Source organism: Bradyrhizobium sp. AUGA SZCCT0176, from assembly GCF_018130145.1.
Classification (GTDB): Bacteria; Pseudomonadota; Alphaproteobacteria; order Rhizobiales; family Xanthobacteraceae; genus Bradyrhizobium.
Map to the genome: position 1 here is coordinate 343,854 of NZ_JAFCMB010000003.1, position 56,438 is coordinate 400,291.

At 61.3% G+C, this 56,438-nt stretch carries 53 protein-coding genes, 1 tRNA gene and 1 pseudogene (2 of these 55 cut by a window edge); 19 read left to right on the forward strand and 36 right to left on the reverse strand.

Annotated elements, in window-relative coordinates; all coding sequences use genetic code 11:
• Both JQ600_RS36795 and JQ600_RS09850 read right to left on the reverse strand, forming a co-directional pair.
• Nucleotides 1-533: the start of an alpha/beta hydrolase gene (locus JQ600_RS36795; RefSeq protein ID WP_212489867.1), read on the reverse strand. It extends 676 nt beyond the left edge of the window; the window shows 533 of its 1,209 coding nt (coding positions 1-533); its start codon is at nt 531-533; the stop codon falls past the left edge of the window.
• Nucleotides 534-2,007: 1,474 nt separating this feature from the next.
• Nucleotides 2,008-2,478 (reverse strand): hypothetical protein, encoded by a 471-nt coding sequence (locus JQ600_RS09850; RefSeq protein ID WP_212489868.1) that lies wholly within the window; start codon nt 2,476-2,478, stop codon nt 2,008-2,010.
• A gap of 100 nt (nt 2,479-2,578) precedes the next feature.
• On the opposite strand from JQ600_RS09850, the gene JQ600_RS37565 reads away from it, so the two are divergent.
• A complete protein-coding gene (locus JQ600_RS37565; RefSeq protein ID WP_409410653.1) occupies nt 2,579-2,857 on the forward strand; it encodes a helix-turn-helix domain-containing protein in 279 nt (92 codons plus the stop codon).
• 133 nt (nt 2,858-2,990) lie between these two features.
• Here the strand turns inward: JQ600_RS37565 and JQ600_RS09860 are convergent, their stop codons facing one another.
• Nucleotides 2,991-3,344 carry a helix-turn-helix transcriptional regulator gene (locus JQ600_RS09860; protein ID WP_212489870.1) on the reverse strand — a complete coding sequence of 118 codons (354 nt, stop codon included), beginning with the start codon at nt 3,342-3,344 and terminating at the stop codon, nt 2,991-2,993.
• A gap of 114 nt (nt 3,345-3,458) precedes the next feature.
• Here JQ600_RS09860 and JQ600_RS09865 point away from each other — a divergent pair, with 114 nt between their 5' ends.
• Nucleotides 3,459-4,055, forward strand: a complete 597-nt coding sequence (locus tag JQ600_RS09865; RefSeq protein ID WP_212489871.1) for a hypothetical protein — start codon at nt 3,459-3,461, stop codon at nt 4,053-4,055.
• Nucleotides 4,056-4,155: 100 nt separating this feature from the next.
• Nucleotides 4,156-5,529: a hypothetical protein gene (locus tag JQ600_RS09870; protein WP_212489872.1), complete on the forward strand. Its 1,374-nt coding sequence runs from the start codon at nt 4,156-4,158 to the stop codon at nt 5,527-5,529.
• Nucleotides 5,530-5,531: 2 nt separating this feature from the next.
• Here JQ600_RS09870 and JQ600_RS09875 read toward each other — a convergent pair whose 3' ends face one another.
• The 6 genes and pseudogenes from JQ600_RS09875 to JQ600_RS09895 all read right to left on the reverse strand — a co-directional run bounded on the left by JQ600_RS09875 (nt 5,532) and on the right by JQ600_RS09895 (nt 14,376).
• Nucleotides 5,532-6,221, reverse strand: coding sequence for a DUF7002 family protein (locus tag JQ600_RS09875; RefSeq protein ID WP_212489873.1), 690 nt, complete (start codon nt 6,219-6,221; stop codon nt 5,532-5,534).
• A complete protein-coding gene (locus tag JQ600_RS09880) occupies nt 6,218-7,321 on the reverse strand; it encodes an adenylosuccinate synthetase (protein WP_249135823.1) in 1,104 nt (367 codons plus the stop codon). Before JQ600_RS09880 ends, JQ600_RS09875 begins: the two co-directional genes overlap by 4 nt.
• Before the next feature lie 177 nt (nt 7,322-7,498).
• Nucleotides 7,499-7,819 (reverse strand): annotated as a pseudogene (locus JQ600_RS36805) (adenylosuccinate synthase); the annotation flags it as partial.
• Between the two features lie 470 nt (nt 7,820-8,289).
• Complete coding sequence (locus JQ600_RS09885) at nt 8,290-11,793, reverse strand: NACHT domain-containing NTPase (protein ID WP_212489875.1); 3,504 nt, start codon at nt 11,791-11,793, stop codon at nt 8,290-8,292.
• A 38-nt stretch (nt 11,794-11,831) separates the two neighbouring features.
• Nucleotides 11,832-12,779 carry a ParB N-terminal domain-containing protein gene (locus JQ600_RS09890; protein WP_212489876.1) on the reverse strand — a complete coding sequence of 316 codons (948 nt, stop codon included), beginning with the start codon at nt 12,777-12,779 and terminating at the stop codon, nt 11,832-11,834.
• Nucleotides 12,772-14,376 (reverse strand): DUF2130 domain-containing protein, encoded by a 1,605-nt coding sequence (locus JQ600_RS09895; protein ID WP_212489877.1) that lies wholly within the window; start codon nt 14,374-14,376, stop codon nt 12,772-12,774. Before JQ600_RS09895 ends, JQ600_RS09890 begins: the two co-directional genes overlap by 8 nt.
• A gap of 338 nt (nt 14,377-14,714) precedes the next feature.
• Between JQ600_RS09895 and JQ600_RS09900 the strand changes: the two genes are divergently transcribed.
• Nucleotides 14,715-15,617: an Abi family protein gene (locus tag JQ600_RS09900; protein WP_212489878.1), complete on the forward strand. Its 903-nt coding sequence runs from the start codon at nt 14,715-14,717 to the stop codon at nt 15,615-15,617.
• 213 nt (nt 15,618-15,830) lie between these two features.
• On the opposite strand, the gene JQ600_RS09905 is transcribed toward JQ600_RS09900, so the two are convergent.
• Genes JQ600_RS09905 through JQ600_RS09920 form a run of 4 tightly spaced genes read right to left on the reverse strand, consistent with a single transcriptional unit; the run spans nt 15,831 to nt 17,993 of the window.
• Nucleotides 15,831-16,238 (reverse strand): DUF6527 family protein, encoded by a 408-nt coding sequence (locus JQ600_RS09905; protein WP_212489879.1) that lies wholly within the window; start codon nt 16,236-16,238, stop codon nt 15,831-15,833.
• Complete coding sequence (locus tag JQ600_RS09910) at nt 16,235-17,434, reverse strand: ThiF family adenylyltransferase (protein WP_212489880.1); 1,200 nt, start codon at nt 17,432-17,434, stop codon at nt 16,235-16,237. Before JQ600_RS09910 ends, JQ600_RS09905 begins: the two co-directional genes overlap by 4 nt.
• Nucleotides 17,409-17,729: a multiubiquitin domain-containing protein gene (locus JQ600_RS09915; protein ID WP_212489881.1), complete on the reverse strand. Its 321-nt coding sequence runs from the start codon at nt 17,727-17,729 to the stop codon at nt 17,409-17,411. The genes JQ600_RS09910 and JQ600_RS09915 overlap by 26 nt, the downstream gene beginning before the upstream one ends.
• Nucleotides 17,730-17,750: 21 nt before the next feature.
• Nucleotides 17,751-17,993 carry a DUF2188 domain-containing protein gene (locus JQ600_RS09920; RefSeq protein WP_212489882.1) on the reverse strand — a complete coding sequence of 81 codons (243 nt, stop codon included), beginning with the start codon at nt 17,991-17,993 and terminating at the stop codon, nt 17,751-17,753.
• A 117-nt stretch (nt 17,994-18,110) separates the two neighbouring features.
• On the opposite strand from JQ600_RS09920, the gene JQ600_RS09925 reads away from it, so the two are divergent.
• Both JQ600_RS09925 and JQ600_RS09930 read left to right on the forward strand, forming a co-directional pair.
• Nucleotides 18,111-18,464: a helix-turn-helix domain-containing protein gene (locus JQ600_RS09925; RefSeq protein WP_212489883.1), complete on the forward strand. Its 354-nt coding sequence runs from the start codon at nt 18,111-18,113 to the stop codon at nt 18,462-18,464.
• Nucleotides 18,461-19,354: an ImmA/IrrE family metallo-endopeptidase gene (locus tag JQ600_RS09930; protein WP_212489884.1), complete on the forward strand. Its 894-nt coding sequence runs from the start codon at nt 18,461-18,463 to the stop codon at nt 19,352-19,354. Before JQ600_RS09925 ends, JQ600_RS09930 begins: the two co-directional genes overlap by 4 nt.
• 251 nt (nt 19,355-19,605) lie before the next feature.
• Here JQ600_RS09930 and JQ600_RS37570 read toward each other — a convergent pair whose 3' ends face one another.
• Complete coding sequence (locus JQ600_RS37570) at nt 19,606-19,707, reverse strand: amino acid--tRNA ligase-related protein (protein WP_212489885.1); 102 nt, start codon at nt 19,705-19,707, stop codon at nt 19,606-19,608.
• A gap of 292 nt (nt 19,708-19,999) precedes the next feature.
• Nucleotides 20,000-20,074, reverse strand: a tRNA-Glu gene (locus JQ600_RS09940).
• Between the two features lie 557 nt (nt 20,075-20,631).
• Here JQ600_RS09940 and JQ600_RS09945 point away from each other — a divergent pair.
• From JQ600_RS09945 to JQ600_RS09955, 3 genes are all read left to right on the forward strand, one after another.
• Entirely contained in the window at nt 20,632-21,084 is a 453-nt protein-coding gene (locus JQ600_RS09945) for a (2Fe-2S)-binding protein (RefSeq protein WP_212263082.1), read from the forward strand.
• A gap of 2 nt (nt 21,085-21,086) precedes the next feature.
• Entirely contained in the window at nt 21,087-23,405 is a 2,319-nt protein-coding gene (locus JQ600_RS09950; RefSeq protein ID WP_212390551.1) for a molybdopterin cofactor-binding domain-containing protein, read from the forward strand.
• Nucleotides 23,406-23,472: 67 nt separating this feature from the next.
• Complete coding sequence (locus JQ600_RS09955) at nt 23,473-23,745, forward strand: hypothetical protein (RefSeq protein WP_212489886.1); 273 nt, start codon at nt 23,473-23,475, stop codon at nt 23,743-23,745.
• Between the two features lie 70 nt (nt 23,746-23,815).
• On the opposite strand, the gene JQ600_RS09960 is transcribed toward JQ600_RS09955, so the two are convergent.
• The 3 genes from JQ600_RS09960 to JQ600_RS09970 all read right to left on the reverse strand — a co-directional run bounded on the left by JQ600_RS09960 (nt 23,816) and on the right by JQ600_RS09970 (nt 26,728).
• Nucleotides 23,816-25,546: a methanol/ethanol family PQQ-dependent dehydrogenase gene (locus JQ600_RS09960; protein WP_212263084.1), complete on the reverse strand. Its 1,731-nt coding sequence runs from the start codon at nt 25,544-25,546 to the stop codon at nt 23,816-23,818.
• Between the two features lie 77 nt (nt 25,547-25,623).
• Nucleotides 25,624-26,265: a ubiquinol-cytochrome c reductase iron-sulfur subunit gene (locus tag JQ600_RS09965; protein WP_212390553.1), complete on the reverse strand. Its 642-nt coding sequence runs from the start codon at nt 26,263-26,265 to the stop codon at nt 25,624-25,626.
• Between the two features lie 127 nt (nt 26,266-26,392).
• Nucleotides 26,393-26,728: a hypothetical protein gene (locus tag JQ600_RS09970; protein ID WP_212263086.1), complete on the reverse strand. Its 336-nt coding sequence runs from the start codon at nt 26,726-26,728 to the stop codon at nt 26,393-26,395.
• Between the two features lie 50 nt (nt 26,729-26,778).
• Between JQ600_RS09970 and JQ600_RS09975 the strand changes: the two genes are divergently transcribed.
• Nucleotides 26,779-27,759 (forward strand): RluA family pseudouridine synthase, encoded by a 981-nt coding sequence (locus JQ600_RS09975; protein ID WP_212390564.1) that lies wholly within the window; start codon nt 26,779-26,781, stop codon nt 27,757-27,759.
• 215 nt (nt 27,760-27,974) lie between these two features.
• Nucleotides 27,975-28,874, forward strand: a complete 900-nt coding sequence (gene rpoH / locus JQ600_RS09980) for an RNA polymerase sigma factor RpoH (RefSeq protein ID WP_192736706.1) — start codon at nt 27,975-27,977, stop codon at nt 28,872-28,874.
• A gap of 320 nt (nt 28,875-29,194) precedes the next feature.
• Here rpoH and JQ600_RS09985 read toward each other — a convergent pair whose 3' ends face one another.
• From JQ600_RS09985 to JQ600_RS10000, 4 genes are all read right to left on the reverse strand, one after another.
• Nucleotides 29,195-29,818, reverse strand: coding sequence for a peptidoglycan recognition family protein (locus JQ600_RS09985; RefSeq protein WP_212390554.1), 624 nt, complete (start codon nt 29,816-29,818; stop codon nt 29,195-29,197).
• Nucleotides 29,819-29,856: 38 nt separating this feature from the next.
• A complete protein-coding gene (locus JQ600_RS09990; RefSeq protein WP_212390555.1) occupies nt 29,857-31,074 on the reverse strand; it encodes a GGDEF domain-containing protein in 1,218 nt (405 codons plus the stop codon).
• Between the two features lie 778 nt (nt 31,075-31,852).
• Nucleotides 31,853-32,467 carry a LysE family translocator gene (locus JQ600_RS09995; RefSeq protein ID WP_212390556.1) on the reverse strand — a complete coding sequence of 205 codons (615 nt, stop codon included), beginning with the start codon at nt 32,465-32,467 and terminating at the stop codon, nt 31,853-31,855.
• 205 nt (nt 32,468-32,672) lie between these two features.
• Complete coding sequence (locus JQ600_RS10000; protein WP_212263090.1) at nt 32,673-33,068, reverse strand: response regulator; 396 nt, start codon at nt 33,066-33,068, stop codon at nt 32,673-32,675.
• Between the two features lie 148 nt (nt 33,069-33,216).
• Here JQ600_RS10000 and JQ600_RS10005 point away from each other — a divergent pair, with 148 nt between their 5' ends.
• A complete protein-coding gene (locus tag JQ600_RS10005; protein WP_212390558.1) occupies nt 33,217-34,095 on the forward strand; it encodes an SDR family oxidoreductase in 879 nt (292 codons plus the stop codon).
• A 679-nt stretch (nt 34,096-34,774) separates the two neighbouring features.
• Here JQ600_RS10005 and JQ600_RS10010 read toward each other — a convergent pair.
• The 3 genes from JQ600_RS10010 to JQ600_RS10020 all read right to left on the reverse strand — a co-directional run bounded on the left by JQ600_RS10010 (nt 34,775) and on the right by JQ600_RS10020 (nt 37,521).
• Nucleotides 34,775-35,527 carry a hypothetical protein gene (locus JQ600_RS10010; RefSeq protein ID WP_212390170.1) on the reverse strand — a complete coding sequence of 251 codons (753 nt, stop codon included), beginning with the start codon at nt 35,525-35,527 and terminating at the stop codon, nt 34,775-34,777.
• A gap of 134 nt (nt 35,528-35,661) precedes the next feature.
• Nucleotides 35,662-36,468 (reverse strand): lytic transglycosylase domain-containing protein, encoded by an 807-nt coding sequence (locus tag JQ600_RS10015; RefSeq protein ID WP_212263093.1) that lies wholly within the window; start codon nt 36,466-36,468, stop codon nt 35,662-35,664.
• A gap of 249 nt (nt 36,469-36,717) precedes the next feature.
• Entirely contained in the window at nt 36,718-37,521 is an 804-nt protein-coding gene (locus JQ600_RS10020; RefSeq protein ID WP_212390171.1) for a lytic transglycosylase domain-containing protein, read from the reverse strand.
• A gap of 129 nt (nt 37,522-37,650) precedes the next feature.
• Here JQ600_RS10020 and JQ600_RS10025 point away from each other — a divergent pair, with 129 nt between their 5' ends.
• Entirely contained in the window at nt 37,651-38,592 is a 942-nt protein-coding gene (locus tag JQ600_RS10025; RefSeq protein ID WP_212390172.1) for an OmpA family protein, read from the forward strand.
• Nucleotides 38,593-38,663: 71 nt separating this feature from the next.
• Here JQ600_RS10025 and JQ600_RS10030 read toward each other — a convergent pair whose 3' ends face one another.
• Both JQ600_RS10030 and JQ600_RS10035 read right to left on the reverse strand, forming a co-directional pair.
• Nucleotides 38,664-39,536, reverse strand: coding sequence for a phage Gp37/Gp68 family protein (locus tag JQ600_RS10030; RefSeq protein WP_312017252.1), 873 nt, complete (start codon nt 39,534-39,536; stop codon nt 38,664-38,666).
• Complete coding sequence (locus JQ600_RS10035; RefSeq protein ID WP_212390173.1) at nt 39,457-40,395, reverse strand: DUF817 domain-containing protein; 939 nt, start codon at nt 40,393-40,395, stop codon at nt 39,457-39,459. Before JQ600_RS10035 ends, JQ600_RS10030 begins: the two co-directional genes overlap by 80 nt.
• 129 nt (nt 40,396-40,524) lie before the next feature.
• Here JQ600_RS10035 and JQ600_RS10040 point away from each other — a divergent pair, with 129 nt between their 5' ends.
• A complete protein-coding gene (locus tag JQ600_RS10040) occupies nt 40,525-40,761 on the forward strand; it encodes a hypothetical protein (protein WP_192736715.1) in 237 nt (78 codons plus the stop codon).
• Nucleotides 40,762-41,087: 326 nt separating this feature from the next.
• Here JQ600_RS10040 and rpoD read toward each other — a convergent pair whose 3' ends face one another.
• Both rpoD and dnaG read right to left on the reverse strand, forming a co-directional pair.
• Nucleotides 41,088-43,217 carry an RNA polymerase sigma factor RpoD gene (gene rpoD / locus JQ600_RS10045; RefSeq protein WP_212207706.1) on the reverse strand — a complete coding sequence of 710 codons (2,130 nt, stop codon included), beginning with the start codon at nt 43,215-43,217 and terminating at the stop codon, nt 41,088-41,090.
• 251 nt (nt 43,218-43,468) lie between these two features.
• The gene (dnaG, locus tag JQ600_RS10050) at nt 43,469-45,505 is read right to left on the reverse strand and encodes a DNA primase (RefSeq protein WP_212489887.1); all 2,037 of its coding nucleotides are present in this window, start codon (nt 45,503-45,505) and stop codon (nt 43,469-43,471) included.
• A gap of 186 nt (nt 45,506-45,691) precedes the next feature.
• Between dnaG and JQ600_RS10055 the strand changes: the two genes are divergently transcribed.
• On the forward strand, nt 45,692-46,258 hold the full coding sequence (locus JQ600_RS10055) for a chlorite dismutase family protein (RefSeq protein WP_212489888.1): 567 nt from the start codon (nt 45,692-45,694) through the stop codon (nt 46,256-46,258).
• A gap of 107 nt (nt 46,259-46,365) precedes the next feature.
• Here the strand turns inward: JQ600_RS10055 and JQ600_RS10060 are convergent, their stop codons facing one another.
• From JQ600_RS10060 to JQ600_RS10070, 3 genes are all read right to left on the reverse strand, one after another.
• Nucleotides 46,366-46,764 carry a gamma-glutamylcyclotransferase gene (locus JQ600_RS10060; protein WP_212390176.1) on the reverse strand — a complete coding sequence of 133 codons (399 nt, stop codon included), beginning with the start codon at nt 46,762-46,764 and terminating at the stop codon, nt 46,366-46,368.
• A 133-nt stretch (nt 46,765-46,897) separates the two neighbouring features.
• The gene (locus JQ600_RS10065) at nt 46,898-47,710 is read right to left on the reverse strand and encodes a transglutaminase family protein (protein WP_212489889.1); all 813 of its coding nucleotides are present in this window, start codon (nt 47,708-47,710) and stop codon (nt 46,898-46,900) included.
• 2 nt (nt 47,711-47,712) lie between these two features.
• A complete protein-coding gene (locus tag JQ600_RS10070; RefSeq protein ID WP_212390177.1) occupies nt 47,713-48,612 on the reverse strand; it encodes a transglutaminase family protein in 900 nt (299 codons plus the stop codon).
• A 99-nt stretch (nt 48,613-48,711) separates the two neighbouring features.
• Between JQ600_RS10070 and JQ600_RS10075 the strand changes: the two genes are divergently transcribed.
• Nucleotides 48,712-49,515: an N-formylglutamate amidohydrolase gene (locus JQ600_RS10075; RefSeq protein WP_212390178.1), complete on the forward strand. Its 804-nt coding sequence runs from the start codon at nt 48,712-48,714 to the stop codon at nt 49,513-49,515.
• 302 nt (nt 49,516-49,817) lie between these two features.
• On the opposite strand, the gene JQ600_RS10080 is transcribed toward JQ600_RS10075, so the two are convergent.
• The 3 genes from JQ600_RS10080 to JQ600_RS10090 form a co-directional block, all read right to left on the reverse strand.
• Nucleotides 49,818-50,546: a tetratricopeptide repeat protein gene (locus JQ600_RS10080; protein ID WP_212390179.1), complete on the reverse strand. Its 729-nt coding sequence runs from the start codon at nt 50,544-50,546 to the stop codon at nt 49,818-49,820.
• A 110-nt stretch (nt 50,547-50,656) separates the two neighbouring features.
• Nucleotides 50,657-51,631, reverse strand: a complete 975-nt coding sequence (locus JQ600_RS10085; RefSeq protein ID WP_312011059.1) for a DUF3592 domain-containing protein — start codon at nt 51,629-51,631, stop codon at nt 50,657-50,659.
• 67 nt (nt 51,632-51,698) lie between these two features.
• Nucleotides 51,699-52,316: a LysE family translocator gene (locus tag JQ600_RS10090; protein WP_192736723.1), complete on the reverse strand. Its 618-nt coding sequence runs from the start codon at nt 52,314-52,316 to the stop codon at nt 51,699-51,701.
• Between the two features lie 298 nt (nt 52,317-52,614).
• Here JQ600_RS10090 and JQ600_RS10095 point away from each other — a divergent pair, with 298 nt between their 5' ends.
• From JQ600_RS10095 to JQ600_RS10105, 3 genes are all read left to right on the forward strand, one after another.
• Nucleotides 52,615-52,929, forward strand: a complete 315-nt coding sequence (locus JQ600_RS10095; RefSeq protein WP_212263105.1) for a helix-turn-helix transcriptional regulator — start codon at nt 52,615-52,617, stop codon at nt 52,927-52,929.
• 39 nt (nt 52,930-52,968) lie between these two features.
• On the forward strand, nt 52,969-53,481 hold the full coding sequence (locus JQ600_RS10100; RefSeq protein WP_212390180.1) for an SRPBCC family protein: 513 nt from the start codon (nt 52,969-52,971) through the stop codon (nt 53,479-53,481).
• Nucleotides 53,482-53,909: 428 nt separating this feature from the next.
• Nucleotides 53,910-56,135, forward strand: coding sequence for an ATP-binding protein (locus JQ600_RS10105; RefSeq protein ID WP_212390181.1), 2,226 nt, complete (start codon nt 53,910-53,912; stop codon nt 56,133-56,135).
• Nucleotides 56,136-56,265: 130 nt separating this feature from the next.
• Here JQ600_RS10105 and JQ600_RS10110 read toward each other — a convergent pair whose 3' ends face one another.
• Nucleotides 56,266-56,438 carry the 3' end of a hypothetical protein gene (locus tag JQ600_RS10110; protein WP_212489890.1) on the reverse strand. 265 nt of this gene lie beyond the right edge of the window, so only the last 173 of its 438 coding nucleotides appear in the window; the start codon falls outside the window, past its right edge — the gene reads right to left on this strand; it ends in the stop codon at nt 56,266-56,268.

Consider the following 56,438-nt stretch of genomic DNA (forward strand, 5'->3'; position numbering starts at 1 on the left):
ACGAAGACGAGAAGCGACTTCTTGCTACTTTGGCCGATCACCTTGGACATTTCGGCGATCGCCGCGGCGGTGTCTAGCGGGACGACTTGTTTGAAAATGAAATGCTTCGACGGATTTGGACTCAATTCGAGTTTCCAAAGGCTAGGGAGAGGCATTTCTCCCAGTTTTCTGGCAGTTGGGATCGAGACAAGCGTTTTGCCGAATTGATTGCGGGGATTGCCCACTTGATCGTGGGGTTCTCGCTCCGGACCGAAAAAGTCCTCTGGCGCTGATTTTCCCGAAGCCTTCCGATTCGTCGCGAAATACGTCGTGACTTCCACCCATTTGGTGGGCGGGTCGTTGGCATTTCGGAATACTTGGATGGTCAAGTCGGAGCGTACGCATTCGCGTTCGAAAACAAGGTCGAGCAGCTGCTCTTGAACGCTCCTCAGATCCTTATCGAGTGCAGTCTTCTCCGGTCCATCGGAAAGGCCAGACCTGAGTTTTTTGATTTCGGTCGCTCTTGCATTCAGCTTTTCGATCCGGTCGTCCACATTTGGATCCGCAGATGCTTTGATAGCAAGACATGGCTCCGAGGCTGGGGGTGTCGTGTTTTGTGCGAATGCAAAGCCACTCGCTGATACGAAAAGATACACGACGATCATGCGTACGATCGAACAGGCCAAATGAACCTCCGACAAAAACCCTCTTAGATCAACAACCAACGTTCCGAGGGAAGCAAGCCGCCGGTCGCCTTGTCGCGATGCTATAAATTCAACCGAAAGCTGTAAAGGCTGACTTAGCTTGCTGCGGAGGCGCACTCGGAAGTCGCGGCTCGTACCGACCGTTTCGTGCACAATATCGCCTTGCGCATCGAGAAAATGCTCGGGAGCTCCCTAGGTTCTATCGCTCAACTGCCTAGGGAAATTATGCCGCCGATTTTCGCCCGGCATAAGAAGACCCTTCGCGTTGGCGGGTTGACAGCTCCCGGACCAGTACCAGCCGGGCCTTTTCGCGGAGCGGTGTCCATTGTCCCAGACCGCGAGACTACGCCGGCGCAAATGCGCGGGCGGCCGCGAAACGAGCATCCGGAGCACCCTCTTCAGCGGCGGGGGGCTGGTGCACCGCGCAGATGACGGACCGCGGAGCTCGGCGATTGCATTCACCGTCCCTCGGGCTTGGAAAATTGTCCCAGTATGATGGAAATCAATCGATAAAATCCGACAGGAGTGCCATCCCAGGCAGCTACAGCCTCGTGCGCAAGTGCAGACCGGGAGGACCGATCGAAGGACCGTGCGCCAGGTCGAACGGAGTGATTTTCTGCATATTTGCATCATTTGGTGAGACTTGGCGTGAGGACCGGCGGATCTCGCCCCAAGGCGCGGCTGGCGCTCGACTGGTGCATTCCAGCCGCATCAGCCAAACTCAATGCGGTCACCGGTTATGCGGTACAAGCATTTCCAGACCGTTCGTTCGAACTCGCAGTCGAACCTGACGGACGCGCTGAGCTTGGCTATTTTGGCTCTATCTCTGTCTCGCACGGTCTGTTCCCTTGTGACATGATCACGTGAGCGATCTCGTTGGCGCCTGGTCGCCTCGTGTCGATCGCAGCAATCTTGCAGGGAGTGGCCGCGCTTATCCGAAATACGAGGAGTTCCGATACTGTTCGTTCGCGCCCCGTACTGTCGGAGGCCGTGCGCCAGATCCTCAGAACGGCGGACCTTGGCCGTCCCTTGTCGACCTGCCATTCGACGAGATCACCGAAAACCTTTTCCGCTCCGCGCCAAGCGTAGCGCGTACGCGCTGTGCGCTCAGGTGGGAGTCTGATACCGAAACTCGCAACATTGCCTTCGTCGAAGAATTCGGCCGCGTGGCCCGCGGGCCCTGGACAACTCCAGGCGCCCAAACTCGTTCGGGATCTGTCCGCACAGATCTTGCCAGCGGTCGGCGTGTACAAGAAGCCGTCTGCCAGCGCGCAAACACTTGTGCCAGCCAAAAGCGTTGCAGCGAGAGCGGATACTGATGCCTTCATATCCGCACGGCCTGCGTCGGAAGGGGCGGTGGCAACCGACCTTCCCCCTCTTTGAACATCTGCTGGCGATCGTTCTGGAAATTGAGCGCCAAGAGGCGGATACCGCCGAAGAGCAGCATCAGGCCGATGCCAAAAATTGGAATAGTCAGGATCCCGTAGACGATCTTGAAGAGACCCGTCTTCAAGCGGAGGTTATGGCGGTCGATTACGGCGAGCCCGTCGGCTCTCACCCCCCAGAGCTGGCACCTGAAGACGTTGTTGCCGTTGAACAAACGGTCGACGTAAAAGCGTCCGTTTATCCCGAGTTCGAGGACAGCGCCGACGTCGTTGCAGACCGCGACCTTCTCGATCATCGTTCGCCGCCCCGATGCGTCGGTTACCACGACGTAGGCGTAGATCATGACGTTGTTGTCGAAGACGTTTTGACCCAACGCCGTCACCGTACCCTCAACTTTGAACAGATTCACGACGATCCTCCATGTAGAACCAGCCGAACTTATGCGCTCGCCGGTAAATATATGATAAATCACATGGACCGAAATCGACCTATTGCCCGACCGTGCCCCCATGGCTCGGTCGGGATTCGAAAAGAGATTTCCAACGCGGGACTCGGTAGCCACCAAAGCTCTGGCTGCGAACGTCCGGCGGCTCAGGAAGGAAAAAGGGTGGACGCAAGACGTCCTGGCCGCCGAGATTGGCGTCGAGCAGGGCGTCATCAGCCGGATCGAGAACGGCCGCGCGAACCCGACTCTTCAAGTTCTCGAAACGCTCGCGGCGACGCTGGAAGTGCGGATCGAGCAGCTGTTCGAGGTTCAACCGAAGTCAAAGCGAGTCAAAGATCGCTAGAGAGATTTCGGCTATCCGGAATATCGCGTGGAAGGGGCATGCCGCTTTAGGCCCCGTCCGAGGAAGGGCATGACACGTCTCCCGACTGATTGCTTCGACCGAAAGGTGAGCTCCTGATCGGGCGAGTATCGCCTTACTTCCGTCGCGCGCCGCGCATTGCTGCCATCCCTCCAAGTACCGACACCAGCAGTTCCGCGTCTTCCGGCGTGCCGTCCCACACCGCAAGAGCGCTGTCCACAATCCGCTTCTTCGCAATCTCGTCAGTCCGCGAAGGGCTGAAAAATCGAAGGGGGTCAATACCAAGATGTATGCAAATTTGCATAATATTGTGGCTCATTCCCTTGAAATCCTCGGCCATTACCCGGCTAACCTGGCTCTGATCGACCCCGCATCCGTCAGCAAGCTGCGACATTCCCAGCTTTCGCGCATCCATTTGCGCGCGGATCTCTCCCACCAGCGCTCGCTTCGATTCGCTTGCCAATTTCATGCAAATCTGCATAATCAGGACGATACGATTTTGCAACCTTGTTCAAAGACGCGTGTGCGACAGGCACCGCCGATGGAACAAGACTGGTTTTCCGGGTTATAGTCGGAGGGATCGATGGCGTGGGAAGCGAATAAGGTGATTGCCGTCAGGATAGATGTCGGACCGTCGATCATGCTTCAAAGCGGAGCATGGTTCGATTTCGCTGCGCCGCACTCCAGCCCCTTCACTATCGAAGACATCGCGCACGGCCTTGCGCACATCTGCCGCTATTCGGGGCAGTGCAATGGCTTCTATTCTGTCGCGGAACACAGCCTGTTGGTGAGCGAGACGGCCATCGGGTTCGAGTTGGAAGCATTAATGCACGACGCGGCGGAGGCTTTTCTCGGCGACATCACGCGGCCCCTGAAGCAGATGCTACCCGAGTATAAACGGATCGAAGGCGAGGTAGAGCGGGCGATCTTCTCCCGGTTCGGCATTCAGACACCGATACCTCGCGAGGTGAAGCAGGCCGACCTGCGCGTGCTCGCCGCCGAACAGCGCCAGATCATGCCTCGAGGAACGGACGATTGGCTGCGCGGTCAGGATGTCGTCCCGGCCCCGATCGTCGTGCGCAGTTTGCCCCCGGACGAGGCGAAACGCGCTTGGCTCGAACGCTTCGAGGCGCTGTATCCCCTACGTTCGAGAGTCAATAGCCTTCGATCCGCCCGGTGAAATGCGGTGATATCCACGCAGCCTGCTGGACGTAGCGGGCGCCCGCCTGTAGCACCCGCATCAGTTTAGTTCTCGATCATGTTCGCGACGGGGTCTTACAATGTCGCTCAGAAAAGACCAATCGCTCGATGAACTCGCGAGGATCGGCAACGTCGCCCAGTTCGTGAGTTATTCGCCCGGCGGGACGCTTCCTCTGCAGCAGTACTGCCGCGTGGCGGGGCACGAGCCGAACCATTCGTTCGATTCCGTCCGCGGGGGACTGATCAGCCTCATCGAACGCAGCCCTGAAGGCACGATCAACCTCCGCAGCTTCACGCCGGACAGTCCCCGCAGCAGGGATTTCCACTACGGCTTGGCGAACGTCGATGAAGCGCAATCGCTCCTCGAGCGGATGTCGGCGGAAGGCCTGTTCGTCATCGCGAACGAGACGGTTGACATTTCCGACGGCGGCGTATCCGGCGTGATCCAGGGTGGGGTCGCGGAATTCGCTCCGGACGACACTCCGCGATGCGTCGAGAAGGAAGGCACCGCGTCGATGCCGTCCGACTTGGCGCGCGCAGTCATCCGCATTGTATTCGGCTTCGAACCCGAAACGATAGCGGCCGATCGCGGCCGCTTGGAGTTCAGCATTCATCCGAAACCCCGCGGTTGGCGCCGGACGCATACCCTGATGTGGGAGTATGAAGGCACGGAATCAGCGCCGGCGCGACCAGCTATGAAGTGGCCGAACAGGTTCAGCCAGCACATCGGCGACAAGACGTTCGGACTTCTCGTCGCGCACGCGATCGGTCTGCCCGTCCCTCGCACGACCTGCTTCGCGAGAAGGGTCGCGCCCTTCTCGTTCGGACAGGATACCGCATCCCGCGAGGTATGGACCCGAACATGCCCGAGAGAGCAGGAACCCGGCCGTTACACGACGGTGAAAGGCTGGACCGATCCTTTCAAGCTCCTTGCGATCGAGGATCCACAAGGCACCGCCATCCCGGCCGTACTCTGCCAAGCCGCCGTCCCGGCGACCTATTCGGGTGCCGCAATCACTGATGCGAACGGCCAAGTGGTCATCGAGGGTACCGCCGGCGAAGGCGACCATTTCATGCTCGGTCGCAAGGTACCGGAGAAAATTCCGACTTCTATTTCTGCCGACGTCCAGGGACTCTACGAACACGCGAAGGCGGCTCTGGGTCCCGTACGGTTCGAGTGGGTTCACGACGGCTCTCGAGCGTGGATCGTCCAGCTACACAAAGGCGCGACGGACAGTGCAGCATCCACCATCGTGCCGGGCGACGCCCACCGTTGGGAGGTGTTCAAAGTTTCAAGGGGACTGGAAGCCTTGCGCGGCTTCCTCGATCAGCTCCCGGGCGACGTCGGGGTCCGCATCGAAGGTGAAATCGGACTTACCAGCCACATCGCCGACCTGTTGCGAAAGGCACGGCGGCCGGCTCGGATCGACAACTCTGCGCTCGCGGGACGCTGAATTCACGGACCGTCCGCGGAATTCGTTCCCTTCCGGCGCCAAAGCTCGGTCTGCTTTCCATTGTGTATGGAATGCACGGCTATGGCGTGATCCTTGATGTCGGACACTCCTCCGAGCACGGTGAGTTCGACGATCGCATTTTGCAGCGTCCGGGTTTTCCGCCTTTTCTCGAAAGGGAAGTCCGAGACGGGGAGAAAGGTATCGAGCCCTCGGGGTGCCGGATTGTAGATGGTGGCGCCACTGTTGATCGGGCTCAATCTGACGCGCTCCCGGTTGGCACCGACCACACTCGCCGTGTCGAGCGTCAAAACGGTCTGGGGCCGATCCCGATAGGCTCTTGCGCCGAGCAGTCCTCTGAGTTTCTCCTTCGAGAGCCAGAAGAAGACGCGCGAATTCAGCGTTTTGAACCATTCCGCCGGCGTAGTGCCGTCGGTGAGGCATTTTTCGAGAGCGGACGCCGTCATCGGCTTCTGGTCACGTACGATCGCATGCGGCAACCCATCGGTCGCGATCAGGACCGATTCCGGCCGTCTTGCAGCTTCGAGTTCGCGCCGAGCTTTGCCGGTGTATCCGTAGAGATCTAGCAGCGACGTCGTCGAAAGGAGACCGTGCTTGCGGATCGAATCCCAACTGCCGTCCTCGGCCATGTGCCAAAGGCGTGGATAAAGGCGGATCAGATCTTCTTCCTTCAAAGCCAGTTCCTCCGGTCGATGACACCAAACCGGTGGAACCGTGTCGAAATCAGTGACACGGGGGCGTTCGCGACGCGTTCGACGTCAGCGACGAAGGCCCTGGTTTCGTCGGTGAGCTGCTCAAAGCGCCGAGCCTGGCGATTTTCGACGCTGATGTAGTCGGAGAAGGAAAGCGCGATGTCGGTTGCCCCGTTGATCGCGGCGGAGCGGCGAAGTTGCTCCCAGTCGAACTCCGCTATCCTTCTCTGGTTACCCGACACCGAACCGACCTCGATTTCCGTGATTTCCTCGACCGAAATGCCAGACCTGTCAGCGACTGTCTGAAAATCGATCTCTATGCCCATGGGACCCGACTTTCCTCCGACTCGGATTGGATACCGTCGTACCACCATGACGACCTTCCTGACCCGCGCGGGAGCCACACCGGCGTCCGCCAGACAGCCTGAGGCCGTCGTCTCCCTAGCCGTCACGTGGGGATAGTTGCCGTGGTGCAGACTCAGTCCGGTACCCTGCGTACCTTCGATCATCACGCGCGTTCCGGCACTATAGGCGTCCTCCAACTCTCGCTGCGCGGATTTCACGTAAGGCGCCAGATCCGGATGATCTTTTGCAAGCCGAACGGGATCTCCCAACATCGGTTTGCTGCCCCGGTTCAGGATCTTGCGCGCCAAAGCCGCGCCCGCTCCCTGCTTGGTCGAGCCAATCGATCCAAGCCCTCCGTCCTGGCCTTCGAACGACCTGTCCCAATCTTCGATCACCATCGCCTGCTCGTCGATGATAAGGCGGTCCGGCGTTAGCTTGCAGTCCCGGATTTCCTTGAGCATCCGCTCCGGAAGAATCGTCGAGCCCGCAGCTATCAGGATTTTCGCTGCCTCGTTGGATTGGGTACCCGAGGGAAGCTGCCGGTAATTGTACTTCGGGAAGGCCACGTTGTGGCCGGCATTCGGTCCGCCGACACGGACCAGAATGCCGTAATCGCCGGCAAGGTGAGCGCAGATATGGCCCTTACCCTCGCTGCCGTATTGTCCGCTCACGATCACGTCCACCAACGGCGTCACTGCCGTCGGGAACAGGCCCAGTCCGACGACCGCCTTCGCCAAGAGCGATGGCGGCTCGCATTTCCAATTCTCCACGACGCGATCAGCGATGCGATCGAGCAGCCATACTCCACTCTCGGTCGAATCCGCCCTCACCTGATCGTACTCAATGCCGGTGTCCGCGACGGAGTTCCGCTCGTCATAGCGCTCCTTGACGACCGCATACGGTGCGGCCACGTGGACGTGGACGAACTTCTCGCCAAAAATGCCGCGCAGATGATCTATCTGCTCCGGCGTCCGTACCGAGTCCACGAGAACGATATCGTGTTCGCCATGCAGCCGCAGATGGTTGCGGACGCCGTCGCAAACCCACGCGCCGTTGGTGTCGACGTCCAGCTTCTTGCCAGCCGCAATCAGTTCGGCACGCTGGTCCTTGGCGCCCGCCTCTACGAGAAGCGTATGGGTGGAGATCCGATAAGCGCCGAACCGCCGAACCAGCTCGTCCGCAAGGGCCGATTTGCCGACCGCAACCGGCCCGGATATCGCGATGACGTATCTCACAAGACCTCCCTCCCCCGTCCTGGCGACGAGGTCGAATCCCGACTTTAGAACTCAAGGTGATTAATCGGCGGGCAGTGCCTGACAACCTAGGTATTGCCCGAGGTCTTCCAAGATCTTGCAGTACGGGAGCAGCTTTTTCCTTATTGATTCAATGTCTTGTGCCAGGCTCCGTTTCGGGTACCATTCCTAGCAGTTCAGTTTGAAGTCGCCCGCTTTGGTGAGCGCACCTTGGACCCTCAGCCAGCGGCGAAATTGGCGAAAGGCCGTCTGGTTGGGAAGAACGAGGGTCAGGGGCGCGTTGAGATCGCGCCCTGCGAGAGAGCCGTGGCAAGGAAATGACACGCCACAAGCGCGCTTGCGCCGACGTAAGCCGCATCGGGAGACAGATGGAAAACTGAACGGCCAACTTCATTTCGGTGTGTACAGGCGACCGGCAACCGCCTTGGCGAGGCCTGCGGGCAGAATATCGCTCACAACGAGCCGCGCTCGAGATGTTCTTCGGTGATCGCGACGTTGAGACGGCTTGCGACGACTTCTATCGCGCCAAAGGTATGCGACTGACGATCAGGATCCATTTGCTTGTAAAGCGCGAGCAGACGATTCAATGCCGCTTCTGTTGCCATCGCCTCGAGTGCATTCACACCCGCGTAGTATAGGTTTGAGCGTCGCGCTCTGGCGAATGCGTCGGCCAGGTCGAACGGCACGTCCACACGCATGCGCCTGAGTTCATCGAGACCTCGCCGAAGATCATGTCCGTCCTGGTCCTCGTCCCATTCGGAAGCGTCGGGGTCGACGGCACTGAATACGATATCCTTGATCGCGTCGATGAGGTCCGGGCGATGCTTCAACAACCCGTTCAGCATTCTCAATCGTTGGACCTTCGTGAAGCCGTTAGTGGCGATCCACCGGTCGAACATGGGAGACCAAGACTCCACCGAGGGATGCGGCGCTGCAGGCTCGATTACATAGTAGGACCAGCCATCATGACTGATCGTTTCCGTCAGACCAGTGAGAGCGGCCCTGGATATTCCGGGAACCTCCGATGGCTCGTCCAGGCGGCTTTGCACCTTCTCAAGCGCCTGCAGACCAATGGCTATTTCGGGGAAACGGTTGAGCGACGTCAAGACAGCCTGCGCCATTTCGCTCGACAGCGTGTCCAATCGTTCAACCATCTCTATCATAGTCTCTCGATGGCCCGCCCGGACACGATAGATCCGCAGGATATCGGCAAGCCGCGCGTCAAGGCCTGGACGCTCGAGGATCTTGCTGGCCACCTCATGCCTGCCCGCCGCACCGCGCAGTGCCATGTTCATGTGCTCTACGAAATATGTCTTGGCTTTGGCTGTAACGCCATTGTCGGTCAGAATAGCCGCAAACGCTTCGGCCGGATCGAGGCATCGTGCCAAAACCCTCAAGGCCGCAGATTGAGCCTTCCAGTCGCTGCTTTCAAGGCCGTCTCTAGACAACAGCAAGTCGGCTTCATCCGGCGGCTCGATAATCGCGCCTCGCGCGGCGAGCCGAAGCCGAAGCGGAAGATCGACGTCATGAACCATGCCGACGAGCGGCAGCGCGTCTTCTGCCGCGACGCCTATTTGATACAGAAAATCCACCAAGCCATCGAAGTCGTTCTCGGTAGCCTCGGGACGCCTTGCATGGGCAGCGATCCGGGTCGCGACTTCTGGCGCTATCGCCTGAAGAGCGCAGTTGAAATCGCGCAAATTCATGAAAGCTTCGAGCTTCCGGTCGAATAGCTGCTGCACGACCGCGCGGGTAAGATCAGGGTCGGCCGCGCGGTTTATGATTTCGCCCGCACCGCTGTTCAACAGCCAACGCCAGCCAAGCCGCTTGCGGACTTCGGGATGAAGAGGGTTCGAGTAGGCGTCGACGATCAGTCGGCCCAGCCTTTCTCGGATACGATGGTCTGATTTCCCCCAGAGCGTCGCGAGCCGCGATCCGATCTCGTCGCGCAGTTCGGGAGCCACCGCAGCTCCATTGGCGACGCAACGGCCGATCAGCCGTAGTCCCGTCGAAAATACGTCGTCCGGTGCCTCGAGCATGACCTTCACGTGGGGCGTGGGGTCGGGGAGAAGCTCGAGCGCGAATTGAAGCACCTGCGCCCAAGGTCTCTTCACGACATCCCCGATACGGGCCGCGATCTGATCCGATTCCTTGTCAACGAGATGTACGGCCGCCAGGTATTCTTGGACGATTGGATACGGAAACTGAAGCCGGCCGTCGCTTGCAGAGCGCAGAACGCCGCAGGCGGTCAATTGATTCAGCATTGCTTCGGCTGGACCGTCGGCGTGCAAAGCGGTGGTCTGCAGCGCTTGCCGTCTCGACAATCCGATTTCCTCACGCTCGAGGCTGGTGAAGGCAAGAGCCTGCGCTACCTGCCGCAGTCCGACTCCCGTCAATGTGTGCTGGGATTGGCTCGCACGCCGGTCGGGGTCGAACAGAGTCGCCAAGTAAGTCTCGATGACATCCGCTCGCTTCCGAGGCAGCACGGCATTCGGCGACCAACTCGCAAGCATGATCGACAGGAACAGCGGGATTCGCGCGAGCCGCGCCAGGTCGGGATAGGCCTTCAGATCATCCGTAAAACTCCAGCGGTCGAGATCGGGCGACCAGGCCTTGAACTTTTCAACCAAACCGGAAATCTCAGGGTTGTCGAACGGCTGAAGTTCGAGCAATTCTCCATCGAGCGGACCGTTCAATGCAGCCGGGTCGCGAACGGTCAACAGCCATGGCACATCCGGAAAGCGCGACGTGAAGACGCCGATCTTATGCAGCAATGGCCCGCGCTTGGAGGTAGGCACCTCATCAAGACCATCGAAAAAGACGCAAATCAGGCCTTGATCGGCAAGTCTTTGCCAGTCGACCCGGACGGAAAACGCCCGATTGATCGACCCCTGCAGGAATTCCATTACGCTTTCGTCGTTCGCAGCGATCGCTCCGAGCGATATCGCCACGGGCACTATGGGGGTGTTCACTAGACCGGCTACCAGGGCGGAGATCAGCGTCGACTTACCCATGCCAGGTCCGGCAATCAGGATGCAGCGAGAAAGGGCGGTTTGGGGAAAGCGCGAAAGATCGATGTCGGCCGACTCGCGGACGGGATCCCAGCGCGGAATTTCATCTTCGAAGTCCTGTTCCTGCCCGGTGGCGCGGCGTCGAACGCGAGGCCATACGACAAGGTCTCGAATGGGCGAGCTGATGCCTCGGCCGGGGATCTCCAAGCGCGCCAAGCGGTCGAGGGTGCCTCGATAGGCGGCGAGCCCCCATTCGCGTGGCTCGAATAGGTCCGCGCCGAAGCTTTGCGACAGTCTGATCCGCAGCGGCAGGGCTCTAAAAATGCCTCTAAGCCTTGCCGAACCGCCGACCGTATCGCGGAGATTGGACAGGAGCGGCCTTGGTACGGCCGACGCCGTGCCGAGGTCGAGCCGCGTGAACCACGCCTCGATGTCGGCGAGAGGCAGAACGCGCAGCTCCGTGAATCTCAAAAGGCGGAAAGGGGAAACGGCGCTTGGAATTGCCTCTTCGATCGCACGATAGGTCTGGACCGTTTCGGGGCCCACGCGAGCCAGCAGCTCGCTGGCGTTGTCGGAGGTCGATGCCCGATCTATCAGCGCTTGCATCCGGTCCGAGAGGGCGGTCCGCCTTCCCATCGCGATGACGAGCCGATCATCCGGACCAAACGTGCGGTCCGCCGCCTGAGCAGCGAACGATTTCCAAAGGCCGTCCCAAGGCTCTCCAGACTGGCGGAGATTGGATTTCGCTTGAATCCAATCTCGATGCCCATCTGCGTATCGTACGACTATGTCGTCGACGTGGGCGGGAGCCTCCACTCTGACCTCGACGACGCGCTCTGCAGGCGGCATCCGCTGCAGGCTCAAGAGCTCGGCCAGATACTGCGCGGCGACGCTATTTTGGTAGAAGATGCCCTCTTGGGTCGAGGGGCCGGCAGGCTCGGCCATGGGTTGCTTTCGTTGAACGGACCGGTTGAAAACTACGACTATGAAAGCGCCTTGCGCAGCGAGCGGAGCATCGCCTCCGCATCGTCGATCTTCTTTAGCAGATCGGCGTTGCCCTTCATCTCCTGCAGGGTGGTCCAGGGCACCGCTTTCACGGCCGCAACAACGGCATCGATCTCACCGGACAGCCCGTCGCCCTTCTCCACGGGCTTTGTCGTACCAAGACGCAACGCCGCGGACTCGAGATCGCCCACGTCGGCGAGAAAGTGCGCTTTGGCGACGGGATCCGGCAGGATCGCGCGCAGTTTGCGCAGATCCTTGGAATTCGTGATGCGCTTCTGATTGACCTTCTTGACGACCGCCTCGACCACGCTTGGCGTGAGAAGCTTCTTGCTGACGCCCATCAATTCTCGAGCCCATGTGATGGCCGCACCCGGATCGCGAAGGCTAGTGAATTTTTCCGAAAGCTCGAACACCTCCACCAGTTTGTCGAGCTCGCGTACGGTAATGCCGAGGATGTTGGCGGCGCTCGCGCGGCCCATCAGATCCACGAGACGGTAGGCGACCATCTCCTTTTCCTTGGCGTCCCATTCCTTGCGCTGCCGATGGATGTATATCCAGACGCGCAGCCGGTCCTCGTCGCTCAGCGTGCGGTCCGTTACCTCGATGGGTATCTGCCGATATTCCTCCTTGCCCTGCTCAACCAGCACCTTCGAGTTGGACCACCTGCGGTCGCCGTCGATGATGCGGAACTTGCCTAGCAGCTGCGGGTGCGGCTCCACGAGCAGCGGTTCGAAAAGCCCGCCGTTCGCCTCGATCTGACGCTGAAGTTCCTCGTCGATCTTCGGACCGAGACGCGGTTGCTTGTCGTTGGGCACTATTTCATCAATGTCGGCCTTCGTGCGGTAGGTCCGAAGCACGGTCCGGTCCAGCCGGCGCTCCTGAAGATTGACGACGACCCGGCTGCGGTCCTCGGCGGCGTTATTCATCGTCGGCTCCGCCGAAGTCGGCTGTGCCGACGATGGCGTCGATCTCGTTGGTCAATTCGGCGCGGACGCGCTGCACCGAGCGGATCAGCTCGCCTTGGCGCTTCCAGGTCAAATCGTGTGCCTTCTTCTCCTTGACCTGCAGCTCGAGGAGGTCGTCGGTGTGGGTGTCAATCCGCGCAAGGATGTCCGCGCAGCGCTCCGACGTGATGAAATCGTAGAGCGCCGCAGTCTTCTGAGCGCGCTCGTCGCTGCTGAGGCGCAAGGTGTGGGTTTGCACCAGATGCCGGCGGATCACCTGCACCAACGCGACGACCCGAGCGGGACCGGCCAGGATGACGCCATCCTGCACATGAAGCTGGCGCGCACCCTTCGGAAATTTGCTCGTCGACAGGACGGCATGCTCGGCTTTCGCTGCCATCTGGTCCAAAGCCAACTTGGTCGCGAACTCGGTGCGCCATTGTTTGTGATTCTTGGAATCGTATATGATCTTCCCGCATTCCTTACCGTTGTGCATGACGGTGTGGAGGATGTCGGCGCCGGGCTGCCCCTTGTTGATCCGCTCGATCCGATCGCCTTCGAACTCTGACTTGAGGGCTTCGTAGAGATCGATCTCGGCCCCTTCGCCCAGCTCTTCGGCCGTTTTCTGCTCGTAGGCGCGCTTGAGGTCCTCGAACTTGGTCTGGATCTTGAGGCGCTCCTCGAAGGCTGCCGCCTTCTCGGTGTTGACGGCGTTGTCGATGGCCTTCTGCCAGACGTCGCGCTCTTCTTGCAGCTGAATCTGATGCGCCTGCTGGAGCGCTTCGACCTGGCTTGTCGCCGACGCGGCACCCGCTTCGGCATCAGCCTTGGCTTTCTCGAGGAACTCGATCCGCTTCTGCACGGCGGCTATCGCGGCAAGTTCGAGTTCTTTCCGGATTTCGGCCTCGCGCTCGGCCGACGCCTGCTTCAGATCCGCCAAAGCGGCTGCATGATCGTCGCGCTGTTTCGTCAGCGCGGTCTCAAGCGCCGCGGCAGTGAACTCTGCCTTGGCCTTTGCGGCGTCCGCGGTCTCAATGCGCCGGTTCAACGCGCCTTCTATTTCCTTCAGACGGCGCTCGCTGTGTTCCAGTTTACCCTGCGCGGCGGCATCTGCCGCCTGCGCGGCCTCAGCGCGGATCGCGCGTTCGCGCTCCGCAGCGTCCTCCTTCATCCGCTCGATTACAGCGGTGGCGCCGGCCGTCGCTTCATGAGCGACGGTGAGTTCGGCGCGCATTTGTGCTTGGGCAGCCCTGTTCGTCTGTTCGACCGCGGCGATGCGCTCTGCTGCTTCGACCTCGGCCGCGCGGCGCCCGGCCGTCTGGGCCTCCGCAGTTTTTGCTTCAGACGCTTTGCGCGCCTCCTCGAGAGCTGTTTCCTTATCGCGTGCGTGATGCTCTTGGAGTCGTGCGGTTATCTCGTCCGAGCGTTTGCGCTCTCGCGACTGGATCCTTGCCTTGATCTCCTCGAAGCGATCATGCGGGATCGGCTGGTCGCAGGTCGGGCAGGCTTCCGCCAGGAGCGACATCTTGCTGGCAGGCGTGAGCGCTTTGGCTTCAAACAGTGAGGGTTGCGAGGGCATCGGTCATTCCGAAAAATAGGTCCTAATTTCTCCTATTAAAGCCATCTTTTGTCAACAAATTTTGCTTTAGCATTGGAGTTCCGGCGGCTAATCCTTTGAAAATTCTCCATATATCAAGGGGATTAAGCTGACCCGGACTCGCATTTTAATGGGATGGGCTCCTCCGATTTTTTCTCGATTGGCTAAAAGGGCGGTCAATACCTAATTGACCGTTTACTTCTTGGACCCTATGTTGGGGTCAACAATACCTGGCCCGCCTCTCAACGATGCGCATATGGCTGGGTTTTTTATTGCCTAAGGCCGATCGCTCTTTGCGTATCCCGTTCCGAAAGCCAGCTTTGCAGCTGCACGACCTAACCACGCTAATGGCCGAACGCGGGCTCACGTTCGACGACTGGGCGGGCGCACACGAGCACCTCGAACATATCGGCTACTACCGTCTGACCGGTTACCTGTATCAATTCAAGACCGGCGACGAAAGCTTCCTGCCGGGCACCACCTTCGAGTCAGTCCATGACCGCTACATCTTTGACCGCAAGCTGCGCCTCCTTATCATCGAAGCTGTGGAGAAGATAGAAATCGCGGCTCGCGTATCGATCTCCGATTCTCTCGCGCTCAAGCACGGTGCGCATTGGTATCTGAATCGAGGGTTATTCGGGACCCCCAACTGGTTCTACAGCAAGGATAAGGCGAAGTTCGATCTAGCCGCTTGGCACGCTCGGTTCGTGGAGGACTCGAGAAGGCAGATCGAACAGAGCCACCAGGGCTTCATCAAGCACTATTACAAAACATATGCCGACCCCGAGATGCCACCATGCTGGATGGTGTTCGAGATCATATCGTTCGGGTCGGTATCCAATTGCTTCAAGTTCCTGAAAAGTCCGGAAGTAAAGGAGACGTGCAGGAAGTTCGCGTTGAACCATCACGTGCTCAGTTCCTGGCTGCATTCGATGTCTTATGTGCGCAATCTTTGCGCGCATCATTCCCGATTGTGGAATCATCAGATGACGATCAAGCCGATCGTGCCAGCCGATCGCCGTATGCAATTCAACGGCAGCCAGAACGAGCGCATATATGCTTCCCTGCTCACGATGCAGATTCTGCTGCAGAAGATATGGAAAGATAACGGTTGGGCTGAACAGCTGAGCGACTTGGTCGATGCCAGCGCGAATCTGCCCATGGACGAAATGGGCTTCCCGGCGAATTGGAAAGCTCGCAAGGAATGGGGGTTTATCCCCTGATTGCCAGCGTGCTGCGAAACTCGGCGCGCGTGCGGGGCGGCGCCATACCCACCTCCAGACGATCATCCACTGAAGACTGACGCTCCGTCTGCCGGATCGCACACTTTCATCCTTAGCTAATCACGCGCTTTCACCGCAAGATGGGCATGTAGCTGAAAGCCCAGGTTGAGCCTCGCGCCGTTGGCATTCAATGTCTGCGAACTTCATTTGCTGTCATGACCTGAATAGCAATTTGATCCACTGCCAGAAGCGCTGCCACAGGCTCTTCTGCGCTTGCATCGCGTCGTAGTGAGTTTTCCTGCGTTCCTGCTCGCCCCGGCGTCCGGCTGCGATCTGTGCCGCTGACCACTTATCGTACCAGATAATTTTTCCGTTCTGGATGACGTAGTGCGACTGGCACGCTTTCTGCCAGTTACCGACTGACGGCCAGACGCTTGGCCCGCCCGCGGTCTCCTTGACCGACCATTCCGTAGGACCGAGCGGCGTTCGAACCTTCTCACCGCAACCGCATGCGCACAGATGTGCTGCGGCGCTGAATTTTTCAGACACGTAGAGGATGCCGGGCTCCAGTTGCTTCGGCATGTATTCGACGCGTTGGAGTTTGAGGGCGCTAAGTTTCATTCTGAACCCGACCGGATGATCATCTTACAATCACTGAGACCGAAGATAAAATTTAACGAACCCGGATCGTCCTCTACGTAGAAGCCCTTGAGCTGTTTGTACCGGATCATCGCTATCGCGGCGTTGAGCGCGTTCAGTTCGCTGATCTGGATGTTGGTCTTGTACACATCGTCGGGCTTGTCGGCCAACGGGGCCAGCGCCATGTCTCTGACCTGCTGGGCCTGTTGATCGGAGTAATAGGTCGCCCTCATCATGCCTGAGATCGGGCCGTTCCTCCGACTCAGCCCCATGCCGACATCGATGAACGGAATTTTCTTCGCGATCAGCAAATCGAAGATGCCCGCGCGAGAGCTGCCTTTATCAACGCAGACGAAAGCGAACGTAACACCCTCAAGATCGTCGACACAGGAAGCGTCCACGAACTTCGCGGTTAGCTTGAGGCCGTGTCGGAAATTCTCATACCGGGCCTGATACACCTCCGCCTTGGAGCGTTTGAACTCGGCGTCGTCAAACCGTCCGGGCGAGCGGAACGCGTTGTGAACTTGAAGAGGGTCAACGTCGAAGCCCCGGATTTCCTTGACTGGCGTCTTGACGAGAAAATCGAGAAGGTAACCCCCGGTGCCACCGAGACCGATAACCGCAACGATTTCGTTCTTGAACTTGGCCGCGAGGTCGGTGATTTCGGCGCGGCTGGTCAGGGTGTCGTGAATCTTGAAGACCGAGTCGTCCGCGACCTTCTCGACGGACCGGAACGTAAGAACCCTGCCGCCGTGACGCGCGATCGCGGGTCCGGAGATGATGCCGACGTAGCTCTCGATCTTGGCGAAGAAATCGGTGAACGGGACCAACTGCCCGTTGACCCGTGGCTTGTTCGAGAACTGTCGCTGAACAACAACGTCAGCTGCCGCCTCGCTCAACGCGAGCTTGGTTGCACCGCCGCCAAGATTGGCGATCGGGCTGCCGTCGGTATTGTGCGGATGCGATCCGGCGAAGAAGATTTGGTGATCTTCCTGCACGACGTGATCGGGATCGGTGAAGACAAGCTTCGTGACGATCGCGCCGACTCGCTGTTCCAGCTTGTCATCGAGATAGAGAATATCGCGGACGATCAGATAATTGCTGTCAAAACCGACCGCGTATCCCTTATCGACGAGCTGACGGATGTCCTCGTTATGACTGACCAGTTTCTGAAACATTGAAGATCATTCCGTCTTTGACTTTGACCGACTCGCCCTTGGCGAGATCGCCTTCGGGTTTGTTGCCCTGACCCTTCTTGTAGGTGACCGAGTAGGTGATCTCGGGATGCTGGGAATAATCGGGAACCTCAAGAGTCACCACCTCGTCGTAGGTGATTTCCTTCTTGGTCCATTCATGGGCCGTGCCTTCCACGATGATCGTGACGGCATGGTCGTTGCCACCGCCGCCGCCCTGACCGGGGTTGCCGACGCCGTGACCGGGGTTGTCGCCGTGACCGTGATTGTCTTGTGCCATTCTCTCTCTCTCTCCTGTTCGTCAGTGTTTCTTGTCGCGCGGCGGAAACGGATCACGGCCCGGAGCGACAGTGTCAGAGTCACGCCATTTGCCGTCTCGACCCTGGATGCGGACTTCGCCGCCTCCGAGATCACGAACGGTGGACTTCGCCTGTTGCTCGGCGCGGCTCTGCTTGTGATGGACGCTTTCAGGCGCGGACGAGCCGCCCTTCTTCACGGCCCAGTCGCTGCCGTGCCGGACGACGTACCGGTCGTTCTTGGACATTCTCAGCTCCGTTATTCAGGCTTGCGCCATGCGATTCCGCCATGGCATGATTGCCACGACCGCCATGATGATGACCCGAATTGGCGGAACCGTCAAGTTTGCCATGTCGAAAGCGCCATGAACCAAAGTGAACCTATTGATATCTTTAAGGAACGTCTCAAGGCCGCCCGCGCCATGCGGGGGTTGAACCAAGCCGAATTAGCAGCAAAGGCGGGCCTACCACCTGCATCCGTGTCCCATTTTGAGTCGGGTCCACGGAAGCCGTCCTTCGACAACCTGAAGGCGTTGGCGACCGCGCTAGACGTCACAACCGACTATCTGTTGGGCCGCGCCGATACGCCCGAAGCATCGGCTGCAACGGTCGGGCGACTGCACCGCGATCTCGGCAAACTCACAGAGCAGGACCTGAGGCTTGCGACCGAGTTCGTCGAACTCCTTGTGAAGCAACGTGGGGTCAAGGAAAGCGAATGACCAGGAAGCCGGGCCCGGCACGCCGCAGTCTGGCCGAAGCAGCCGCGAGCTCGGTGCTTCGGCAGATGAAGATCGATGGGCTATGGGTGGACCCAGAAGCGATAGCAGCCTGCAAAGGCATTGCCGTAAAGGCGAAGCCAGACACTGCCGCCGGTGTGTCCGGGATGCTGATCAAGGTCGGTGATAACTTCGGCATCATGTACGCAACGCATGTACCGAGCCGTGGCTTCCAAAGATTCAGCATCAGCCACGAACTGGGTCATTACTTCATCGAAGGTCATCCTGAAGCCATTCTCACCACCGGGGTGCATCAGTCGCACGCAGGGTTCGTCTCTGGCGATCCGTTCGAGCAGGAAGCAGATTACTTCGCTGCCGCACTGCTAATGCCGGAACTTCCGTTCAAGAAGGCAATCGCGGATCATGATCCCGGCCTAGCTTGTGTCGAATCTCTTCGCAAGGCGTGCGAGACGTCACTGACAGCCACTGCCATCCGTTACAGCTCCCTCACGTCAGACGGCATCGCGGTCCTTTCCAGCTGCGGGGATACGATCGACTGGTGCTTCATGTCTGATGGACTCAAGCAGGCGAAAGGCCTGAGCTGGGTTCGTAAAGGCACCCCCGTGCCGGCAGCAACGGTTACGGCACGATTCAACGCGGAGCCCGGCAATGTGACGACAGGCCAGCGCGAAGCAGGCGAAGGGCGCTTGAATGACTGGGTGGGCGGAGACCGCCCATACCGTGTGACAGAAGAAGTCGTCGGCCTCGGCCGGTATGGTCGAACTCTGACAATCCTTACCTGCAAGAATCTAAGTTTGCGGGCCGAAGCTGAAGAGCCAGAAAACGATGAGGAAGCGCTAATTGAAAGCTGGACGCCGCGCTTCAGACGCTGATGTCGAGGCGGGACCGTTTAGCTAACATTCCCAGGCCGTGAGCTTCTTCGCTAGAAGCATCCCCACTGTGAAGATCGGTGGGGGTTATCCGCTCCCCTCCAAATCAACCTCAAAGAACACGCAAAAAGCCCCCGTGAGGGAGCCTTATCCGACGTTTGAACACAGAGAGTCGATCCGGCTTTCGCCCAGGTGCGGCGCATGGAGAACGATCTCCATCCGCAACACTGTTCACGAGCCCACGTGGAGGAGCTTCACACCATGGGAAATAGCAGTACTTCTGAGAGCCGCTGCGCATCGGTAAGGATCATCACGATCCGGTCGATTCCCAAACCGGCGCCGCCGGCTTGCGGCATGGGGGGAAGCCCTCATGGGACTGTTCGAGAAATTGGTCGAGCCGGACCTCGTCGGCCCGGTCGCACTATTCTGTTAGACTTGACTCGTCTGCCACGGCCCGCTGCGTGCCCGCAGCGACGCTGATTGATCGCCGCAAGAAGCCCCGTCCTCTCGACCGGTAGCTGCATATCGCAGCTGAAATCATCCGAGAAGTTTTGCCGAACGCACACGTTTCAATTTGAAAAATTACAATTCCACACGGGACACTAACTGGACACCCAGCTTTGTCAGGCCACTAACTATTTGAATTTATGGCGCTCCCTAGGGGAATCGAACCCCTGTTTCAGCCTTGAGAGGGCCGCGTCCTAACCGCTAGACGAAGGGAGCGTTGGCTTGAGGGAATAGCCGCGAAATCGTCCGGCTGCAAGGCGCTGAAGGCCATGGTTTTGCGTGATTTTGGCGGTCTGGCATCGAAATCAGGCTTCAGGGCGCCTTCAACTGAGCGATGGCGGCGGCCGAAGGGGCGAGCCGGTAGAAGACGGCCCCTGACAATCCGGAACTTAGTGAAGACTCAGCGCGCATCTGCTGTCGTTTCAACGCCGGTCGAACGAACTCGATCTCCTCCGTTGCCGGGCTTCCGCCGTGGCGAGGAAACCGGCCAGCCGCCCGGCAGCCCCGCTTTCGACAAACGGCAAATCCAAAACACCTGTCTGTGAAGTCACCGCGTCGTTAACGTCTGATAGCATCGCGGCATTCCTGATGCCGAGGGCGCCTCGGCCAAATCGCGAAAGGACATCCGCAAACAGCAAATTGCCTTAACCAGATTGCCTTCACGAAAATTGCCTTTGGGGCAGGGAAACCCGCGCGGCGATCCGAGCGAATGGAAATGTGTTCCGGCTCGCGCCGCAAACAGATCAACAGCTTAAAAAGAGCGAGGGACAGCCATGATCAAGGTGAAGATAAACGGCCAGGAACAAAATTGGGATGGCGATCCGGATCTTCCGTTACTCTGGTTTCTCCGGGATGAGGTGGGACTGACGGGGACCAAATATGGCTGCGGCCAGGCCCTGTGCGGCTCGTGCACCGTCATCATCGACAAGCAGGCCGTGCGCGCCTGCATCACTTCGGTCTCCGACGTGGTCGGCCGCGACGTCACCACCATCGAGGGCCTGCACCCGACCGGCGATCACCCGGTGCAGAAGGCCTGGCGCCAGCTCAATGTCCCGCAATGCGGCTATTGCCAGACCGGCCAGATCATGCAGGGCGCCGCGCTATTGATGGACAATCCAAAACCTTCCCATGACCAGATCCGCGAAGCGATGGCGGGCAACATCTGCCGCTGCGGCTGCTACCAGCGCATCGAGAATGCCGTGCATCTCGCGTCAACGGGGGTGTGATCATGAATATCCTCACCAATCCCAAAAAACTCCGTGGCTTTGAGCGGCACCTCAAGGTCGAGAACGTTTCCCGCCGCAGCATCCTGAAGGGCCTCGGCATCGCCGGCGGCTTTGCGCTCGCGGCGCCCGTGATGTCACGCCCGGCTTTCGCCGCCTATGAGACCGGCGCATCGAAGATGCCGCACGGCACCGTGGTCGATCCACGCGTGTTCGTCTCGATCGCGCCCGACGGCATCGTCACCATCGTCGGCCACCGCGCCGAGATGGGAACCGGCGTGCGGACCAGCCTGCCGCTGATCGTCGCCGAGGAGATGGAAGCCGACTGGTCGCGCGTCCGGGTTCAGCAGGCGCCCGGCAACGAGGCCAAATACGGCAACCAGGATACCGACGGCTCGCGCAGCACGCGGCATTACCTGATGCCGATGCGCCAGATCGGCGCCTCGGCGCGCTCGATGCTGGAGGCCGCCGCCGCCAAGCGCTGGGGCGTGCCGGCGACCGAAGTGAAGGCCCGCAATCACGAGGTGGTCCACGCTGCGAGCGGACGCAAGCTTGGCTTTGGCGATCTTGCCGCCGATGCCGCCAAGGAATCGGTGCCCGGCATCGAAGGCTTGAAGCTGAAGGACCCGAAGGATTTCCGCTATCTCGGCAAGGGCCAGATCGGCATCGTCGACCTCAGGGACATCACCGTCGGCAAGGCGCATTACGGCGCCGATATCCGTCTGCCGGGCATGAAATACGCCGTCATCGCCCGTCCGCCGGTGACCGGCGGCAAGGTGAAATCGTTCGACGCGGCGGAAGCGATGAAGGTCTCCGGCGTCGAGAAGGTATTGGAGGTCAAGGGCTGGCCGTGGCCGTCCAAATTCCAGCCGCTCGGCGGCGTTGCCGTGATCGCCCGCAACACCGGGGCTGCGATCAAGGGGCGCGACGCGCTGAAGATCGTCTGGGATGACGGCGCCAACGGCAAATACGACTCGGTCGCCTACCGGGCTTCGCTGGAAGAGGCCGCGCGAAAACCGGGACTGGTGGTGCGCAAGGAAGGCGACGCCGATGCGGCGTTGAAAGGCGCCGACAAGGTGATCGCGGCTGAGTATTATTTGCCGCATCTGGCGCATGTCAGCATGGAGCCGCCGGTCGCGGTCGCCGACGTCAAAGGCGACAGGTGCGAAATCTGGGCGCCGGTGCAAAGTGCCGGGGGCACGCGCGATGACGTCGCCAAGACACTCGGCATCCCCGACGCCAACGTCACCGTCAACGTCACGCTGCTCGGCGGCGGGTTCGGGCGCAAATCGAAATGCGATTTCGCGATCGAGGCGGCGCTGCTGTCGAAGGAACTCGGTGCGCCCGTGAAGGTGCAATGGACGCGGGAGGACGATGTTCGTCACGGCTTCCTGCACACCGTCTCGGTGGAACGCATCGAGGCCGGGCTGGACAAGAGCGGCAAGGTAATCGCGTGGCGGCACCGCAGCGTGGCGCCGACGATTGCCTCGACCTTCGCCGCCGGTGCGAAGCATGAGGCGCCGTTCGAACTCGGCATGGGACTGATCGACAATCCGTTCGAGATCGCCAACCTGCAATGCGAGAATCCGGAGGCGGCCGCGCATACCCGCATCGGCTGGTTCCGTGCGGTGTCGAACATCCCGCGCGCCTTCGCGGTCCAGTCCATGGTCGCCGAAATCGCTTCTGCTACCAAGCGCGACCCGAAGGACATGCTGCTGGAGCTGATCGGATCGCCGCGCCTCGTCAACCTGTCGTCGGTGAAGGACCCCTGGAACTACGGCGAGCCCTATAGCAGCTATCCGATCGACACCGCCCGCCTTCGCAAGGTGGTCGAGCTCGTCGCGGACAAGGGCGGCTGGGGACGGTCCGTGCCGAAAGGCCACGGGCTCGGCATCGCCGTGCACCGGAGTTTTGTCAGCTACATCGCGACCATCGTCGAGGTCGCCGTTGACGACAAGGGCAAGTTCACGGTGCCCAGGGTCGATACCGCGATCGATTGCGGAACCTATGTCAATCCGGAGCGCATCGAGTCCCAGATCGAGGGCGCTGCGATCATGGGGCTGAGCCTTGCCAAACATGGCGAGATCACCTTCAAGGACGGCAAGGTGCAACAGGGAAATTTCGACGATTTCCCTGTGATCCGGATGGACGAGTCACCGCTGGTGACCCACGTCTATATCGTGCCGCCGGGGCCCGACACGCCGCCCAGCGGCGTCGGCGAACCCGGCGTGCCGCCATTCGCGCCGGCGTTGATCAACGCGATCTTCGTCGCCACCGGAAAGCGCATCCGGAGCCTGCCGATCGGCAAGCAACTGGAGGCGTGACAAGGAACGTTAAAGGGCTGTGGCCGTTTTCATCGATCTGACAGGAGCCAGGTCGATGAAAAGGTCGATGAAAATCACGATGGTGAGGTTAGGGACGCTCGCGGCAGCCATGCTGTCGGGCGTCCTTCTTTTTGACATGCAGGCAGCGAACGCCCAGACCAACGCCGCGCCGGACACAACGGCAACCCGGCCGGCAAAAACGCCCGCGGGCCAGACTTCGATTCCAAGCAGCGGGCCAGCAGCCACGACGACGCAAACCACCGGCGAAGCCAGCCGGGATCCGACCATCAAGCAGATGAACGAAACCGAAAAGTCGAAGGTCGATTCCAAAGGCAAATGACTTGAAATAGAAAGCGGCGGGTTGAACCCGCCGCTCTCCAGACCGCTCTACCCGCCGATTTGTTCGGCCGTCACTTCTTGACGGCGAATACCCAGACGACGCCGCCTTGCGGCACGTTGTTCTCTACACCCACGTTATTCTGGGTCGCCAGCGCGTCCTGGATGCGCTGCGCGTCGACGCCCCAGCCGGACTGCACGGCGATATATTGCGTGCCGTCGACCTCATAGGCGATCGGCATGCCCACGATGCCGGAGTTGGTCTTCTGCTCCCACAACTTCTCGCCCGTCTTGGCGTGGTAGGCACGGAACATGCGGTCGTTGGTGCCGCCAACGAAAACGAGGTCACCCGCCGTCGCAGTCACCGAGCCGAACAATTGGGATTTGGGGAAGTTCTGCTGCCAGACCTTTTTCCCGGTGGCCGGATCCCACGCCTGCAGTTCGCCAAAATGATCGGCGCCGGGGCGAACCTTCAGGCCGATGTCTTCGGGCTTGGTGCCGAGCCAAAGCTGGCCCGCAACCAGCGGCACTTTCTCGCCGGTAAAGCCGCCGCAGAAATTCTCGTTGGCGGGCACGTAGACCAGGCCGGTTTTCTGGCTATAGGCCGCCGACGGCCAATCCTTGCCGCCCCACAGTGACGGACAGAACTCGACCCGCTTGCCAATCACCGGCTTGTGCGCGGGATCGACGATCGGCCTGCCGGTCTCCGGCTCGATTCCTTTCCAGACGTCGGTGTGAACAAAGGGCCAGCCGCTGACGTAGTTGATCTTGTCCGCCTTGCGCTCGAGCACCCAGAAGATCGCGTTGCGGCCGGGATGAATCAGGCTCTTGATGGTGCGACCGTCCTTTTGCAGGTCGACCAGCATCGGCGCCTCGACCTCGTCCCAGTCCCATGAATCGTTCTGATGGTACTGGAAGTATGTCTTTATCCTTCCGTTCTCGGGGGCGAGCGCGAGCACCGAGGTTGAGTAGAGATTGTCGCCGGGATGCGTATTGCCCGGCCAGGGTGCGGCGTTGCCGGTGCCCCAATAGATCGTCTTGGTTTCGATGTCGTAGTTGCCGGTCATCCAGGCCGGCGCGCCGCCCGATTTCCAGTCGTCACCGGTCCAGGTTTCGTGCCCGGGCTCGCCTGGACCCGGAATCGTAAAGGTGCGCCACAGTTCCTTGCCGTTCTCGGCATCGTACGCGACAACATATCCGCGCACGCCGAATTCACCGCCGGAACCGCCGACGATCACCTTGCCGTCGACGATCAGCGGCATCAGCGTCAGGTACTGACCCTTCTTGTAGTCCTGAACCTTGGTGTCCCACAGCACCTTGCCGGTCTTGGCGTCGAGCGCGACGACGTGATCGTCGGTCGTCGCGAGATACAATTTGTCCTGCCACAACCCGACGCCGCGGTTGGTCGGGTGCAATTGAAAGAGATCATCGGGAAGCTGGCGCTTGTATCGCCAGTACTCGTCACCGGTCTTGGCGTTGAGCGCGATCACCTGCCCCGCCGGGGTCGCGACGAACATCACACCATTGTTGACGATCGGCGGCGCCTCATGGCCTTCGACCACACCGGTCGAGAAGGTCCATACCGGCGTGAGGTCTTTTACGTTCGAAGTGTTGATCTGGTCGAGCGGGCTGTAGCCCTGCCCGTCATAGGTCCGGCGATACAGCATCCAGTTGCCGGGTTCGGGTTTTTCGAGTCGGGCCGACGTCACCGGGCTGTAATTCTCGATCGGTCCGGCGCCGGCGGCGGCTGAGACAAGGCACGTGAATGCGACAGAGCTCGACAATAACCATTGCTTCGCGGTCATGAGACGCAACCTCCCTGTTTTGTTTTTTTCATTCATTCCATGGTCGTGCGAAAACCCGATGCGGCTTCATCCCCGCGTTAGGTACCTACCTTTCCGATGAATGTTGCAGTGACGGTGAGGGCACCATCCGTGATCGCAAGCGGAAGCGCCGCCAGTCGCCGCGGCGCCGGCCCGAACAGGACTTTTGCGCTTTCCCGCGGATCATATTCGGAGTTGTGGCAGGCACATTTGAACACGAGCTTGTCGCCCGACGCCTGTTTCACCCAGCCGGTGACGGGGCATCCCGTGTGCGAACAGATCAGCGAATAGGCGACGATGCCGTCGGCGCTGCGTGATCGCGTGTCATCATCGAGTTCGGCAGGATCGAGCCTGACCACCAAGAGCTCGTTCAACCGCGAGCCCTTGCGGATCACGGCGGTCTTGGGGTCCTTTGGCCAGGCGCGCACGGGAGGCCCGCCGAGCTTCAAATCCTCGGGCTTGATGGCCTCACCGGCGTGGTCGCCTTCAGAGAACACCAGCGTGTCGGCTTTTTGCGGCCGCAGATTGCTGCCGGGCTGATCATCCTCCGCAACGGAGGGCTCTGGAGCAGCAAGACAGGCGCAAGTCGCAAGCGCCGTCAGCAGCATCGCACGCCGCGTTGGATCGGAACATGAAACCGCGCCATCGTGTTCGACGATGTCGTCGATGGGAACCGCGGCGCTAGGGTTGGATTCCGACATGGCGCAAGCTGAGCGTGTAACTCAGCCAAAAAAATGGCGAGCGTCCACCTTGCCAGCGTTGCTGCTACGCGAAAAATCACCTTGCATTCTGAAGTTGAGTTCGACGAGCGGCCGTTGATCGCTCCGCTCAGGGCTCGCTCACGAATTTCAGCTGCCCTGCAGGTTTCAGCGTCTTTGCATCAAATGTGCGGATTTCAGTTACGCCGCCGATATCGAGGGTCACGACCAGCCGGTCGCCGGCGACGCCGGTGGAGACGATACGGGCGCCTTTCGGCAGCGTCGCCGTGGTATCTGATATCGCTGCGGGGCTTCCCTCGCTGCGATAAAGACGATAGCCGATGGCGGTCAGGACGATGGCGACGGCGAGCGCCGAGGTCAGGCCTGCGATCAGCATCATCCGCCGCACCCGCGCAAACAGCGCGGCCTGTTCGGGGGTCGGTTCGGGCGCAACGGTTTCAGTCATGCAAAGGCTCTTCTTTGGAACAAGTCACGTCTTCGAATAACGGCGAGAGGCTGGAGGTCACGGTCGGCGGCGACGAAGGATCGCCCCGGCTCGACCGTGTGCTCGCGGTGCTTCGCCCCGAACTGTCGCGGTCCCGCCTGAAGGCGTTGATCCTCGCCGGTTCCGTCACCGCCAAGGGCACCCCCATTCGCGACCCCGCTTATCATGTTGCCAAAGGCGATACGATCACAATCGACGTCCCGGAGGCCACCCCGCCCGAGCCAAAGGGCGAGGATATCGCGCTCGATATCGTGTTCGAGGATGAGGACATTATCGTCATCGACAAGCCAAAGGGCCTGGTCGTGCATCCCGCTGCCGGCCATGAAACCGGCACGCTCGTCAACGCGCTGATTGCCCATTGCGGCGCAAGCCTTTCCGGCATCGGCGGCGTCCGCCGTCCGGGCATCGTGCACCGGCTCGACAAGGACACGACGGGGCTGATGGTCGTCGCCAAAAACGACCGCGCGCATCAATCTCTGACGGCGCAATTCGCCGACCATGGCCGTACCGGCCCAATGCGGCGCGGCTATATGGCCTTTATCTGGGGCGTGCCGAACCGCCAGCGCGGCACGGTCAACGCGCCGATCGACCGGCATCCCTTTGCCCGCGAGAAAATGGCGGTCCGCAACAGCGGCCGTGAAGCGGTTACTCATTGGGAGTTGCAGGCGGCCTTCAATGGTCGGGAAGGCAAACCGGTCGCCTCACTGCTGGCCTGCCAGCTCGAGACCGGACGGACCCATCAGATCCGGGTGCATCTTTCCCATATCGGCCACCCCCTGATGGGCGATGCGGTGTATGGCCCGCACTTCAAGACCAAGGCCGGCCAGCTCCGGCCTGGAGGTCAGACGGCCTTGGCCGCCCTCGGCCGGCAGGCCCTGCACGCCTACCTGCTTACCTTGGAGCATCCCCGGACCGGAGAGCTTTTGCACTGGGAAGCGGCTTTGCCGGAGGATTTGCTTCTCTTGAAAGGCGCCCTCGAAGCGGCGCTATGACGCAGCCGATCCAGAAAAGCGTTGCTATGACAACAGGTTATAGCTGGCACACGGGGACGTGACGTCAGCAATCCTTCCCTATTGGCCCCCATTTGGTGTATGTTGCACCTGCGTTGAATATCCAACGCGGAACATCGCAGCCCGGCTGGCTTTAACACAGCGGCCGTCTGCCGGGCCCGCCGCTATCGGGGGCCTGAACCACTGGAGGGCGCTAAATGGCCCGTACAGCTACGTTACCGGTTCTCAATGGAGAATCCGGTCTTTCCCGGTACCTCGCCGAGATCCGCAAATTTCCGATGCTGGAACCCCAGCAGGAATACATGTTCGCCAAGCGTTGGCGTGAACATGACGATCGCGACGCGGCACATCACCTTGTCACCAGCCATCTCCGGCTCGTCGCCAAGATCGCCATGGGCTATCGCGGCTACGGCCTGCCTATTTCCGAGGTCGTCTCGGAAGGCAACGTCGGCCTGATGCAGGCGGTCAAGCGGTTCGAACCCGAAAAGGGCTTCCGACTCGCTACCTACGCCATGTGGTGGATCAAGGCGTCAATACAAGAGTACATTCTGCGTTCCTGGTCGCTCGTGAAAATGGGCACCACCGCGAACCAGAAAAAGCTGTTCTTCAACCTGCGCAAGGCGAAGAGCAAGATCTCCGCGCTGGACGAGGGCGATCTCCGCCCCGATCAGGTGGCGATCATTGCCAAGCGCCTCGGCGTGACGAATCAGGACGTGATCGACATGAACCGCCGCCTCGGTGGCGACGCGTCGCTCAACGCTCCGATCCGCGACGACGGTGAAGCCGGTGAATGGCAGGACTGGCTGGTCGATAACTCGCCCAACCAGGAAGCCATCATGGCTGAACACGAGGAGTTCGATCATCGCCGGCAGGCGCTGAACGGCGCCATCGGTGTGCTCAACCCGCGCGAACGCCGCATCTTCGAGGCGCGGCGTCTGGCGGAAGAGCCGATGACGCTGGAAGACCTCGCCGCCGAATTCGGCGTGTCGCGCGAGCGCGTGCGACAAATCGAGGTCCGTGCTTTCGAGAAGGTGCAGTCGGCCGTCAAGGGCACGATTGCCCGGCAGGAAGCCGCCGTGCTCGAAGCCGCGCACTAATTTCGCGGCCAAGGCAATGAACGACGAAAGCCGGCGGCAACGCCGGCTTTTTTGTTTTGGGGGGTGCTGGTTCTACACCTCCGCTGTCGTCCTCGCGAAGGAGGACCCATACGCCGCAGCCGATGTGAGAGGGGCAGTGTTAGTTGCCTTTCTTACCACGTCGCATCAATGAATATTTGTGGCTATGGGTTCCCCGATGTGCAATTGCACATCTGAGCTCAAGGCCGGGACGACGAACTCACTAATACGCCGCAGATAATCCTCGATACTGACTGGTGGACTGGTTCAACGTGCTCCGGCAGCGCGCCGAGACTGAGAGCTTACTCGCCCCACTCCCGCGCCAGCTTTGCAAGCTCGCAGCCTTCGCAATACCGGGCGTCCTTGAAGTCGATCCAGTTATGCGCATAGACCCGCGTCAGCGGGATGCCGTAACGCGCGCGCAGTACCTTGACCAGGATGCGCCACGCCGCCACCTGCGCCTCGGTGGGGCCGCGCGTCACGTCGGGAAAATTGCCGGCGAATTCCACGCCGACCGAATTGTTGCCGACCACCTGACGAAAGGTCGGACCGTTGTCGATGTATTTGTTGTCGTTGCGGTTGCCGCCGTCGCCGTGGGTCGGCACCAGATTTTCCGGCACCGCCCAGTACACGGTGCCGTCGGTTTCGACCCAGACCATGACGCCGCGCCGCGTCGGATTTTTGAATTGCGCCTGCGCACCGCCGCGGGCCGAGCCGGCCGGGCCTTCGGTCTGGTGCACGATGATGTTGCGCCAGGGATGCGCCTTTGCAACGTCGCCCCATGGCGCCAGCCAGACCATCTTCAACCCCGGAATCTCGGGCGTGCCGGACGATCGCGCGATGGTGGCGAGGTCGGGCGTTTGGGCAGCAGCGGGAAGAGCGAACGCGATGGCGCAGAGCGCAATCGCAAGGCGGCGGAGCTTCATACGCAGGGATCCAATGACGACCCCTTGAGTAACATGGTTCAGGCGCGCTTGCGCAAGCTCGCATCCGCCAGCACGGATATTTCGATCCCGGGCGCCAGCGGCGGCGCGGGCTCGTAGGTCGCAAAGCAGTTTCGGCCGCCCTTCTTGGCGTCGTAGAGCGCGTGGTCGGCGGCCGCGATCAGACGGTCGGGGAACGCCCCCATCTCCCGGGTCCATTGTGCGACGCCGATCGAGACCGAGATCGGAATATCCTTGCCCATGCATTGTTCGGCATCGGCGCGGCATACTTCCAGTACCCGGCGCGCGATCATCGCGCCCTCGCGCAAGGTCGAGGACGGCAGCACGATGCAGAACTCGTCGCCGCCCGACCGCGCCAGCATGTCGCCGGGGCGCAGGCGGGTTTGCGCCATCAGGGTGAAATGCTGCAGGCAGGCGTCGCCGGCGGCGTGACCGTAGGTGTCGTTGATGCCCTTGAAGCCGTCGAGGTCGATCACCAGCAGCGCGAACGGCTGGTTGCTGCGCTCCGAGCGGGCGCATTCCTCGGTCAGGCGCTGCACCAAATGGCGGCGGTTGCCGACGCCGGTGAGGTCGTCGAGCAGCGCCAGATCGGCGACTTCGCTGCGCAGATGGTCCATCGCCATCAGCAGGAAGCCGAAATTCAGCGCCATCGACAGGAACACCATCACCAGGATCATACCCGACTGCACCGGGCTGAAATGCATGTAGTTGACGTTGGCGAAGATGCCGCCGACCAGCCGGACTCCATAGATGGCGATGATGAGGCTGGCGACGATGGCGGCGAGCCGCGCGCCCGGATTGACGCGGCCCTGATGCGGGGTCAGCAGCAATTTGATGCTCAGCGCCAGCGGAAGAACCTGGGCGATGGTGAAGATGGTGATGCGCGCCGGCGCGCTGTCATAGGCGAACATGAAAAAGGAAAGGCCGGCGAAGCTCAGCCCCATGACCAGCCAGGTGGCGCGCCACGACACCGGCTTTTCGAAGAATTTCTGAACGCCCATCGCGGCGAGGCAGAGCGCGAGAATCATCGCGGTGCCCGCGATGAGCAGCGGCCAGAGTGCGTCGGTCATGACGCGCAGCATCGCCACGGCCGCGCCTGCCGCCGCCACGAACGAGGAGCCGGTCCAGTATCGCGCGGCATAGAACGACGGATAGCTGCGGATCACGTAGGCCCAGATCAGACCCAGCGCGAGAAAATTGATGACGAACACCGTCCACAGCGTCGGAACGCTCAGCATCGCGTGTCCGGGACGTTTGCGGCCCCGTCTCCCCTGTTAGATCGCCCCATCAGATCGCTCAAGGCTTGCACCTCCGCGGGCGTTTCCCCGATCGACAATCCCCGTTGTCTTACGGACAAGGTGCGCCCTTCTCGCTTAACGGACTCTCACCGTCGCCGGGTAATCAATACCGTGGTTTTAAATTGATGAAGAGCGCGCGCGTTGGGGCATCGTTAAGCATGAGGCGCGCCGCGCGATCGGCGCTACCGAACGGCATTTTGGCGGAAAAGCACGTCAAAATGCATAACAACTGTGGATAACGTGATGACGGCGACGTGACAGCACGCGGCAGCGCGCCGCGAATCTGTTGCAATTGATCTTGAGGATGTTGCGAGGTTGGCCCTCCGCCAAGCATGCCTCGGAGTCGCGTTTCAATCCATTAAAACCTTGAGAGGATTTACTATGGCTAAGAAAGCGAAGAAGGCGAAAAAGGTGAAGAAGGCGAAGAAGGCCAAGAAGTCGAAGAAGTGAATTTTGGCCCGGGTGGGGCGCTCAGTTCCGCCCGGGCTTCCACCTTCGAGGCCCCACTTTCAAAGCTCGACTTTCAAGGCTCTACTTACGTTCAAGGCTTCCACTTTCAAGCCTCCCAATTGCAAAACCATTCGATTTCGAAAGCAGCGGGCCTCGGGCCCGCTTTTTGTTTCCGGGGTCATCGCCCGGCTTGACCGGGCGATCCAGTACACACCGACAGACCTTGAGTACTGGATGCCCCTGTCAAGCCGGGGCATGACGAAAACATCTATCTCTCGGCAAACGCCAGCTTCGCGCCCAGCGCGGCAAATCCCGCCGCAAAGCTGCGGCGCAGCCAGGCCATCACCTTCGGCCGGGTGATGACGCGGTCGCGGACGCCGGCCGCGAACAGGCCGTAGAGCGCGAACACCGCAAACGTCATCGCCATGAAGACCCCGCTCAATTCCAGCATCCGGGCCAATGGATAGGCCTCGTCCACCGCGATGAACTGCGGCAGGAAGGCGAGGAAAAAGATCGAGAGCTTTGGGTTGAGGATGTTGATCAGGACCGCCGTGACGATCACCCGCCGGCTCGATCGCCCCGGCGCCGGCCGGGCGTCGATCGCAAGCGCGCCGGTTTCGCGCAGCGCCTGCCAGGCCATGAAGAGCAGATAGACCACGCCGCACCATTTCAACACCGCGAACGCCAGCGCGCTGGTATGCAGCACGGCGGCAAGCCCGAGCATCGCCGCCAGCATCTGCGGCAGTATCCCGAGCGTGCAGCCGAAGGCGGCGGCGATCGAGGCGCGGCCGCCTTGCGTCAGCGCCACCGCCAGCGTGTAGAGCACGCCGGTGCCGGGGGATGCGACCACGATCAGCGTGGTGAGCAGGAAGGACCATGTCATCAATCAGACCCCATTGGCTGCGGATGCGGCGCCAGTCGGCCATATCATGGCGCGGCCGGTCGCGGAAGCAGCGCAGCCTCACGGGTTGAAAGCAATTTTTCGTCATGGCCGGGCTCGACCCGGCCATCCACGTCTTCCTTGCCTTGCGGCCAAGACGTGGATGCCCGGCACAAGGCCGGGCATGACGATGATGGGAGTACCCCCGCTACGCCTCGCCCATCCGGCTCCAGGCGATCGACATCCTTTCCGCCTCGCGGATCACGTCCAGCGGCGCCCAGGGCTTCGCCCAGAATCTGGCGCCATCCGGCAGCTTCTGCCGCAGCGGTTTGCCCGAGGTGACGATCACATCGATGTCCGGATTAATGTTCTTGGCGACATGCGCGAGCTCAACGCCGTTCTTGTGGCCGGCGAGCTGGACGTCGGTCATCATCAGGACAAGGCTCGCCCCCGCCTCTTCCAGTACCAGTTCGGCGGCCTCCGCGCTTTCGCACTCGATCACGTCCATGTCGCTTTCTTCCAGCAACAGGCAGATCATTTCCCGCTGCATCGGATCGTCTTCGACAACGAGTGCGGTCGCGCGAAAGGGTTTTGATTGTCCCATGAGTCGCCCTCCTGAATGGGTATTCATCAACCTAACGGGGGTTAAGGCCGAAAATCGCTTTATGTTCGGTTCCAATTTGCGAAAGATGCGGGAACCCGCGCCGCAACGCGCGCCTGCCTGTTTTCTCATCTGTCGGAGCTGACCTCGCATGACTGCCATCAATGGATCGGCCGCCGCCGTGACCGGCGCGGCCAGCGGCATCGGCCGCGCCCTGGCGCTTGAACTGGCCGCGCGCGGCTGCGATCTGGCGCTCGCCGACCGCGACGAGGCCGGACTGCAGCAGGTCGCCGCCGAGATCGCCAAGGCCGAGATCGCCAAGGCCGAGATCACCAAGGCGCAGCCGCGCAAGGTCTCGACGCACCGCGTCGACATCGGCGAGCCCGGCCAGATCGCGGAATTCGCCGCCGCCGCCAGCGCCGCGCATCCCAAGCTGAACATCGTGATCAACAATGCCGGCGTCGCATTGCTCGGCCAGTTCAACGAGATCGAACAGGCGCAGATGGACTGGCTGTTCAACATCAATTTCTGGGGCACGGTGCACGGCACGCGCGCGTTCCTGCCGATTCTGGCGAAGCAGCGCGAGGCGCATATCGTCAATCTCTCCTCGATCTTCGGCATCATCGCGCCGCCCGGCCAGACCGCCTATTGCGCGGCGAAATTCGCGGTGCGCGGCTTTTCGGAAAGCCTGCGGCATGAGCTCGCGATGGCGAACAGTTCAGTGCGATTGTCGGTGGTGCATCCCGGCGGCGTCGCCACCAGCATCGTACGCAATTCCCGCACCGGCACCGGCGTCACCGACAACGCCCGCCGCGCGCAATCGATCGACCGCTTCGATGCGGTGGCGAAGACGACGCCGCCGGCGGCAGCACAGCGCATCATCCTCGGCATCGAGAAAAACCAGCCGCGGATTCTGATCGGCAACGACGCGTGGTACATGGATCTCTTGCAGCGCTTCCGGCCGGCGACGTATTGGGCGGTGCTGGCGAAACGGCTGGAGAAGGCTGTCAGTGCGGGGAAGGTTTCGTAGGACGCTGCCATACATTCGGTGTCGTCCCGGCGAAGGCCGGGACCCATACTCCGCGGCAGTCGTTGTTGCTCAAGGTCTCTAACGCCAGCGCTCTCGCCGAGAGGCCGCGGCGTATGGGTCCCGGATCGCGCTTCGCTTGTCCGGGACGACGACTAAGAACACACCTTCGCGATCTCGCGACGCGATGCGCCCGAGGTTTGCAAGAAATCTCTTCCGCCCCCAATTCAGAGGGCGCAGGGAATGCCGGATGCGCGCTGCACCCGCGGTCTCATGTGCGACTGTGCATAAGAATGCTGCACATGAGCATACAGGGCAGCGGAGAACATCCGACATTCCCTGCGCAGTGGCTTTACGGCTTATGACGCGCTCTCCCCGGTGAGACGGCCTCTATTGCCACCGTCGCCCCTCGGAAGCGTTGGCTCCCGAAAGACTTGACGCCGTTACGGGCGCCAGGACCACACGCTTTCGCCGTACGCTTCAGCCGCGACCGTCAATCGCCACATCAGCGTCCACCGCGACCCGTCCCTCGTCGTGACGACGGCCGACGCCCCTCTGAGTGGGACGGGATGGGTGAGAATGTGCCGGTGATTTGGGTCGAAGGAAAGGGAAATATTTTTGATTTTCGGAAATTTAGGGCTTGACATGATTTCTGACAATCAGAACTGATTTGCCCGTCGGGTTATTTTGTCGCAGGATCGGATTGAAGCGCGTCCGCCGCCATGATCGCCGCGGCGGCAACCAACACGATGCACGCGCCGGCCAGCACGACGGAGAGCGAGAGTGCACCGTGCAGCCCGCCCGCCATGATGCCCCAACTGGGCCGCGGCGGCTCTAGGCCGAGGCCGATCGCGTCCAACGCGCTGAGCGGCACGATGAGCCAGCCGAGCAGCAGCAAGCCGAGGCGTGCGAGCGATGGCGGGGCCGTAACCCGCAGATAGGCTACGGCGACGGAAAACATCATTCCGAAGCCGACGATGCTCCTGCCGTGTCCGGGACCGAGCCAGGCGATGCCAGCGATGACAGCAAGAAAGCCCGGCAACAACGATGCAGCGCCGAGAGCTGCGAGCATGATATGGCCGACGGGCGAACGCCCGAGCAGGAATTTCGGCGCCACGAACAGGGCGCGCGCGAGAACAATGACGACGCGTTCGAACCGCCGCGTCAGGAGACGCACCATCAGGCCGGTCGCCAGAGCGAACGCTGCCGTCGCCAAGGTTTGCCCCAGCGTATAGGTTGCGCCGGCGAGCAGTCGGCTGAGCGTATCGCGGCCGAGCTCATCGCGGCCGAGCCAGTTGGCGAAGTCGGGCACGGCGAACCGCATGGGAAGGTTGACGCCCAAATAAGCGTCCGGAGACAGCAGCGCGCCGCCGATCGCCATTGCCGCACCGGTCACGAGGATAGTTGCGCCGACAGTCAAGCGGATTGAAGCCACGGCACCCACCCTTTGCTTTCATGGAGTCGGGTAGTCGCGTCCAGGCCGCGTTGCGTTCAGGGGCACGGTGCCACTTCACGGAAGCGGTGGGTTACGCTCCGCTAACCCACCCTACGCAGTCGCGATTGCCTCGCTTACCGCCCCGCCAATTGATCCGCAAAATACCCGATCGTCTTGCGATAGATCGTGGCTCTGTTCCATTCGCGCATGGCTTCGAAATTCGGCGTGCCTTCGCTGTAGGGCGCGCCGGGCTTGAAGCCGGAGACGTGCAGCAGATTGGCGGTCGAGGCGAGCACGTCGGGGACGCTATGGCGCAGATCGACGTGGCCGTTGCCGTCGAAATCGACGCCGTACTTGATGTAGGACGACGGCAGGAATTGCGTCTGGCCGATCTCGCCGGCGAAGGCGCCGATCATGTCGCGCAGCGGCAGGTCGCCGCGCTGCACGATTTTCAGCGCCGCGATCAGCTCGCCCTGGAACAGTTCGGTGCGACGGCAATCATGCGCCATGGTGGCGAGCGTGCGGACGACCGGCATCTTGCCGACGTCGCCCTTGCCGAAATCGGATTCCAGTCCCCAGATCGCGACGATGATCTCCGGCGGCACGCCGTACTGCTTCTCGATCCGCGACAGCAGCGAGGCGTGCTTCAGCAGCATCTGCCGCCCCATCTTGATCCGCCCAGGCCCGACGCGGGTCGAGACATATTGCTCGAACGTCTTGTTGAAGGTGCCGCGCTGGCGCCGGTCAAAGGCCAGCACCGCGGGATCCTGTGTCACCCCCGACAACGCCTGCGAAATCACGCCCTGCGAAACGCCGGCGGCGGCGGCCTCCTGCGATATCGCCGCCACGAAGGCGTTGAAATCGCCGCCGCAGCGGGCGGCGTGAGCGGGGCTGGCGGCGATGACGGCGCCGAACAAAACGGCCAAACAAAGCTTACGCATGCGAATCCCTTGTAACGTCCAGGTTGTGTCGATCATGCCATGAGAAGAGGGCGCGGAGCTAATTTTCGTCGTCCCGGCCTTGAGCCGGGACCCATACGCCGCGGCTCCCGTTGTAGGAAAAGGAAGATAACGACTGGCGTGTAACCCAACTATCGCCTGTGGTTATGGGTCCCGGGTCAAGCCCGGGACGACAGTTTGTTGTGGCTCAAGCCCGGGACGGCTTTATTTGTGGTTCACACCACACCACCCTCACTCGCTCCCCCCATCGATCTGCCGCCCCATCAGCGCGATCGCCTTCTGATAAACCCCCGCTGCGTTCCAGGCCTGGATGGCGGCGAAGTTGGGTTCGCCGGGCTGGTAGCCGGCGCCGGCGCGCCAGCCATGGGCTTTGAGGAAATTCGCGGCCGAGCTCAGCGCGTTGGCGGAGTTCTCGAGATTACCGGTGCCGTAGGCCAAAATGGCTTTTGGCATGAACTGGGTCTGGCCGACTTCGCCGTGCATGGAGCCGCGCTGGTTCGGCGACAGCACGCCGCGATCGATCAATTGCAACGCCGCGTAAAGGTGCTCGGTGAAATAGGCGGTGCGCCGGCAGTCATAGGCCAGCGTCGTGATCGAGGAGAGCATGTTCTGGTTGCCGCGCACGGCGCCGAAGCCGGTTTCCATGCCCCAGATCGCGAGCAGCGGCCCCGGCGGCACGCCGTAACGCTGCTGGATGGAAGAAAACAGCGCGGCCTGCGAATTCTTCAACTGACGCCCCTTGGCGACGATCGCGTTGGCGCCACGCTTGGCGAGAAACTGATCGAGCGACAGCTGAAAGCTGCGCTGGCCGCGGTCGGCATTGATGGTCGCCTGCGCGTAATTCGTCGCCATCATGGCCTGGACGGTCGCGGCGCTGATGCCCTTGGCCCGCGCTTCGCCGGCGAACGACTGCTTCCAGGCGTCGAAGCCGGCGGCCGAGTTGCCGCATTGCGCGGCATATCCTTGCGACAAGGATGTGAGGAAAACGGCAAGAACAAGGGAGCAGAAGGCAAAGGCATGGCGAAAGAAGTGCATGGGGGAAACCATCTTCAGTGTGGGTGCCGGAATATCAGGTCTGCTTCTAGCACGTCTGCCGCCGCGCTTCGAGCGTTGCGGCAAGGCCGCTTGGCCGGTATCTTTCCTAAAAATGCAGAGATTTTCCGAATGGCCCTTCCCCACGCGATCATCAAGCCGCTCCTCGTTTTGCTCGCCCTTTCGCTCATCCCGGCCGCGGCCCTGGCGCAGACCCGCGATGTCGTGGGCTCGAAGGATTTTCCCGGCATCGGCCGTTTCGCCGGCAGCGTGATCTCAGGACATCAGGTGAAGAATTTCGATGTCGCGCGGATGCAGGCAGCCGTCTTCAAGGACGGCAAGCCATCGGATACGCCGCGCCTCGAAGGCCGCATCACCCGCATCGCCTATCGCACCAGTCCCGGCCCCTCGATCACGGAGGTATCACGGAATTTCGAGACCCAGCTGACAAAGGCCGGATTCGAGACGCTGCTGAGCTGCGACACCGAAGCCTGCGGCGGCATTCCCTTCACCGAGGCGATCGAGGCGCTGCCGATCCCGCAGATGTGGGTGGACGGCTTCAACTACCATTACTTTTCGGCGCGCAAGAGCGAGAACGGACGCGAGATTTATGCCAGCGTCATCGTCAGCGAGAACAACCGCGATATCTACGCACAGCTCACGATCGCCGAACTGGGCGCGATCGAGAACAAGATGGTGGATGCCACCGTCATGGAGAAGGGCCTGCGCGAGACCGGCCGCGTCGCGCTCTACGGCATCTACTTCGACACCGACAAGGCGATCATCCGGCCCGAAAGCCGCCCCACCCTCGAACAGATCGCAAAGCTGCTGGCCTCGCAGGTCGCGCTCAGCGTCTTCATCGTCGGCCACACCGACAGCCAGGGCCCCTACACCTACAACCTCGACCTCTCGCGCCGCCGCGCCGAAGCGATCGCCGAGGAGCTGGTGAAGAATTACCACATCGGTGCGCCGCGGCTGCGCACGGCCGGGGTCGCGCATCTGTCGCCGGTGGGGTCGAATGCGAGTGAGGCAGGACGGGCGTTGAACAGGCGGGTGGAGTTGGTGGCGCCGTGAGGGGTTTAGGGTGCGTGCTGCGCGTAACTGTTGTCACCTTCAGTTCGACCGCAACGATAGCGCAGTTGCATTTAAAGCGTGGGACGAGGTTCAGAATTTAGTTTCCGAGCTGGATATTCGTCCCAAGTCCGCCCGTCCAAGACTCTACCCGTTTTCTTCTTATTTACGCCGCCCCACTGCTTAAAATGGAAGGCAACGTTTGCCGCATTGCATTGATCTCTAATTGACCTGACCCATTCGGCATTCATCGGGCGCGCACCCGGGCCACTTTCGCCTCCAGCGATAGCCCAATCAATGTCTTCGAGATTCAAGCTATCGAGCGGGCCAAGTAGCGGCTCTAAACTCAAAAACTTGACCACGGCATCCGTGCGACGGAGAGAATCAATGCGCCATTCAAATTCTTCATTCTCAACACTTACGCCGAGCCATACATTGCTGGGCCAGACTAACTCAGACGAGAACGATTCAACTCGTTCAGCTCTTTTTGTAAGTACTTGATAAGTATGCTGCGGAGTGGAAGCCATCGTGCTGAAGACTTCACGGATGAACTCTAACGGCACATCATCATGGAAGAGATCCGACATGGAGTTTACGAAGATAGTCTTTCCCCGCTTCCATGTCTTCGGTAGCTGAAGGGCCTTTCGATCGAGCACGATTTTGCCATTCCACTTTGCGCGACCGCCGCTAATCCGGGTAAACGAAGCAACGCCCTGATCCGTTACTGAGCTTGCGCCATTGCTCCAACCTCTACCTTTGCGTGCGTATGTTGGAGCATACCTACAGTCAGACTTTAATCCCAATTGGAACATAACATGAACAATTTCAAATTGCAAGTTTAGGCAGTGTTGCGCCGCGACGTCGACGTCAGGCGGATACCTTTGCAGCCGCGCCAGCCGGGCGTGAGCCAACCTTGCTTCGCGCGGCACCCATCGCTCGCGGCGCATTGATCAAACTCACTAGCGTGTAGCTGATGATCAGCAGCAAAAACCAAGAGCCGAGCTTGTCGATGGAGACTATCGACCAGCCGTGCCGCTGCGACGGATAGAGCCAGATTTTCGTAAAGGTCCCGATGTTCTCCGACAGCCAGATGAACACGGACACCAGCAAAAGGCCGAGCAGCAGCGGCATCGCGCGGCGCTCGTGCCAGACCCTGAAATGGATCGTGGTGCGGCCGAACAGCCACGCTGATACTGCGAACAACAGCCAGCGCAGATCGACGATGAAATGATGGGTGAAGAAGTTGAGATAGGCAGCAATGCTGAGCGCGACCAAGCTGCGCCGCCGCGGGTGGTTCGAGGAGGCGAAATCGAACAGCCGCCAAGCGCGGCAGAGATAGCTGCCGATGCAGGAATACATGAAGCCGGTAAACAGCGGTACGCCGCCGATGCGGAAGAAGCTCGCCTCCGGGTAAATCCAGGAGCCCACGGAAGTCTTGAAGACCTCCATCGCGGTGCCGACCACGTGATAGATCAAGATGATCTTAGCCTCCAGCCGGCCCGCGAACAGCCCGATCTGGACGGCGATCATGCACAGAAGCAGCAAGTCGTAACGTGGAACTGCCGCATCCGCCGGATAGTAGCGCCAAGTCGCGATCATCAGCGCCACCGCGACGCCACCGAACAGGCAAGCCCAGCCCTGCTTCAGGCCGAAGCGCAGGAATTCGTAAAACCATGTCGTCCACCGCCGCTGCGCCATCCACAGGCCAAGGCGCCGTTCGCCCGATATGAACGGCCGTAGGGGCGGCCAGATCGCCGCGGCGCTCGGCTCTGACGTATTGGGAGTTTGGTCAGGGGCGCGATGCATGCCGTCGACGGTGGCGGTGGAACGCGGTGCAAAGTTGGCAAATATTTGCGGATTTCGCTCAGTTTGCGCGCCGTGTATGCGTCTCTCATTTTTCTTTGACACCGCCCCCCATATCGACCAAAAGCCCGCATGGCCAAGAAACCCGGGACCAATCCCAAAGGCGAGTTTGCCTTCTTCAATGTCGTCTATGAAGACGACTCGCAGCGCTCCAACCGGCGCGTGCCTGCCGAATTGCTCGGCGGGCTCGATGGCGACGAGCCGGCGCGCGCTTTCATCCTCGAGCAGGATCGTGAGATCGCCGAGAAATCCGGCCGCACGCCGCTGGAGATCAAGAGCATCAGCCGGGTTGGGGCGAAGAAGAAGTAGGGTTTTCGTCATGGCCGGGCTTGTCCCGGCCATCCACGTCTTTCTTGATATTGAAGCCAAGACGTGGATGCCCGGGACAAGCCCGGGCATGACGATTGTGAATGCTGGACGATCCTCGCCCCCGTGACTCAGCGTGACTCGCGGAGGTACCCCCACCCCGGCCCTCCCCCGCAAGCGGGAGAGGGAGCGCACCGCCGGTGTGGAGGCAGTTTGATGCAAGGCGCGTGCAGGTGCGTGATCGCGGACCAAGCAAAAACGGCGGGCCTAGGCCCGCCGCTTTCATTTGGATGGATGCCCGGGTCAAGCCCGAGCATGACAATCTGAAATCAGTTATCCAGGAAGCTCCGCAGCTTCCTTGACCGGCTCGGATGCTTCAGCTTGCGCAGCGCCTTGGCTTCGATCTGACGGATACGTTCGCGGGTGACCGAGAACTGCTGGCCGACTTCTTCCAGCGTGTGGTCGGTGTTCATGCCGATGCCGAAGCGCATGCGGAGCACGCGTTCTTCGCGGGGCGTCAGCGAGGCCAGCACGCGGGTGGTGGTTTCGCGCAGGTTGGACTGGATCGCCGCGTCGATCGGGAGGATCGCGTTCTTGTCCTCGATGAAATCGCCGAGATGCGAATCTTCCTCGTCACCGACGGGGGTTTCGAGCGAGAGCGGCTCTTTCGCGATCTTCAGGACTTTTCGAACCTTCTCCAGCGGCATGCCGAGCTTTTCGGCGAGCTCTTCCGGGGTCGGTTCGCGGCCGATCTCGTTCAGCATCTGGCGGCTCGTGCGCACGATCTTGTTGATGGTTTCGATCATGTGCACGGGAATGCGGATGGTCCGCGCCTGGTCGGCGATCGAGCGCGTGATCGCCTGCCGGATCCACCATGTCGCATAGGTCGAGAACTTGTAGCCGCGGCGGTATTCGAACTTATCGACCGCCTTCATCAGGCCGATATTGCCTTCCTGGATCAGGTCGAGGAACTGCAGGCCGCGGTTGGTGTATTTCTTGGCGATCGAGATCACGAGACGCAGATTCGCCTCGACCATTTCCTTCTTGGCCTGGCGGGCTTCGCGCTCGCCCTTCTGCACGCCGTGCACGATCTTGCGGAATTCGCCGATCTCAAGCCCGGTCAAAGCGGCCAGCGACTGGATCTCGTGGCGCAGGTCCTTGATGCGGTCCTTTTCGTGATGGACGAAATTCTTCCAGCCTTTGGCGGAGAGTTTCGAGACACGGTTGAGCCAGCGCGGATCGAGTTCCGAGCCCTGGTAGTTGCGCAAAAAGTCTTCGCGCGCGACGCCGTGGCTGTCACCCAAACGAAGCAGGCGGCCTTCGAACGAGACCAGGCGCTTGTTGATGTCGTAGAGCTGCTCGACCAGTGAATCGATACGGGCCTGGTTGAGCCGCAGCGACTTCACCTCGACGATGATTTCGTCCTTCAGCTTCTTGTATTTGCGCTCCTGCGAGGGCGACAGCGTCTCGCTCTGCAGCTGGTTGGCGATATCCTGTTCCTGCAGGCGGCGCAGCTTCTTGTACTCGGAGGCGATCTTGTCGAAGGTTTCGACCACCTTCGGCTTCAGTTCGGCCTCGATGGCCGCGAGCGACATCTGGTTTTCGAACTCGTCGTCGTCCATGTCGCCTTCGGCGGCGGCCTCAGCGGGATCCTTTTCCTCGGTGTCGCCACCGGGCGCGGACGCTGGTGCTGCGCGGAACGGCGTCGCCGACGGCGGGGCGGCCGGCGGCGCGACATGCGCAGGTGCGCCATTGCCGTTGGCAGCAGCGACCGGCTGGCCGTCGGGGCCAACGGGCGCCGCCAGCATCGCCGGGTTCATGTTGTTCTTGGCGTCGGGGCCGGCGTAGGTGGCTTCGAGATCGATGATGTCGCGAAGGAAGATCTTTCCTTCGTTGAGTTCGTCGCGCCAGATGATGATGGCCTGGAACGTCAGCGGGCTTTCGCAGAGGCCCGCGATCATCGCCTCGCGGCCGGCCTCGATGCGTTTTGCAATGGCGATTTCGCCCTCGCGCGACAGCAGCTCGACCGTGCCCATCTCGCGCAGATACATGCGGACGGGATCGTCGGTGCGCTCGCCGGGCTCGGATTTCTTGACCTCGGTGACGGCCTTCTGCGTGACCTCGACAAGCTCGTTGTCGGTCTCGTCGTCGGCCTCTTCCTTCTCGTCCTCGCTATCAGCCTCTTCGGCTTCGGACACGTTGATGCCCATGTCGGAGAGCATCGACATGATGTCTTCGATCTGTTCGGGCGAGGTGGTGTCGGAAGGCAAAACTTCGTTGAGCTGATCGAAGGTCACGAAGCCGCGCTTCTTGGCCTGCTTGATCATCTTCTTGACGGCGGCATCCGACAGATCGAGCAACGGCGACGGGGCGTCCGGCGAGTCCTTCTCGGGGGCGTCCGCTGCCTTGTCGTCTTTTTCCTTGTCTTTAACCTGCAGCGTCTTTGCCTTGGTGGCCATTCATCAAGCTCCCGAAACGCGCTCATGCAGGATGCGGCCGCCGCACCTGCAATACGAAAAGTAAGTCACGACGCGGAAAGGGCGGCGCAGACTGTCGCCACCCCGAATCCCCGTTTCGCCGGTTATGTCTACTAGCCGTAAGGCTCTTAAGCTTCGCTTAACCCTGTTTTTGCAGCCAAACCATGGGTTTGGCGAGTCTTTTAACGGCTCCGGCACGAGCCGTCCGCATCATTTTTTCATCTGACGCTTAATCAGACGCTTTGCCGGAATCGGCCTGAAAGCTCGCCAAAACCCTCAATCAGGGCCTCGGTGCCGTCCAGCGACTCCAAACGGGCGCTGACGTCCTTTAACCACGCCAGATTGGCCTCGCTGGACTCCTCGCCCAGGGCCAGCTCGGCATCCTTCTTTTCCCTAAGTAAGGCGTGTGTTTTCTGATGCAAGGCAACGAGTTGCTGCCAGGTGGAAAGAACGTCTTCCCGGGCGGCGCCGATCTGCACGCCCCATACCGCCCCGGTCGTGATCGCGCTGCCAACCCGTTGAAGTACTTGTGAAAATCCGCGCACTTCGAGATCGGCGCGCATTTTCTCGGCCTGTTCTTCGACATCGGGGGAATGGTGATGATCGCCGGCGAAGGCTGCAATAATACCGGCGCGGAGCTTGTTGGCCTCCGGATGGGCCAGTTCCAGGGCCGCCACCTCCTCCAGATGGTCGTGCAGCAGCCAAGGGTGGTTGATCAGGGATTGCAGAATCAGCGCCTCGCGGCGGGACATCGCGCTGCGCTGGCCGCGCATGATCGGGCTATTTGCAAGCTGGGGGCTCGCGGCCTGGTAGGGGCCGCGGTTGATGGTCTGGCTGGCGGAGTTCGCCTGCCCGCGGCCGCCATAGGGGGCCGCCCGGCCCGCCGGGCCCGGGGTGAAGGAGGCGCGGGAGGCAAAACGGCGGCCTGATTCGCCGGGTCGTCCTCCGCCGAAATTGCCGCCGCCGAAATTGCCGCGGCCATAGCCGCCGCGGCCGCTTTCGGGGGCAAAGGTGTTGCGAAGCCGCTCGGAGAGATCCTGGCGATAATAGCGCCGCACCACTTCGTCGCGGATGCCGTTACTGAGTTCGCCGATCCGCGCTTCCAGCGCCGCGCGCCGCTCCGGCGTTGCAAACGTGCCGCCTTCGATCTCGCGCGACCACACGATATCGGCGAGACCACGCGCCGCCGAAATCACTTCCTCGATCGCAGCGCGGCCGCCGGAGCGCGCGAGGTCGTCGGGGTCCTGTCCCTCGGGCAGCAGCGCAAAGCGCAGGCTCTTGCCGGGCTTGAGATGCGGCAGCGCGAGGTCCGCGGCGCGCCACGCCGCTTTCTTGCCGGCCTTGTCGCCGTCGAAACAAAGGATCGGCTCGTCCGCCATCTTCCACAGCAGCATCAGCTGGTTTTCGGTCAGCGCGGTGCCGAGCGGCGCGACGCTGGCTTTGAAGCCAGTGGTGACCATCGCGATGACGTCGACATAGCCTTCGACCACGATCAAGGACGCGCCGTCATGCGTGGCCTGCCGCGCGGTGGCGAGGTTGTAGAGATTGTCGCCCTTGTGAAACAGCGGGGTTTCCGGCGAATTCATGTATTTGGCGGGGACGTCCTTTTCCAGCGCCCGGCCGCCGAAGGCGATCACACGATTACGGACATCGGTGATGGGAAACATCACGCGGTCGCGGAATTTGTCGTACGGCACCGGAATGTCTTCGCCGCCGTTGAGCAGCCCCGCCTCGACCATGTCCTCGGTCGGGATGCCCTGCGCGCCCAGATATTCCTTCAGTGCAAAGCGTTCGCCGGGCGCATAACCAATGCGAAATTGCAGCTGCGTCGCCGGCGAAATCGCGCGGTCGGCAAGATAGCCGCGCGCCTTGGCGCCGCCCCGCGAAGCCAGCGTGTCGGCGAAGAATTTGGCGGCAAGCTCCATCACGTCATACATCGTCCTGCGGCGCTGCTCGTGCTTTGCCGCATCCGGCGTCACCGCCGGGAGCGCCATGCCGGCCATCGAGGCGAGGCGCTCGACGGCCTCGGTAAAACCGACGCCCTCGGTCTCCATCAAAAACGAGATGATGTCGCCATGCTTGCCGGAGGAGAAGTCGTGGTAAAAACCCTTCTGGTCGTTGACCGTAAAGGACGGCGACTTCTCCTGCTGGAACGGCGACAGCCCCTTCCACTCCCGCCCCGCCTTCTTCAGCTTGACGCGCCGCCCCACGACTTCGGAGACCGGAAGCCGGGCGCGCAGTTCTTCGAGGAATTGGGGCGTAAAGCGCATGGGTGAATTGGGGCCTTGAGTCGCTGGTCCGGATTCTAGCACGTTGGCCAACCGGCCATGGATATAGGGACGCGCCGGTAAAATACGAAGCTAATTGGCTTTCTCGCCGCTATTCACAGGCCCTGTTATCCCGGATGGCCCAGATGACATCTTGAACCCGGCCCGGTTCCACGCTTCCATGTCGCCATGTTCACGACCTTCAGAGGCGGGCAAAGCGGGGCCTGGCAGGTGGTGTCGCAGGCCGCGGTCAAGGGCGCGGGGCTGTTGCGGGCGCCGGCGCTCTCCGTTGTCCAATCCCCCTCGATCGCGCTGCCGATCCTGCCCTCGCAGACCTCCTGGCGGCTCGCCGGGGTCGCGAGCCATGTGCGCTATACCGAGCGCGCCGAGAAGGAAAAGCTGGTGGCGGCGCAGGCCGGGCTCGGGCGCCCCGAAGCGACCTGCGCGGCGCTGATCCCGATCAAGAAGAGCGCCGCGTGGTGGGACCTGACGCAGGAAGAGCGGCGCGGGATTTTCGAGGACAAGTCGCAGCACATCGCCGCCAGCCTGAAATATCTCCCAGCGATCGCCCGCCAGCTCTATCACTGCCGCGACCTCGGCGAGCCCTTCGATTTCCTGACCTGGTTCGAATACGACCCGGCGAATGCCGCGCTGTTCGATGAACTGGTCGCGACGCTGCGCGCGACCGAGGAATGGACGTATGTCGAGCGCGAGGTCGATGTGCGGCTGGAGCAGGAGCCGCTCGGGGCGGGGTAGCCGTCCTCCATCCTCGTCATGGCCGGGCTTGACCCGGCCATCCACGTCTTCGGTCAACACGAAAAGACAGACGTGGATGCCCGGGACAAGCCCGGGCATGACGGATTCTACTGCTCCAGAAACTTCCCCGAAGCGATGCGCGGCAGGCCGGTGACCGGCCAGTTGTAGACATACGTCCACGCCTCGCTCGCGCTGCCGTCGGCGAGCGTGACGTTCAGCATCTGCCTGACATATTCGGTCGGCGCCTGAAAGCCCGGGCCGCAGGCCTCGTACATGTCGAACTCGCCGAGCAACGCATCGCGGTCGCGCAGGCGATACAATTCGCCGGACACGATGTCATCAGACTCATTCGAGAGCACCAGCCCGGGATAGTGCTTGATGAGATAGAGCCGGCCGCGGCACGTGGCCTCGCCGATGAAATCGGCGCTGCGCGACAGCAGCTTCGCCATCGGATGGTCGAAGCCGCGCATCAGGGTGCCGTAGACGAAGAGACGGTCGGAGATCATGGGCTGCTTATAACCGTCATTCCGGGATGGTGCGCAAGCACCAGACCTCAGGTGCGCCAATTGCGCACCGGGGAATCTCGAGATTCCGAGTTCGATGCTTGCGCATCGCCCCGGAATGACGGGGCGTCGACAATCAAGCCACCACCACCTCGTCGCTGACGACGACGAATTTGACGAGATCCATGCGGCCAAAACTCGTGGTCAGCGCGACGTCGGCGGCGTCGCGGCCGGTGCCCATCAGGATGCGGCCGATCCGCGGGTGATTGTGCCGGGCGTCGAAGGTGTACCACTGGCCGGACAGGTAGACCTGAAACCAGCCGGAGAAATCCATCGGCGCGGGATCCGGCGGAATGCCGATATCGCCCATATAACCGGTGCAATAGCGCGCCGGGATGTTCATGCAGCGGCAGAAGGTCAGCGCCAGATGGGCAAAATCGCGACACACGCCGGCGCCCTGCTCGTAGACGTCATGCGCCGACTTCATGTGATGCGCATGCTGGTAGCCGAAGGTCACATGGTTGTGGACGAACTCGACGATCGCCTGCACCCGCGCCCAGCCCTCGGGCGTGTTGCCGAACAGCGACCAGGCGATATCGGTGAGCTTGTCGGTCTCGCAATAGCGGCTCGGCATCAGATATTGCAGCACCCCGTCGGGCAACTGGTCGATCGGGATCTGTTGCGCGGTCGGCATCACAATATCGGGCAATCCGGAATCGCGAACCAGCGCGCTGCCGCGCAAGGTCACGCCGCCGCTGGGGGCCACCAGCCGTCCGCAGACATTGCCGAAGATGTCGCGATAAAAACCGATCGGCACGTCAGGCTCGGCGACAATGCTTTCCGTGCCGACGATGTCGGAAAAACGCGACGGATGGATCGAGAGCATGATCACCATCGGCGTCGGCTGCACGGCCGCATAGGCGATCTCGAAGCCGACCTTGATCTCCATGATCAGACCTTTTCCGGCTGCGCTTCGTCAATGACGGAGACGACGTTGATATTGACCTCCATGCCGACGAAGGCGTCCGCCGAGCCGAGATAGGCGCCGTGCAGCGGGATAGCCTGGCGCGGATCGCGCGCTACCGCGACACGAATGAGGTCGCGGGTGCCGATGATGCCATTGGTCGGATCGAACTCGATCCAGCCCGCGCTCGGCAGATAGACCTGCACCCATGCATGCGTCGAGCCGCCGCCGACATAACCATGCGCACTGTCGCCGGGAATGAAGAGATAGCCGGACACGAATCGCGCGGCGATGCCGAGCCGCCGCAGCGCCTCGATCATGAACAGCGCATAGTCGCGGCAGGTGCCCGACTTCGTCTGCAGCGTATCGAGAGGATGCTGCGTGCCCTGCTCGTGACGCTTGCGATAGGTGAAAGCTTCGCGGATGCCATGGGTCATGCCGCTGAGAATGTTGTAGGTCCGCGTCGGCCCGTCGGATTCGAGAAATCCCCGCGCCCAGAACGACAGATCCCCGTTCGGATCGCCATATTGCGGCGTGATGAACTGCACCAGGTCGGGAAACTCTTCATCGTCGTACTGGAAGGGATAGAAGTAGGCCGGGTCATCCGCGGTCAGCGCGAATTCTTCCGCCGGGTTGTGCTCGATCGTAGCCATCGAAGTAAACGACAGCGTCTGCGCGCGCTCGTCGAAGGTCGCGATCGCGACGCTGTTGCCAAACACGTCATGGATCCAGCGCAGCTGCATCGGCTGCGGCTCGATCTCCAGGCTGCCGGACAGCACGCGCAGATCATGGCCGTCGCGCGGACGCAGCATGATGCGGTGTTCGCCGAACGCCACCGGGTGCGTGTAGCGATATACGGTCTTGTGGTGAATCGTGAGTAACGGCATCGTCAAACAATCATCGTGATTTTGGGCCGGCTAATCTATACAAAAACCTGCTCATTTGTAGACCGATATGCCGCTTCGATAGGCAATACGTAAGGAAAAATGGCATTGAATCGCGTCGGCGACACATCATTACTCCTGGGGCCTGCGGATGTTCCCCCGGTCCGCGAATATAATGATTCGGGACGCTCGCCGTTTCTGCTCACTTGTGACCATTACGGACGGCTGATTCCGCAAGCGCTCGGCGATCTCGGATTGCCGGAAAGCGAACTCGTGCGGCACATCGCCTGGGACATCGGCATCGCCGGGGTCGCCGAGATGCTGTCGAAACATCTCGGCGCGCATCTGATTGTGCAGCGCTATTCGCGGCTGGTGATCGACTGCAACCGCCCGCCTGATGTCGCAAGCTCGATCCCGCTGATCAGCGAAACCACGACGGTCCCCGGCAATGAAGGCATCGCGCGAGAAGCCGCGGAATTGCGCCGAACGCAGATCTTCGATCCCTATCACCGCCGCATCGGCGAGATCATCGATGCGCGCCGGCAACGGAAGATGCCGACGATACTGGTCTCGCTGCACAGCTTCACGCCTGTCTATGCCGGCATCGCGCGTCCCTGGCACATCGGCACGCTCTATCAGCGCGACAAGCTATTGCCGCCGCTGCTGCTGCAATTGCTGCGCGCGGAGCCTGATCTGGTAGTCGGCGACAACGAACCCTACGCGGTCAGCGATGACACCGACTACACCATCCCCGTTCACGCCGAGGCGCGCGGCCTGATGAACACGGGAATCGAAATCCGGCAGGACCTGATTTCGGATCAGGCCGGTGAGAAAGCGTGGGCCGACCGGCTGGCGCGGATTCTTGGTGAGGTCGAGACGATTTTTCGGTCGCGGCAGGTAATTTAGATTCACGGATCAATCGCATGACCCTTACCCTCCCCTGGAGGGGGAGGGTCGACTGCTCCGGCGATGCGCAGCATCGTCCGGTGCAGGCGGGGTGGGGTGACAGTCTATCACCGACGGCAGTGCTTCATTGGCTCGCACTTATTCAGCGACGTTACGATGGACTGTTACCGGACTCATTTTCATCTCGTTCGCGGATGGATCACCCCACCCCGCTCGCTGCGCGAGCGACCCTCCCCCTCCAGGGGAGGGTGAAGCAGCGCTGCCGAACCGTGAATCGTTATGAGGCGGGTATCGAAGCCGACCTATGGCGTGCCCAATTTATCTAGCCGCTCGCGGGCTTCTTGCTGCCGCTGACGTTCGGCGTCGGTTTTCGCGGGCAGTTCGATACACTTTCGATAGTCCGCCGCGGCCCGTTTGGAGTTGCCCATCTCCTCGAACGATGCGGCACGGCCGAACCATGCCAAAGGCCAACCGGCATTGATATCTATCGTGCGATCGAAGGCAGCAATGGCTTCGCCGTGATGCCCGATAGCTCTCAACTGATTGCCTCGCTGCATATACAGCGCGGCCACCATCATTCGATCGAGGCGCATGGCACTGTCCATATCGACGGTCGAAAGTTCGCGTTGACCGACGGCTTGATGGGCCATTGCCCTGCCGAAATGCGCCTGCACCAGATCGGGGTCGCGTCCTATGGCTTCGTCGAAATCGCGTATCGCAAGCTGGTGTTCACCTTTGGCGTCGTAGGCCAGGCCCCGTTCCAGATACAGCCCGGCAATATCGGGATTGATGCGGAGCGCGGCGTCGAGATCGGCGATGGCGCGGTCATACTCGCCGCTAACCCTGAGCCCGATGCCTCTGTTGGCGAGCGCATTGAAGTCTGCGGGATTTGACTGAAGGATTTGCGTGCATGAATCGATCCGGCCGGACTGGCAATCTTTTCTGATATCAGCCGCCACGCAGGTCGTTGCGCTGAAAAGGATCAGCAGAACTGTCAGGGATCGGCGGCTAAGGATCTGCGAAGGTCGCACGGGATTTTCTCTTGTGATGAGCGGCAAGAGTACGACAGGCCAGGCGTGCTCACTGTGATTGCGCTCACAGACCTTGAGGGAGAAGCGACATCGAGGGCTCTTCAGGCAACCTAGCCGTGGAGGGCGACGTAATAGGTCAGCCCCGCAAACCCCAGCACCAGCAGCCAAAGGAACCACACGAACGACGCGCGCGGCTCCAGTGTCGCTTCGGACGGATTGGCGGGATTGACCCAGACCTTGACCCTGGCGCCGTCCTGATAAGGCGGCGTGAGTTTTCGCGTCAGCCAGTCCGAGCTCGACGCGACGTTGCTGGAAAGGGTTGCGTGCGTGCCGGTGTAGGACTGGTCGTTGTAGGTGTACGTGTAGAGCACCTTGCGCTGATACATCATCAGCCCGCGCGCCCCGTCGTCGGTTCGCGCGGCGCGGTATTGCTCGAGACCGGACAGCTTGATGATGCCGGATACGACCGGCCATTTCCCGGCGAGCCGTGCCTGCCGGTGCATCGCGAGCGCGAACAGCGCGATCACACTGCCGAACGCGCCGAAGGCAATGACCATTGGCGACGCTGTTGGATGGGCCAGCTTTGTCGAGACGAATTCGCTCAGTTTGTTCAGCCCGATCGCCGAGCCAAACACGATCACGAGCGTGATCGCGGTGCCGATGCCGAGACAGCCCCACAAACCCTTGGGCAGGTCGCGTTCCAGCACCGCTTCCTTTGGATTCCGCGGATTGTAATAGACTGTCACGTCGGCGCCGACCGGATATCTGGCGATGGTCTCGGCGACCTCGAAATTGCCGAGGTCCTCGCCGATGCTGACGCGGTTGTTGCGCAGCGTTTTGCCGGCCACGGAATATTCGTAGATGATGTTGGCGAAGTTGCGCTGCTCGGTGCGATAGCCGCCTTCCCGGTTGCTATCGATCACCCTGACCTCGCGCACCTGGGCGTGCGAGGCCGCGATCTTGCCGGCCGCCGACGGCCATTCCCGGGCGGCGCGCACCTGCAGCGTCTTGTAGACCGCGGCGGCGAGCAACAGCCCGAGCGGCGCGAGCAGCATCGCATAGACGAACCAGGGCAGATCGGGCACGGAGATTTTTCCTCAGACGACGGCGCGTTGCATTAGACGCGTGATCGCCGCCCGCGGTTCAAGCGTGCTATTTTGCCCGGGTCAGCGCCAGCCAGATACCGCCGCCGATCATGAAGCCGCCTGAGATCCGCGACACCAGCCGTGTGCGCTCCGCCGAGAAGAAAAGCCGGGCCCGGCCGGCGAGCAGCGCATAGACCGCGTCGGTCATGGCGGCAGTCACCATGAACGTCGCGCCGAGCAGCGCCACTTGCGGGAAGTGGTCCTGCTTCATGTCCATGAACTGCGGAATGAAGGCGCCGAAGAACACCAGCACCTTGGGGTTCGAGAGCAGCACCAGGAAGCCCTGCAGGAAGAAGCCGCCGCGCGGCGGCGGTGGCGGTTCGTCTGACTTGATGCCCTCCACCGGCTCACGAACCAGCTTGATGCCGAGCCAGATCAGATAGGCCGCACCGGCGAAACGCACCCAGTCGAACCAGTAGCCCATCGTCGCCATCAGCGAGGTCAGGCCGACCGCGACGATGCCGATCACGATGGCAAGGCCGACCTGGGCGCCGGCGACATTGATCAGCGCCGCGCGGGTGCCGTGGCGCAGGCCGTTGGCGATGATGAGCGTGACCACCGGACCGGGCAGCAACGCTAGCGCGATGCAGGCAGCGACGAAAGCAAGATAGACCTGGAGGGACATGGGGAACTCGGGGTGGGAGGGAGCTTACGCCATTTATGCACGTGAACGGGGGAGATGGAAGCGGTGCAATTTCTTCCTTCTCCCCTTGTGGGAGAGGGGTGGCGCGCGAAGCGCGCCGGATGAGGGGTCTGTCTCCGCGGATAGAGACCCCTCATCCGCCTTCGCTGCGCGAAGGCACCTTCTCCCACAAGGGGAGAAGGGAAGAGGAGCAACCTGACCATCCCCCATCGCAACCTCCAACCAACGCGCCAAAACCACGCCCTTGACATGCAACCATATGGTTGCCTATTATCCCACCATGGATGAGGTCTTCCGAGCGCTGGCCGATGCCTCGCGACGCGCGCTGCTGGACAGGCTTCATGCCAGGAACGGACAGACACTGAGCGAACTGTGCGACGGCCTCGCCATGACGCGGCAGGCCGTGACAAAGCACCTCGGGATTCTCGAAGCGGCCAACCTCGTCACCACGCTCAGGCATGGCCGCGAGAAGCTGCACTACCTGAATCCGGTTCCGATCCATCAGATCGGCGAACGCTGGATCAGAAAATTCGAGCGCAACAAGCTCACCGCGCTCAGCGAATTGAAACGGCAACTGGAGAAGCGTGATGAGTAAGGTGGAATTCGTCGCCCGCCTCGGCATCGAGGGCGTGCCATGAACATCAACAAATTCAAACCCGCGATCGTCTACACCATCTACATCGCTGCCACGCCGGAGAAGGTTTGGCAGGCGCTGACATCGGCCGAGTTCAGCCGGCAGTATTTTTCCGGCTTTGCGATCGAGGCCGACCTGAAGATCGGCGGCGCTTTCATCGCCCGCGCGCCTGACGGTTCGGTGCATATCAGCGGCGAAGTGATCGAATGCGATCCGCCACGGAAATTGACCGTAACCTGGAACGTCAACTGGCCGGCACTGGTGGAAAAACTCGGGCCCACGCTCGTGACCTACGAGATCGAGCTGTCGGGCGAGGTGGTGAAGCTGACGATGCTGCAATCGCACGACCGCGCCATCAGCGACGACATCCTCTCCGGCGGCCGCCAGGGCTGGCCGGCGATCCTCTCCAGCCTCAAGAGCGTGCTGGAGACGGGTCAGCCGCTCGCGATCAAGATGGCGCCGCCGCAGCGCATGCTGGACGCGCTGGAGGCGATGGGGATCGGGACGCCGTAGTGCCGGCACACAAGTCGTCGTCCCGGACAACTTCTTTCGTCGTCCCGGCGAACGCCGGGACCCATACGCCGCGGCGTTCGTTGTTGAGGAAGGTATCTAACGCCTGCGCTCTCACCGATGGGCCGCGGCGTATGGGTCCCCCGATGCGCAATTGCGCATCTGAGCTCAAGGCCGGGACGACGACGGAGGTTGGCGCTATCCTGGTGCCGCAACCCGCGCCCTCCCCATCACCCGCCCTGATTGCGATAGCCGAACAGAGTCTGTAGGGTCGCTCCGAGGGATTCCCATAGAAGCCATTTGAAAACTGCCGGCCCGGCTTGTCGCAAGGGGCATTTGCCATCCCTCCGGCGGACGGAGCGGCACACGATTACCGCACATTACTAGTTAAAAATGAAACTGTCTGATTCGAGCGCGAAAATTACGGACCGATGAGCCTGCGCACCCGGCTACTGATACTCGTTATCGCGGCCATGCTGGTGCCGGCCATCCTCGTGGGACTGCGCTTCGCCCAAAATCGCACCAGCGAGATCAACGCGGCGCTCGCCAATTTGTCGGCTACGGCCGACGATATTTCCAAGGATCTGGACGAGAAAATTCAGGGCACGGCGCAGCTTCACTATGGCCTGGCCCGCGCCCGCGACCTCGACACGTCAGACAAGGTGGCGTGTTCGGCCTTCCTCTCCGCGGTGCGCGAGGAATACCCGCAATTCACCGGCATTCTGACCATCACGCCTGACGGCGCCCTGTTCTGCGACTCGCTGCGGACCAACCGCACCCTCGACTTGCGGGACCGCGCCTATTTCAAGCAGGCCCTGACGGCGCACGGTATCGTCACGCTGGAGCCCGTATTCGGCCGGCTGACCGGGACCTCCGTGTTGCAGATCGCGTACCCCACTCGCACGGAATCCGGCGAGCTGAAATTCATCCTGCTCGCGTCGTTCAACTTGCGCAAATTCGCCGAGTACGACACGCGCCTCCTGAACGGCAAAGACGTGTTGCTGGTTGACAGGAAAGGCACCGTCCTGGTTGCCCCGCAGGGGAAGGGATGGACCGAGCCCGCCGGTGCATCGATCGCAAACTCGGATCTGTTCCGGTTTGCGGCCGCAGCTGACCGAGGGCCGTTCCACGAGATGAAGGACGCTGAGGGCCGGACGCATGTGTGGGCCATCGCCCGCTCGCCTTCGACCCGGGATGCCGGCCTCTATATCATGGTGGGATTGCCCAAGGACGGCCTGTTTGCCGCCGCCAACCGCCGCCTCTACGAGGATCTGGCGATGCTTGCGGTGGCCTCGCTGCTGCTGCTTGCCGGCGTATTGCTGCTGGCGACTTTGGGTGTCGGCCGTCAGGTCGGACGGCTCGCCGGGATGGCGCGGAGGCTCGGACTTGGCGACTTGAGCGCGCGGATTCCCGAGCCGCATCCAGGCGGCGAACTGGGCGGGCTGATGACGCTGCTCAACGGCACCGCCGAGTCGCTCGAGCGGCAGCGCGCCGCCATCGACGAGCTCAATCAAAAGCTCAGCCAATCCCAGAAGATGGAGGCGATGGGTCAACTCACCGGCGGCGTCGCGCACGATTTCAACAATCTCCTGACCGTCATCCTGGGCAACGCGGAATACCTCGCCGAGAAGCTGGCCGCGAACCGGGAACTGCACAGCATCGCCGACAGCATCGCAACCGCCGCCGAGCGCGGCTCGGACCTCACAAGGAGCCTGCTCGCCTTCGCCCGCAAGCAGCCCTTGACACCGCAGGACATCGACATCGGCCAGAAAATTCTCGGCATGGAACAGTTGCTGCGGCGGACCCTGGGTGAACATATCGAATGCGAATTCCTGCTCGATCGGGACTTGTGGCGCGCCAGCGTCGATCCCGGTCAATTGGCGTCCGCGCTGCTCAATCTGGTGCTCAACGCGCGCGATGCGATGCCGCAGGGCGGCAAGCTGACGGTCGAGGTCCGCAATATCGCGCTCGAGGAATCCGACCTCGACGTCAATGGCGAGGCCCGGCCCGGCGAGTACGTCAAGGTTGCCGTGACCGATACCGGCAGCGGCATGATTGCCGAAGTGGCCAGCCGCGCCTTCGAGCCGTTCTTTACCACCAAGGAGGTGGGCAAAGGCACGGGCCTCGGCCTCAGCATGGTCTATGGGTTTGCAAAACAATCCGGCGGCGCGATGCAAATACGCTCCGAGCCGGGACGTGGCACCGCCGTCAGGCTTTTCTTCCCCCGCATCAATGCGCCGCACAGAGGCGCCGCGCCGCCCGCTGACCAGCTCGCCGCGCATGCCGGCACCGAGACCATTCTCGTTGTCGAGGACAATGATCTGGTGCGTGCGTATGTTGCAAAGGAGCTGAAGGAGCTTGGCTATCGCGTCATCGTGACACGCAACGGGCGCGAGGCGCTGGAGGTATTGCGCCAACGCAGCGAGATCGATCTGCTGTTTACGGATGTCGTGATGCCCGGCGGCATGTTCGGACCGGAGCTTGCCAGGGAAGCATCGCGGCTGCGGCCCGAACTCAAGATACTCTTCACCTCCGGCTACACCGAACATCCCGTCCAGCCGCTCGACGGCCTCGACAGTGAAGCGAAAATTCTGAACAAGCCGTACCGGCGAAACGACCTGGCGCTGATGCTGAGGTTGGTGCTGAAGGGGGGTTGAGCGGCTCGAGCATGATCCGGAAAAGTGGGAACCGGTTTTCCCTCGCGACAAACGCGCAGCGTTTGCGCGGAGATCATGCTCAAACAAAAAGCTAGAGCGGGATGATGAAGCGAAGAGAAATCATCACGCTCTAGGAGGACAGCAGCAGGAAGACCACGACAAGATTTGCCACGAACAGTATCGCGTCGATGACAAAGATCCGGAGCATCGGGCCCTTCAACACGGGCCAGTATGCCACCCCGACGCGTCCCCCGCGCATCAGGACCGGAAGGTTATAGGCGAACTGACTGAAGTGACACGCGG

Coding starts and splice junctions, on each gene's coding strand:
- JQ600_RS37565 (WP_409410653.1), top strand. CDS start 2,579: ATGGCTCGGTCGGGATTCGAAAAGAGATTTCCAACGCGGGACTCGGTA.
- JQ600_RS09860 (WP_212489870.1), bottom strand. CDS start 3,344: ATGAAATTGGCAAGCGAATCGAAGCGAGCGCTGGTGGGAGAGATCCGC.
- JQ600_RS09865 (WP_212489871.1), top strand. CDS start 3,459: ATGGCGTGGGAAGCGAATAAGGTGATTGCCGTCAGGATAGATGTCGGA.
- JQ600_RS09870 (WP_212489872.1), top strand. CDS start 4,156: ATGTCGCTCAGAAAAGACCAATCGCTCGATGAACTCGCGAGGATCGGC.
- JQ600_RS09885 (WP_212489875.1), bottom strand. CDS start 11,793: ATGGCCGAGCCTGCCGGCCCCTCGACCCAAGAGGGCATCTTCTACCAA.
- JQ600_RS09890 (WP_212489876.1), bottom strand. CDS start 12,779: ATGAATAACGCCGCCGAGGACCGCAGCCGGGTCGTCGTCAATCTTCAG.
- JQ600_RS09895 (WP_212489877.1), bottom strand. CDS start 14,376: ATGCCCTCGCAACCCTCACTGTTTGAAGCCAAAGCGCTCACGCCTGCC.
- JQ600_RS09905 (WP_212489879.1), bottom strand. CDS start 16,238: ATGAAACTTAGCGCCCTCAAACTCCAACGCGTCGAATACATGCCGAAG.
- JQ600_RS09910 (WP_212489880.1), bottom strand. CDS start 17,434: ATGTTTCAGAAACTGGTCAGTCATAACGAGGACATCCGTCAGCTCGTC.
- JQ600_RS09915 (WP_212489881.1), bottom strand. CDS start 17,729: ATGGCACAAGACAATCACGGTCACGGCGACAACCCCGGTCACGGCGTC.
- JQ600_RS09920 (WP_212489882.1), bottom strand. CDS start 17,993: ATGTCCAAGAACGACCGGTACGTCGTCCGGCACGGCAGCGACTGGGCC.
- JQ600_RS09925 (WP_212489883.1), top strand. CDS start 18,111: ATGAACCAAAGTGAACCTATTGATATCTTTAAGGAACGTCTCAAGGCC.
- JQ600_RS09930 (WP_212489884.1), top strand. CDS start 18,461: ATGACCAGGAAGCCGGGCCCGGCACGCCGCAGTCTGGCCGAAGCAGCC.
- JQ600_RS37570 (WP_212489885.1), bottom strand. CDS start 19,707: ATGCCGCAAGCCGGCGGCGCCGGTTTGGGAATCGACCGGATCGTGATG.
- JQ600_RS09945 (WP_212263082.1), top strand. CDS start 20,632: ATGATCAAGGTGAAGATAAACGGCCAGGAACAAAATTGGGATGGCGAT.
- JQ600_RS09950 (WP_212390551.1), top strand. CDS start 21,087: ATGAATATCCTCACCAATCCCAAAAAACTCCGTGGCTTTGAGCGGCAC.
- JQ600_RS09955 (WP_212489886.1), top strand. CDS start 23,473: ATGAAAATCACGATGGTGAGGTTAGGGACGCTCGCGGCAGCCATGCTG.
- JQ600_RS09960 (WP_212263084.1), bottom strand. CDS start 25,546: ATGACCGCGAAGCAATGGTTATTGTCGAGCTCTGTCGCATTCACGTGC.
- JQ600_RS09965 (WP_212390553.1), bottom strand. CDS start 26,265: ATGTCGGAATCCAACCCTAGCGCCGCGGTTCCCATCGACGACATCGTC.
- JQ600_RS09970 (WP_212263086.1), bottom strand. CDS start 26,728: ATGACTGAAACCGTTGCGCCCGAACCGACCCCCGAACAGGCCGCGCTG.
- rpoH (WP_192736706.1), top strand. CDS start 27,975: ATGGCCCGTACAGCTACGTTACCGGTTCTCAATGGAGAATCCGGTCTT.
- JQ600_RS09985 (WP_212390554.1), bottom strand. CDS start 29,818: ATGAAGCTCCGCCGCCTTGCGATTGCGCTCTGCGCCATCGCGTTCGCT.
- JQ600_RS09990 (WP_212390555.1), bottom strand. CDS start 31,074: ATGCTGAGCGTTCCGACGCTGTGGACGGTGTTCGTCATCAATTTTCTC.
- JQ600_RS09995 (WP_212390556.1), bottom strand. CDS start 32,467: ATGACATGGTCCTTCCTGCTCACCACGCTGATCGTGGTCGCATCCCCC.
- JQ600_RS10000 (WP_212263090.1), bottom strand. CDS start 33,068: ATGGGACAATCAAAACCCTTTCGCGCGACCGCACTCGTTGTCGAAGAC.
- JQ600_RS10005 (WP_212390558.1), top strand. CDS start 33,217: ATGACTGCCATCAATGGATCGGCCGCCGCCGTGACCGGCGCGGCCAGC.
- JQ600_RS10015 (WP_212263093.1), bottom strand. CDS start 36,468: ATGCGTAAGCTTTGTTTGGCCGTTTTGTTCGGCGCCGTCATCGCCGCC.
- JQ600_RS10020 (WP_212390171.1), bottom strand. CDS start 37,521: ATGCACTTCTTTCGCCATGCCTTTGCCTTCTGCTCCCTTGTTCTTGCC.
- JQ600_RS10025 (WP_212390172.1), top strand. CDS start 37,651: ATGGCCCTTCCCCACGCGATCATCAAGCCGCTCCTCGTTTTGCTCGCC.
- JQ600_RS10030 (WP_312017252.1), bottom strand. CDS start 39,536: ATGCGCCGCGAGCGATGGGTGCCGCGCGAAGCAAGGTTGGCTCACGCC.
- JQ600_RS10035 (WP_212390173.1), bottom strand. CDS start 40,395: ATGCATCGCGCCCCTGACCAAACTCCCAATACGTCAGAGCCGAGCGCC.
- JQ600_RS10040 (WP_192736715.1), top strand. CDS start 40,525: ATGGCCAAGAAACCCGGGACCAATCCCAAAGGCGAGTTTGCCTTCTTC.
- rpoD (WP_212207706.1), bottom strand. CDS start 43,217: ATGGCCACCAAGGCAAAGACGCTGCAGGTTAAAGACAAGGAAAAAGAC.
- dnaG (WP_212489887.1), bottom strand. CDS start 45,505: ATGCGCTTTACGCCCCAATTCCTCGAAGAACTGCGCGCCCGGCTTCCG.
- JQ600_RS10055 (WP_212489888.1), top strand. CDS start 45,692: ATGTTCACGACCTTCAGAGGCGGGCAAAGCGGGGCCTGGCAGGTGGTG.
- JQ600_RS10060 (WP_212390176.1), bottom strand. CDS start 46,764: ATGATCTCCGACCGTCTCTTCGTCTACGGCACCCTGATGCGCGGCTTC.
- JQ600_RS10065 (WP_212489889.1), bottom strand. CDS start 47,710: ATGGAGATCAAGGTCGGCTTCGAGATCGCCTATGCGGCCGTGCAGCCG.
- JQ600_RS10070 (WP_212390177.1), bottom strand. CDS start 48,612: ATGCCGTTACTCACGATTCACCACAAGACCGTATATCGCTACACGCAC.
- JQ600_RS10075 (WP_212390178.1), top strand. CDS start 48,712: ATGGCATTGAATCGCGTCGGCGACACATCATTACTCCTGGGGCCTGCG.
- JQ600_RS10090 (WP_192736723.1), bottom strand. CDS start 52,316: ATGTCCCTCCAGGTCTATCTTGCTTTCGTCGCTGCCTGCATCGCGCTA.
- JQ600_RS10095 (WP_212263105.1), top strand. CDS start 52,615: ATGGATGAGGTCTTCCGAGCGCTGGCCGATGCCTCGCGACGCGCGCTG.
- JQ600_RS10100 (WP_212390180.1), top strand. CDS start 52,969: ATGAACATCAACAAATTCAAACCCGCGATCGTCTACACCATCTACATC.
- JQ600_RS10105 (WP_212390181.1), top strand. CDS start 53,910: ATGAGCCTGCGCACCCGGCTACTGATACTCGTTATCGCGGCCATGCTG.